This window comes from Megasphaera sp. SW808 (assembly GCF_012027795.1).
Classification (GTDB): Bacteria; Bacillota; Negativicutes; order Veillonellales; family Megasphaeraceae; genus Megasphaera; species Megasphaera stantonii.
In genome coordinates, this window is sequence record NZ_SJOT01000015.1 from 1 (window position 1) to 57,671 (window position 57,671).

Sequence of the window (57,671 nt, forward strand, 5' to 3'; positions counted from 1 at the left end):
CACGACCTCCCATCTACCCAGGGCAAGCCCTGGGATAAGCAGAGAGCCAGTTTTGAAGGAGCGGCAGCGACGCGCAAAACTGTGCGAATCGCTTATGTCGGACCGCTGACGTGAACGGGATATATGACAGCAACATATGCATGCGTGCCGGTCCGACTGATAGGTGAGACGACCGCCAGCAGGAGACGTATACAATGTGTATGCGTTCTTTTTTTATATGTGTGACTTCCTACCCTTTCAGGTTCCTGGGATAAGCATAAGCAGGGAACACCGTTTGAAGGAGCGGAGCGACGCGCAAACGGTAGTGAGCCGCGTACTTCGAATCGGGACACATGAGATAGAATGCTGATAGGTTTATGCCGCAAAGCCTGCCGATTCGAAGCCCTGATGGAGATACACTCGACAGATAGACAGCGACGCGCAAACGAGTGTGAGTCACTTATGTCGGACCGCTGACGTAAACGGGATATGTGACAGCAACATATGCATGCGTGCCGGTCCGACTGATAGGTAAGACGACCGTCAGCAGGAGACGTATATGGTATGAGTTTAAAGAAGAGGTAATGAAAAAATGCAGACCAATCCATTTAAAAGATTTTTTATTTTCACATACTGTCTGACGGCAATATTCTTTTCCGCAGGCACCGGTCATACTGCTGCAGAAACGACGGTGGAAATTAATTGGCAGGAGTATTTCAACGGCGTAAACGGCACGGCTATTTTCTATTATCCCGAGGCCGACGCCTATGCCGTATACCAAAAGGAGCTCAGCGAAAAACGCTCGTCGCCCTGTTCGACTTTTAAAATTTTTTCTACCTACGTCGGGGTAGATACGGGCGTAATCCAGATGAATGATTCCGTACGGAAATGGAATGGGACGGCGTACTGGTATGAGCCGTGGAATCGCGATATTGGATTGCCCGACGCCTTTCGGCAATCCTGCGTCTGGTATTACCGGCAGGTCATAGATGACATTGGGCAGCCTGTGATGCAGGCCTATATCGACGAGATGAACTATGGCAACAGGGATATTTCCGACTGGCAGGGCGATTTAAACGAGGGAGAGCCGTTAACTGGCTTAAAAGGCTTTTGGCTGGAGTCGTCCTTAAAGATCTCCCCGAAGGAACAAATTGAAGTGCTGCGGCGCATCATGGAAGATCCGGCGAAGGGCGAGATTGCCGATACGTTAAAACTGCTGATGCTGACGCGAGACGACGCGGCGACGAGTTTGAAGGTGTACGGCAAGACCGGTTTCGGACGAGTCGATGGAAAGAATGCGGACGCCTGGTTTGTCGGGCTATATGAAACGAATGGAAAGACGGTGTATTTTGCTGTTCGGTTAGATGATCTGGACAACCCGAAGGCTACGAGTGACAAGGCGAGGGAAATTGCCTTGTCAATTATTTCTGATAGGGGCTTTTACGACCTGGAAAAGAAGATGTAATCTATTTTTTTAGAAATTCATAATATTTATTTTTGTTTTATTTAAGAGCTGCCAATGTTTTATTTAATCCTCTTATCTATATCTATACTGGTGACATGGCCCGATAGATAGGAGGATTTTCTATGGATGCGGAATTTTATGTATTAGAGTGGATACAACGCTATGGACGGACGCCGTTTTTCGACAGTATTATGCCGTGGATTACGGCTTTAGGAAACGGCGGGGCCATATGGATTATTTGCGCTGGCGTTATGATAATCTTTCCAAAGACTCGCCGCGCCGGACTGGCTGTCGCATTGGCTTTGGTGTTGGAAGCGATATGCTGCAATTTGTTGCTAAAACCGATGGTTTCTCGCGTCCGTCCATGTGACGTCAATACGGCAGTGCAGCTCCTTATCGCGCGGCCTGTAGATTTTTCATTTCCATCCGGACATACAGGAGCATCCTTTGCGGCGACGGCAGCATTATTCTTTGCTCGTTCTCTATGGTGGCGTCCGGCCGTCGTAATAGCGTTTCTCATTGGATATTCAAGGTTGTATTTATACGTGCATTATCCTTCCGACGTCTTGGGCGGCCTGATACTCGGCATCGCGATAGGGTGGCTTGCAAGTTCAGCGTTGCAGCACTTTATGGAGAGGCGGAAGGAAAATTTGTTTTTATAAATGTTGATGAGCTGGCGATAGTCCGTATGGGGGTATCGTCAGCATTTTTTTGTATCAATAAGCTAAACTGAAAACTTGTCCATATGCCGAAAATGCGGAGAAGAAAATGCGGACTGCCAGATGGAAAAGTAAATTGACAGGTATGGTAAAACGTGACATAATTAATTAGATATGCCCATGCAGTATGGGGCTTATGCAGTTTATTTTTTTGCGCGGAGGGTTACGAATGGCAGATAATCGCATTATAACGGCTTTAGACGTACATTCTTTAGACGACATGAAGAAGCTTGTCGAATCGTTGGGTGACAGCGTTTCCTTCTATAAAGTCGGCATGGAATTATTTTACAGCGCCGGCCCGGACGCTGTTCGCTATTTAAAGGACCAGGGAAAGCACGTGTTCCTCGATTTGAAGGTGCACGACATTCCGAATACGGTTGGCCAGAGCATTCGTGCCTTGACCCGGCTGGGAGCTGATCTCATGACCCTTCACGGCACAGGCGGCAGGGCGATGATGGAAGCCGCTGCAGAAGCCGTCCGCAACGAAGCGGAAAAGCTGGGCATCGAACGGCCCCGCTTGCTGGCTGTCACGGTGCTGACCAGCATCGACGAAGCGTGCTGGGAAGAAATAGGCGGGAAATATGAGATTGCCGAAACGGTTCTCCGCCTGGCTAAGCTGGCGAAGGAAGCCGGCATCGATGGCACCGTTTCGTCGCCGTACGAAGCGAAGGCTATCCGTGAAATGAACGGTTCCGATTTCCTCATCGTTACGCCGGGTATTCGCCCGTCCTTTGCCGTCGCTAACGACCAGAAGCGGTTTACGATGCCGCGGCAGGCGCTGCAGGACGGCGCATCCCACTTAGTAATCGGACGGCCCATTACGAAGGCTGACGAACCGCGGGATGCCGTTCGCAAAATATTAGAAGAAATCCAGGGGGTATAGCATCATGATGACAGAAGCAGAAGTAAGACAGTTATTAGTAGACACGAAAGCCGTATTGGAAGGCCATTTCTTATTGACGTCGGGCCTTCACAGCCCGCTGTACGTTGAAAAATTCAACGTCCTCCAGCATCCGGAATATACGGAAAAGCTCTGCAAGGAATTGGCAGAACGGTTTAAGGACAAAAATGTCCAGACTGTCATGGGGCCGATGACCGGCGGTATCTTGCTGGCTCATGAAGTAGGCAAGGCCTTAGGCACGCGGGCCATCTTTACAGAACGGGAAAAAGGCGTCATGACGCTGCGCCGCGGCTTCCGCATCGAACCGGGCGAACGCGTCCTCATCGTAGAAGACATCGTCACGACGGGCGGCTCCGTACAGGAAGTCGTCAACGTCGTTAAAAAAGCCGGCGGCGTCATCGTCGGCGTCGGCCTCCTCGTAGACCGCAGCGGCGGCAAGGCCGAATTCGGCGTGCCGAAGGAAGACGTACAGGCCCTGCTTCATTTGACTGTTCCTACGTATCAGCCCGACGATTGCCCGTTGTGCAAGGAAGGCCTTCCCATGACGGAACGGGGCAGCCATCATTTGAAATAAGAAGCAGGAGATGTAAGAATGGATATCTTTTCAGTAATTCTACCGTTTTTGATGTACGGCTTGATGTCCGCCGTATTTGCCCGTTTTACAGGCATCAACATGAGCATGTACCTGCTCATGATCTTCCTGTACATGGGGGCGAAGCCCGGCGAGACCATCGTCGCCATGCTGTTGTTTAATACCTTTACCTACTTTACGGTGTATTCGCAGCAGCACGTCATGACGATGAAGACCTTCATCATCTTTCCGGGGGTCAAGTTTATTATCCCGCTGGTGATTACCCTGGGGTTGGCGCTGCTCAGCCCGTTTTTGGGCATCGTCTTCTTTGTCGTCGTCTTCCTGCTGGAAATCTTCGCTAAGATTTATACCAGCATGAATAAGAAGATTCGTCCGACGAAGCAGCAGCTCGTGCAGATGAGCGCTGTCGCCAGCGTATGCGTCCTTGTCGGCGTTTTCGTCATTCAGTTTATTCCCGAGCAGTACTACTACCTCGTCGCCGGCGTGGCGATTTTGCTGCTGACGGTATTGATGTGGATTGCCGGCGACCGCCGCAGGCTGGAATCGCAGTGGGACGGTATTTTGTACGCTTCGACCTTTATTACCGGCCTGGTCGGCATCGATGCGACGGACTGGCTCATGAGCATGCGCCGCGCCAACCAGTCGATGCTGGCGCGCTGCTATCCCATCGTCATCAACGCGGCGTCCATCGTCGGATTGATCCTGGCTTACGGCATGTATCGGTATTTCTCCGTAGGCGCGTTGTTCGCGACGATCGGTGCGTCCATCGGCATCCGCTTTTTCGGCGTGCCGGAATACAGCGAACGGGGCGTTTTCTCGCGCGTGACCATCGCCCTGGCTATCGTGGCGGCGCTGATCTTTTTGATTTCCCAGCCCCAGCCGACGGGTATCTTAGCCGTCCCCGTTTCGAACGAAAGCGGCGGGCTGCTTCATTTCTAATCACACACATGTGGATGAAACACAGCAATTTCTTCATGAAGTTGCTGTGTTTTCTTTTTGCGCCGACTGGCTAAGGCGCAGTCTCTGTGATACAATTACAGGCAAGAAGAAAGGAGCGGTACTATGGCTAAGCGCAGCATGATGCGCGGATATCTTTGTTCCGGTGGCGGAGCTATCATCTGGGGTATGTCGGGGACGGCCGGCCAGTATTTGCTGAGCCGTTACGGCGTCGATCCCTTTTGGCTGACCAGCATCCGCATGGTTTGCGCCGGACTGGTACTAACCCTGCTGGCCGGCAGGGAATACAAGACGATGCTGAATATCTTGAAGAATAAAAAGGACTGCATCTCGATGCTGGGATACAGTCTGATGGGGCTCCTGCTCAGTCAGGTGTCGTTTCTCAAGTGCATTCAATACTCGAATGCCGGCACAGCGGGGATCTTGCAGACTCTGAGCGTCGTCATGATGGCGGTCATCGTCTGCCTGCGGACGCGGCGTCTTCCCGACTTCCGCGAAGGCCTGTCCATCGTCCTGGCCCTCGTTGGCGTCGTTCTCATTGCGACGCACGGCGACTTATCCCGGATGGCCCTGTCGCCGGAGGGGCTGCAGTGGGGGCTGGCAGCAGCTGTGGCGACGGTATGCTATTCCTTTTTGGCGCAGAATCTGGTCTGGAAATGGGGCAGCGTGCCGGTCAACGCGCTGAGCCTTCTCGTCGGCGGAACGCTGTTTTCGCTGTTTATCCAGCCTTGGAATACGCCGTCCGTATTAGATACGGCCGGATATATCATCTTTGCCGCCGTCATTTTAATCGGCACGGACTTGACCTTTATCTTATTCCTGCGGGGCGTCGGGGATATCGGCCCGATTAAGGCTACGCTCATCGGTACGCTGGAGCCTGTTTCGGCGTCCGTCGTTTCCGCCCTGGTGCTGGGGACTGTATTTTATATTCCCGAATTAATCGGGTTCGTCTGCGTTCTCATGACGGTGTTCTTAGTCATGGCCCGGCAGCATGTCGGGGGATAGCAGGAAATCTCAAGGAGGGATATGCTATGAGACTACATTATATAGCTGGCTTGGCGTTCTGCCTGCTCTGCGCGGCCCCGGCCGGCGCGGCGGATACGGCGGCAGAATCGATGCAGCCAGCCCTTACGGTGCAAACGTCCGGCCAGATCTTGCCGGAGTATACGATTCTTATCGGCCGGAACAGCGCCCAGACGCCTCTTACGGCTCCGGTGTATGAGAAAAACGGCGTTCTCATGGTGCCCCTTCGTCCCGTAGCGGAGCAGCTGGGCTATACTGTTGCCTGGGATGAAGAAAAACAGTGCGCCTTTATCGAGGCGAATACGGTCTACATGCACCTCTATCCCGGCGTCGATATGTACGAGCGCATCGGCTCGCTGAAGACGGTGAACCTGAATCACATTTACCAATACGGTATCGGGCCGGAAAACGTCGAGGGCATGCTGTATGTGCCGGCCAAGCTGTTCGAAGCCTTTTTTAACGACGTGTTTATCGAGGAAGGCAGCCTGGTCATCGCGCCGCAGGAAGTATACCTGCACGGGGCGCCCTGAGGCGGGCCGGAAGAGGCCGACCCTAAATTGGCCTTATAGGTAGATAAAAAAATCTTGACTTTATAGGAATGGGTAGATACAATAATAAGAGAGAATAGACTGTCGGTCCAGAGAGGCCGGGTTATTCATCACCATATTTATGACTGTACCTTTAATATAGTCCAGAGAGGCTAAAAAGGGACATATGTTTGCCATGCATGCGATATGGATATGACCTTTGCCTTTCGGCAAAGGTCTTTTTTTATAAGGAGGATTCCAATGGCTAGTATCCAAGGAAAAAGCCTGTTAGGGCTGCAAGGAGTACCAAAAGAAGAAATTGAATTGATACTGCGAGTAGCAAAGAAGATGAAGGCCGTCGTCAACAGCGGCGATAAGAAGCTGTCGCTGCTCAAGGGCAAGTCTGTCGTCAATATGTTCTGGGAACCGAGCACGCGTACGCGCGGTTCTTTTGAAATGGCGGCAAAATACTTAGGCGCCGACGTCATCAACTTTACGCCCCGCGGCAGCTCTATTCAGAAGGGCGAAAGCTTCCGCGACACGCTGCTTACCGTTACGGCTATGGGCGTAGACGCCATCGTCATGCGGCAGAAGCAGGAAGGCTCTCCCTGGTTTGCCCGCCGATGCGTCGACCCGATCATCATCAACGCCGGCGACGGCGCGCACGAACACCCGACGCAGGGCCTTCTCGACTTGTTTACTATTCAGGAAGCGAAGGGCCGTATAGAAGGACTGAAAGTCGTCATCGTCGGCGATATTGACCACGGCCGCGTAGCCCGCTCCAATATTTACGGCTTGCAGACCATGGGCGCTGACGTGCACCTCGTCGGCCCCCGCACGCTGCTCCAGCCGGAGCTGGAATCCATGGGCGTCACCGTTCACTACAACCTGGAGGAAGCTATTCAGGATGCCGACGTCATCAATGTTCTCCGCATTCAGAAGGAACGGCAGGGCATCGGGTTCTTCCCCAGCGCCGGCGAATACAATTCCCTTTTCGGCATCAACCAGAAGCGACTGGCCCTGGCTAAGGACGACGTCCTTGTCATGCATCCCGGCCCGATGAACCGCGGCATAGAAATCGACACGGACACGTGCTACAGCGACCATTCGGCCATTCAGGAACAGGTTAAAAACGGCGTGTCCGTCCGGATGGCAGTTCTGTATTTGACAATCATAGGAGGCGATGACGTTGACATTACTCGTTAAAGGCGGCAGGGTAGTCAACCCGGCTGTACAGCAAGATGAAATATGCGATATCCTCATTGAAGACGGCAAAATCAAAGCCGTAGGAACGAATCTTCCGGCAGAAGGAGCCGAAGTATACGACGCGTCGGGCTTGGTCGTAGCGCCGGGCTTTATCGACATGCACGTCCATCTCCGCCAGCCCGGCCAGTCGGCGAAGGAAACCATCGCTACGGGCACGAGGGCCGCGGCGGCCGGCGGCATTACCCGTGTCGCTACGATGCCCAACACCAGCCCGGTCATCGACAAGGCCATTATCGTAGAAGGCCTGAAATATAAAGCGGAAAAAGAAGGCGTCGTCAAGGTCGAAGTCATCGGCGCGATTTCCAAGAACCTGGAAGGCCAGGAGCTGTCCGGCATGGGCGGCATGGTCAAGGCCGGCGTCGTTGCTTTCTCTGACGACGGCCGCTTCGTCGAAAACTCCGACTTCATGCGCAAGGCGATGGAATACGCCAGCATGTTCGATAAGGTAATCATCGACCACTGCGAAGAAACGGAACTCGTCGCCGGCGGCAATATGCACGAAGGCGTCGTGTCCAATCAGCTGGGCATTAAGGGCCGTCCGGCCGTCGCCGAAGACATCGCCGTAGCCCGCGACATCCTGTTGGCCGAAGCGACGGGCACGCCCGTTCACATCGCCCATATCAGCACGAAAAACGCCGTCGACATGGTACGGCAGGCCAAGAAAAAAGGCCTCCACGTCACGGCGGAAGCGACGCCTCAGCATATGATCCTGACGGACGAAGCGATTCGCTCCTTTGAAACACGCTTTAAGGTCAACCCGCCCCTGCGCTCGGACGACCACCGCGCTGCCGTCGTAGAAGGCTTGAAAGACGGCACTATCGACGCCATCGTCACGGACCACGCGCCTCACGAATGGGAAGAAAAGGATCAGGAATTCAACCTGGCTCCCAGCGGCTTTGTGGGCCTCGAAACGAGCGTCGGCGCCGTACTGACCTACTTGTATCATACGGGCGAAGTCGACCTCATGACGATCGTCAACGCCATGTCTACGGCTCAGGCCAAGATCCTGCGCCTCGACGCCGGCGTCATCGCTCCGGGTAAAGACGCGGACCTGACGATTCTCGACCTCGACAAAGAATGGACCGTAGACGCATCGGCATTCTACTCCAAAGGCAAAGCGTCGCCCTTTGATGAAATGATATTTAAAGGCAAGGCCGTAGCGACAGTCGTCGACGGCGCCTTTGTAATGAAAGATGGGGAGGTCTTACGATGAAAGGAATTCTCATATTAGAGAATGGACAGAAATTTTACGGCCAGATGCTGATGAGCGAACCGGCTGTCGGCGAAGTCGTATTTAATACGGGTATGACGGGCTATCAGGAAACCTTTACGGACCCGTCCTATGCCAGCCAGATCATTACGATGACCTACCCGCTGATCGGCAACTACGGCTTGTTCCACGAAATCGAACAGGCCGACCGCCCCTACGCAGCAGGCTTCGTCGTCGGCGAGCTCTGCGATGCGCCGAGTAACTGGCAGAACGAAGGCGAGCTGGCGACGTTCATCCGGACGCACCACATTCCCTGCCTGTACGGCGTCGACACCCGCGCCGTGACGCGGGCGATCCGCAGCCACGGCGTCATGAAGGGGGTCATCGTTCCCGAAACGATGAGCGAAAGCGCCGTCAAGGAACTGTTTGACACGCCCTTGGAAACGCAGCTCGTCCGCCGCGTCACGACGCGGGACATCAAGCACATGGGCAGCGGCAAATTCCACGTCGCCGTCATGGACTACGGCGCGAAGACCAACATCCTCCGCGATTTGGTCCGCAACGGCTGCCGCCTGACGATTTTCCCGGCGGAAACGAAGGCCGAAGACGTACTGGCCATCAATCCCGACGGCATTTTCCTCAGCAACGGCCCCGGCGACCCGAAGGATGTTCCTTACATCGTAGAAGAAGTCAAGAAATTAATCGGCAAGAAGCCTATCTTCGGCATTTGCCTCGGCCTGCAGATGCTGGGCCTGGCGCTGGGCGGCAAGAGCCGCAAGCTGACCTTCGGCCATCGCGGCGCCAACCATCCGGTCAAGGATATCCGCACGAACCGCGTATACATTACGTCGCAGAACCACGGCTACGTCATCGACGAAGCGTCCCTGCCGGACAACGTCGTCATTACGCACCGCAACCTGCACGACAATACGCTGGAAGGCTTCGAAGTGCCGGAACAACATATCATGTGCGTGCAGTACCATCCGGAAGCATCGCCGGGACCGACTGATAACTTGTATTTATTTGAACAATTTATCAAGATGATGGAGGAAAATTAACATGATAGAAGGATTGAAGAAAGTTCTCGTGATCGGATCCGGCCCTATCATTATCGGCCAGGCCGCAGAATTTGACTATGCCGGCACGCAGGCTTGCCGGGCTTTGAAGGAAGAAGGCCTGGAAGTCGTCCTCATCAACAGCAACCCGGCGACGATCATGACGGACGAAGATATTGCCGACCGCGTATATATCGAACCGATTTCCCTTGATTACGTGACGGAAGTCATTGAAAAAGAACGTCCCGACGGACTGTTGGCGACCCTGGGCGGCCAGGTCGGCCTGAACATGGCCGTCGAACTGGCGAACGCCGGCGTGCTGGAAAAATACAACGTAACATTGCTGGGCACCCACCTTTCGGCCATTAAGGAAGCGGAAGACCGCGAGCTCTTTAAGGAAGCCATGAAGGACATCAACCAGCCCGTGCCGGAAAGCGACATCTTTGAAGACGTCCAGTCGGCCATCGATTTCGCCGATAAAATCGGCTACCCGATCATCGTCCGTCCGGCCTTTACTCTCGGCGGCACGGGCGGCGGCATCGCCCATGACGAAGACGAGCTGTTCATGATCGCGACCCGCGGCATCAAGCTCAGCCCGATCAACCAGATCCTCGTCGAACGGTCCGTTGCCGGCTGGAAAGAAATCGAATACGAAGTCATGCGCGATAAAGCGGACAACTGCATCATCGTCTGCAACATGGAAAACATCGACCCCGTCGGCGTTCATACGGGCGACTCCATCGTCGTCGCGCCGAGCCAGACACTGAACGACTTGCAGTACCAGATGCTGCGCACGGCGTCTCTGGCCATCATCCGCCGCCTGAAAATCGAAGGGGGCTGCAACGTACAGTACGCCCTCGACCCGAACAGCAACCAGTACTACGTCATCGAAGTAAACCCCCGCGTCAGCCGTTCATCGGCCCTGGCCTCCAAGGCGACGGGCTATCCCATCGCCAAGGTTGCGGCGAAAGTCGCTACGGGCCTGACGCTGGATCAGATTACCAACGCCGTCACGGGCAAGACGACGGCCTGCTTCGAACCGACCCTCGACTACTGCGTCGTCAAGTTCCCCCGCTGGCCCTTCGAAAAATTTGCCTTGGCCGACAAGACCCTGGGAACGCAGATGAAGGCTACCGGCGAAGTCATGGCCTTAGACCGCTGCTTTGAAGGGGCTCTCCTCAAGGCTGTCCGTTCCCTGGAAATCGGCGTGAACTACCTGACGCTGAAAAAGCTGGAAAGCAAATCCCTCATCGAAATCGCCGAGCTCCTGCAGAAGCAGGACGACGAACGGCTCTTCGTCGTCACCCAGGCTCTGCGCCTCGGCCTCAGCGAAGAAAAGATTCACTATATTACGGGCTACGACATGTGGTTCCTCAGCAAGCTGAAGAACATCGTCGACCTGGAAGAAGCCTTGAAGAAACAGGGCCTTACGGAAGACAACGTCCGGCTGGCTAAACGGTACAGCATGCCCGATGCCGTCGTCGCCGGCTTTGCCGGCAAGGCGGAAGACGAAGTACGGGCCTTCCGTCAGGAAAAGGGCATTACGCCGACCTTCAAGATGGTAGACACCTGCGCCGCCGAATTTGAAGCGGCTACGCCGTACTACTATTCCTGCTATGCCGCCGAAGACGAAGTTAAGCCTCTGGGCGACAAGAGCGTCGTCGTTCTCGGCTCCGGCCCGATCCGCATCGGCCAGGGCATCGAATTCGACTATTGCTCCGTCCACTCTGCCTGGGCGCTGCGCAAGGCCGGCATGAACAGCATCATCGTCAACAACAACCCAGAAACGGTAAGTACGGACTTCGATACGTCCGACAGCCTGTACTTTGAACCGCTGACCGTAGAAGACGTCATGGCCGTCATCGACAAGGAAAAGCCCGTCGGCGTCATCTGCCAGTTCGGCGGCCAGACGGCTATCAACCTGGCGGCCCCTCTGGCAAAACGGGGCGTCAAGGTCCTCGGCACGTCCGTCGAAGGCATGGACCGGGCCGAAGACCGCGAACGGTTTGACGAAGTCTTGGCGAAGCTGAACATTCCCCGTCCTGACGGCCGCATCGCCACCAGCGACAGCGAAGCCATGAGGGTTTCGCAGGAATTGGAATTCCCCCTCATCGTCCGTCCGTCTTACGTTCTCGGCGGCCGGGCCATGGAAATCGTATATAATGAAAAAGAACTGGAACGGTACCTGCGCGAAGCCGTTATCGCCTCGCCGGACCATCCGATCCTTATCGACGAATACATGACGGGCCGCGAAGTCGAAGTCGACGCCGTTGCCGACGGCACGGACGTCTTCATCCCCGGCATTATGGAACAGGTCGAACGGGCCGGCGTCCATTCGGGCGACTCCATCGCCGTCTATCCGCCGCAGCACCTTGACCAGGAAATGATCGACCAGATCGTCGACTACACGACGCGCATCTCCCTGGAACTGCAGGTCAAAGGCGCCGTCAACATCCAGTTCGTCGTATCGAAGGGCAAGCTGTACATCATCGAAGTAAATCCCCGTTCGAGCCGTACGGTTCCCTTCCTGAGCAAGGTAACGCATTTCCCTATCGTCGAAGTCGCGACGCGCATCGCCTTGGGCGAAACGCTGAAAGACATGGGCTACGGCAGCGGCCTCCTGCCGGCTAAGGGCCACGTCGCCGCTAAAGCGCCTGTATTCTCCTTCAGCAAGATCGGCCTGGCGGAAATCGCCCTCGGGCCGGAAATGAAATCGACTGGCGAAGTCATGGGTATCGGCAAGACCTATTCCGAAGCCCTGTACAAAGCCGTCAACGGCGCGAAGATGCGCATCCCTGCCGGCGGTACGATTCTCGTCACCGTCGCCGACCGCGATAAGGAAGAAGCCCTGCAGCTGGCTCACGGCTTCAAGGAACTGGGCTATCACATCATCGCTACGGAAGGCACGGGCCAGTACTTCAACGACCACGGCATGCCCGTCGACGTCGTCCGCAAGATTCATGAAAGCGGGCAGAACATTGCGACGCTCATCCGCAACGGCAAGATCGACTTGGTCGTCAATACGCTGACCTTCGGCAAGCATCCCGAACGGGACGGCTTCAACCTGCGCCGCATGGCCGTTGAATTGGCCGTTCCCTGCCTGACGTCTCTCGACACGGCCCGCGAAGTACTGCGCGTTTTCGCCAATAAAGGCAAAAACGACGGCTATCATCACGTCGCCGCCTTGCAGGATTACGACATGGATCGTTAAAAAATATGCGTTAGGACGTACTACATATGCAGACTGCAGGAACTTGGAAACAGGTTCCTGCGGTCTTTTTTGTCTTTTTACAGAAATTATCGAAGAAATTCGAAAAAATATAACAAACAGCGTGTATTTCCTGTGAGAATAGAGGCAAAGGGGTTATTTTTATGTAAAAAATCCTGCATAAATCTTGACAAACTATTAAAATGCAATTATAATGAATAAAAATTCATCAAAACGCCGCCGCGGCAAGAAAAAGGTAAAGACGCGGGGCAATAAGGTATAGAGGTGCATGAAAGGTGAAGACAAAGGTATTTATACATGGTCATGAAGGTACGACGGGGCTTAGAATTCACGAACGGCTGAAGAGCCGCGAGGATATCGAGCTGGTTCCCATCGCCGACGAGCTGCGGAAGGAGCCCGAAGCGATTGCGGAATGCATGAAGAAGGCCGATTTGGCGTTCTTGTGCCTTCCCGACGGGGCGGCGAAAGAAGCCGTCGCTATCGCGGCCGACTGCCAGGTCCGCCTCATCGACACGTCGACGGCGCACCGTACGGCCGATGGCTGGACCTACGGCTTCCCTGAATTGTCACCGGCTCAGTATCAGGCCATCGCAGAAAGCGACCGCGTCGCCAACCCGGGCTGCCACGCCAGCGGCGTCATCGCCGTCGTCCAGCCGCTGGTACAGGCCGGCATCCTGCCGGAAGAGTATCCCATAAGCGCCGTGTCCCTGACGGGTTACAGCGGCGGCGGCAAGAAGATGATCGCCCAGTATGAGGGAGCGGATAAAGGCGAGGAGTTGTTCTCGCCCCGCCAATACGGCCTGACGCAGCAGCACAAGCACTTGAAGGAAATCGTCGCAGTCTGCGGCCTGGCTCAGGAGCCGATTTTCTCTCCCATCGTCGACGATTACTACAGCGGCATGGAAGTCATGGTTCCCTTGTTTACTCATTTGCTGAAGGGAACACCGTCGGCGCAGGACGTCTGGCAGGCCTTGGCGGCTCATTACGAAGGAAGCCCCATCGTCCGCGTCCTTCCCTTCGGCGAAGACAAGAGCGGCTTCGTCGCGGCCAACGCCATGAGCGGATACGATGATATGGAAATTCTCGTGACGGGCAATGACCAGCGCGTCGTCGTGACGGCCTTGTTCGATAACTTGGGAAAAGGCGCTTCCGGCGCGGCGATTCAGAATATGAACATCATGTTGGGCCTCGACCCGACGACAGGATTACAGATAACGAAGTAAAGACGCAGCCATAGAAAGGTGGAGTTAGTATGAAACAGGTATATGATGACAGCTGCTTACCGCAAGGATTCAGCGCGGCCGGTACGTACAGCGGCCTTTGCGACAGCCGCGTGCGATTGGATTTGGCTATGATCGTAAGCCGTACAAACTGCTCCATCGTCGTCTCCAGCGCTCAGGGCGTATGGCAGAGCGCGGGAAAGGCCCTGCTGCTGCACAACGGGGCGGCCCTTCCCGAAGGCCTGCGGGGACAGGAAATCCAGCAGGAAGTATGCAGCGCGGCGTCGCAGTACTTGGCGATAGGCGCCCAGGACGTGGCCTTCGTCGCCAGCGGCGTAAAAGGCCAGCATTTCCGCCCGTCCCGCCTCATCGACAGCCTGGAAACCTTAGGCGCGTCGCTTTCGCCGTCTCACGGCGCTCAGGTCGGCGCGGTCATCGACAACTTAGGCGATATGACGGACAGCGCCGTGTCGCTGGGAAGCGGCTCCGTTCATATGAACGGCATGGCCGCCGACGGCACCGAGGCGAAGCCGGGACTGTGCATCCTCACGACGGATGCCGCAGCGACGCCGCAGCAGCTGCGGGACGCCCTGGCAGCCTGTACGGGCGCGATCAATACGGAAGGGTATACGATTATTGCCCTGGCCAACGGCATGGCGTCCGAGCCGGTCGGAGGCGCGTCGCTGGCCCAGGCCATGAAGCGCACTATGCTGCAGCTGGGATTCCAGCCGGCCTTACAGGCCTGCAGCTGAGCAGCAGAATCTGAAAGGACTGCGTGGTACAATGAAATTGCGGGAACGCAGTTTCTTGTACCACGTTACATTTTTGTACTGGGGGAAAGGTAAATGACAGAGTATAAAGACATAGCAATGCACGATATCCAATCGGTAACGAACGCCCAGAAGGCGCAGATTTTGATGAACGCCCTGCCGTATATTAAAAAATACAGCGGCAAAATCGTCGTCGTCAAATACGGCGGCAACGCGATGGTCAACGAAAGCCTGAAACGGGCTGTAATGGGCGACATCGTCCTGCTCAACCTCATCGGCATCAAGGTCGTCCTGGTGCATGGCGGCGGCCCGCACATCAAGGAAGTATTGGACCGCGTCGGCATCGAATCGAAGTTCATCGACGGCCTGCGGGTTACCGACGCCGAAACGATGAAAATCGTCCAGATGGTACTGGCCGGCCAGGTCAATAAGGATTTAGTCAGCCTCATCGGCTCGATGGGCGGCAACGCCATCGGCCTGTGCGGCCTCGACGACCGGATGATCCGCGTCCGCAAGCAGAGCGACGACCTGGGCTTCGTCGGCAAGATTACGTCGCTGGACGTTGAAATCATTCAGGATAATCTGGATAAGGGCTACATTCCCGTCATCGCCACGATCGGTACGGATAAAAATGGGCAGGCCTACAACATCAACGCCGATACGGCGGCGGCTGAAATTGCCGGCGCCCTTAACGCCGAATGCATGGTGTCCATGACGAACATCGACGGCGTCCTGCGCGATAAGGACGACCCGTCGTCGCTGATTACGGACCTCACCCTGGCCCAGGCGGACCAGCTGAAAAAAGAAGGCGTCATCGCCGGCGGCATGATTCCCAAGGTGCAGTGCTGCATCGACGCCATTCAGGCCGGCGTCAAGAAGGTCTTTATCGTCAACGGCATGGTTCCCCACGCTATCCTGATCGAGCTGCTGACAGAAGAAGGCCTGGGCACGATGTTTGTCAACAAGTATTCCGAAGGCCGCTGAACGGCTATTGCATGAAAAAAAAGGAGATGTGCGAATTGGCTATGGATTTTAAAGCTGCAGATAAAGAATATATCGTAAACGTATACAACCGGATGGACGCCGTGCTGGATCACGGCAAGGGCTCCGTCCTGTACGACGTCAACGGCAAGGAGTATATCGACCTCAGCGCCGGCATCGCCGTCAACGTCTTCGGCGTCTGCGACGACGCCTGGAAAGACGCCGTGATGGCCCAGCTCAACAAGCTGAGCCATATTTCCAACGTATTTTACACGGAACCCCAGGTCATCCTGGCAAAAATGCTCTGCGAAAAGACGGGTATGAAAAAGGTCTTCTTTTCCAACTCCGGCGCAGAATCGAACGAATGCGCCATCAAGGCGGCCCGCAAATATTCTCACGACAAATACGGCGACGGACGCTATACGATCATCACGCTGAAAAACAGCTTCCACGGCCGGACGATGGCCACGCTGACGGCCTGCGGCCAAGATGAGCTCCATCAGGATTTCGGCCCCTTCCTGGACGGCTTCGTCTACGCCGAAGCGGATAACTTCGAATCGGTCAAGGCCCTGGCTGAAGAGAATAACGTCTGCGCTGTCATGATGGAACTGGTACAGGGTGAAGGCGGCGTCCATCCTCTCGACCCGGCCTTTGTCCGCGCCGTCGTCGACTATGCCCATGAAAAGGATATCCTGGTCATCATCGACGAAGTACAAACCGGCAACGGCCGTACAGGCGCGCTGTACGCCTACATGAATTACGGCATTCATCCCGATATCGTCACGACGGCCAAGGCTATCGGCGGCGGATTGCCCTTTGCGGCGACGATGTTCGCCGATTCCTGCCAATATACGCTGACGGATCATACCCACGGCTCGACCTTCGGCGGCAACCCGATCTGCGCCGCCGGGGCTATCTCCATCATCGAACGGCTGGACGACACATTGATGGCCGAAGTACGGGAAAAGGGCGCGTATATCAAGGCCGAGCTGGAAGGCTGCCAAAACGTCGAATTCGTGTCGGGCATGGGCCTGATGATCGGCGTGAAGCTCAAGAAGGACTTGGGAACCGTCGTAAAGGAATGCGTGGACAAGGGCGTCCTGGTCCTGACGGCCAACGGCCTGCTGCGCCTCCTGCCGCCCCTCAACATTCCCTGGGATGTCTTGAAAAAAGCCGTTGCCATCGTGAAAGACGTCATTGACGCAGAATAATACCTATGCTGAAAAAGGCGAGTCCTGCAGGGCTCGCTTTTTGTATTACCTGTAAGCGGTTAATTTTCCGGCAAGTCTTGTCAGGGACGGCCCTATTGTTTTAAAATGAAGTATGCCCCATAAAAACTATAAAAAGTAAAGGAAGAGGATAAGGAGACTAGATATGAAACATTTAAAGATAGCGTACAGCTTTGACGTACAATACTACTTCGTAGACAGCGACAGGGAAATCGTACCTGTCGAACAGACGGACTTTACCGACGTAGCCGTCGCCGTGTTGTCCGACCAGGACTTCGCCTACATCGACAAGATCGATGCGACGGGCTTCGGCATTCCCATCATGATTATCATGCCTGGCGGCGAACGGCTTCCGGAAAAATATATCGGCAAGGTCGACGCCGTCATTACGGAGGAAATGGTCAACAAGAGCCGCTGCATTTCTACGGCAGAGCGGCTGGCCAGCAACTACGAGCAGTTTGTCCTGCCGCCCTTTTTCGCCGACCTCGTAGAGTACGTGAGCGAAAAAAACAATCCTTTCGACTGCCCTGGCCATCAGGACGGCGAATTTTTCAAGAAGCATCCGGCAGGACGCTATCTCTATGATTTCTACGGTCCCCATATTTTCCAATCCGATATATGCAACGCCGACGTTACGCTGGGCGATTTGCTCATCCATGAAGGGCCGGCCCTGGAAGCCCAGGATTTTGCTGCCGAGGTGTTCCACGCCGATAAGACCTATTTCGTCCTCAACGGCTCGTCGTCGTCCAATAAGGTCGTGACGAACGCCTTGCTGACGCCGGGCGACCTGGTGCTGTACGACCGGAACAACCATAAATCCGTAGCCATCGGCGCCCTCATCCAGGCCGGGGCGACGCCGGTATATTTGGAAACGGCCCGCAATCCCTACGGCTTTATCGGCGGCATCGACGCCCATTGCTTCGACGAAGCCTACCTGCGCGAGCTGGCTGCTGAACGGGATCCGGAAAAGGCGAAGCAGCCCCGGCCTTTCCGCCTGGCCGTCATTCAGCTCGGCACTTACGACGGCACGCTGTACAACGCCCGCTACGTCGTCGACAAGATAGGCCATCTTTGCGATTATATCCTGTTCGACTCGGCCTGGGTCGGCTACGAGCAGTTTATCCCCATGCTGCGGGACAGCTCGCCCCTGCTGCTGGATCTGCACGGCGACGACCCGGGCATCATGGTGACCCAGTCGGTTCACAAGCAGCAGGCCGGCTTTTCCCAGGCCTCGCAGATTCATAAAAAGGACAATCACATCCACGACCAAAAGCGCTACTGCAACCATAAGACCTTTAACAACGCTTTCATGGCCAATGCCTCGACGAGCCCCTTTTATCCCATGTTCGCCACTATCGCCGTCAACGCCAAAATCCATTCGGGCGATGCTGGCCGGAAGATGTGGCGCGACTGCGTGAAGCTGGGCATTGACGCCCGCAAGAGCATCCTCCAGCGCTGCCACTATATCAAGCCGTTCATCGCGCCGACGGTGCACGGAAAGCCCTGGCAGGACGGCGACACGGAGCAGATGGCCGACGACATCGCTTACTTCACCTTTGAGCCGGGCGCGAAATGGCATGCCTTTGAAGGCTACGGCCCGGACCAGTACCGCGTCGACCCGTGCAAGCTCCTGCTCACGACGCCGGGCATCGACGCCGAGACGGGCGAGTATGAAGACTTCGGCATCCACGCTAATATCCTGGCGACGTACCTGCGGGGCAACGGCGTCATTCCGGAAAAGTGCGACCTGAATTCCATCCTGTTCCTGCTGACGCCGGCGGAAAACTGGAATAAGCTCCGCTTCCTGACGTCGCAGCTCGTCCGATTCGAACGGTTTGTCGACAACAACGTGCCCATGCAGGAAGTCCTCCTGGGCGTGTACAACTCCCATCCGGCACGCTACGCCGGCTACACGATCCAGCAGCTCTGCCAGGAAATGCACGATTTCTACAAGGCGAGAAATGTAAAGGATTTGCAGAAGAAGCTGTTCCGCCGCGACTATTTCCCCGAATACGTCATGACGCCGCAGGAAGCGCAGCACGCCTTTATTCGCGGACAAGGCGAGCTCGTGCCTCTCGACGAGCTGGAAGGCCGGATCGCCCTTGAAGGGGCCCTGCCCTATCCGCCGGGCGTCCTCTGCGTCGTGCCGGGCGAACGGTGGTCGCCGACGGCCGTCCAGTATTTCAAGGCCCTCGAAGAAGGGCTCAACGAGCTTCCCGGCTTTGCCTCGGAAATCCAGGGCGTGTACCTGGAACACGAAGACGACGGCCGCGTCCACGCCTACGGCTACGTGCTGAAAGAATAAAACGATATGGTAAACTAAAAGCCCTGTGCAGCGATGCTGTACAGGGCTTTTTTGGATTTCTTATAATAGATTTTTTACGGCTTCTGTAATCTTCTTGGCGATATAGGGGTTGTTCATCGTGTAGACGTGGATGCCGTCGACACCGTTAGCCAAAAGGTCGGCGATCTGGTCGATGGCGTAGGCGATGCCGATATCCCGCATGGCTTCGGCATTGTCGCCGTATTTGGCGATGGCCCGCTGGAACTTGACCGGCAAGGTCGCGCCGCACAGGGACACCATCCGTTCGATTTGCTTCTTATTGGTGACAGGCATGATGCCCGCTTCGATGGGGACGCTGATGCCGGCGATTTCGCACCGTTCGAGGAAGCGGTAGAAGGTGGCGTTGTCGAAGAAAAGCTGGGAAATGAGCTCGCTGGCGCCGGCGTCGACCTTCGTCTTTAAGTTGCGGATGTCGGCGGCCATGGTCTGGGCTTCCGTATGGCCTTCGGGATAGCAGGCGCCGATGACGTTGAATTCCGGGGCGTTCTGCTTGATGAAGGCTACGAGGTCGCTGGCATGTTCGAAGACATGGGCCCGTTCGCGGCCCGGTGTTTCGTCGCCCCGCAGGGCCAGGATATTTTCGATGCCCGCCTTTTTCAGCGCGTCCAGGGTACGCAGGGCGTCGTCTTCAGTCAGGTAAATGCAGGGCATATGAGCCGCCGTTTCACAGCCGTAGGTGTGCTTGATAGCCGAGGCCACTTCGACGGTGCGGTTGCCGCCGCTGCCGCTTCCGCTGGCGCCGCAGGTGACGCTGATGAAATCGGGATGAAGCTGGCTCAGCTCGTCTAAAGCGGCGTAAATCGTCTCGATGGGCGTATCCGGCTTGGGCGGGAAGACTTCAAAGGAAAAGACTGTTTTTTTTGCAAATAATTCATTTGTGCGCATATATATTGCTCCTTGCTGCATAGCTGACAGGGGATAAGCACGAGTACAGCCGCGTGTTTTTGTTTATATTATACCATGAAGTATGGCCGTATGTATAACAAAAGGGCCTGGAACGAGGCCCTTTTGCATGAATATATATGTGTGTTGTATTAGAAGCTGGGCAGAATAGCTCCCTGGTATTTGTCTTCGATGAATTTCTTCACTTCCGGAGACTGGAGGGCTTTGACGAGAGCCTGGATTTCCGGGCGGTTTTCGTCGCCTTCGTGGATGGCTAAGATGTTAGCGTACGGCGAGTCTTTATCTTCGAGGAAAATCGCGTCCTTCAGCGGATTGAGGCCGGCTTCCATGGCGAAGTTCGTGTTGATGACGGCGATGTCTACGTCGTCAATGGAGCGGGGAATCTGGGCGGCTTCCAATTCGACGAACTGGAGGTTTTTGTCGTTTTTCACGATGTCCTGCACCGTAGAGGTGATACTGCCGTTATCCTTCAGGGAAATCAGGCCGGCCTTCTGCAGGATGAGCAAGGCCCGGCCGCCGTTTGTCGGGTCGTTGGGGATGGCGACCTTCGCGCCGTTTGCCAATTCGTCCAGTTTGGCGACTTTATGGGAGTAAATGCCCATCGGTTCGATGTGGACCTTGCAGATGGCCTTGAGCTGCGTGCCGTGTTCTTTATTGAACGTTTCCATGTAGGGGCCGTGCTGGAAGAAGTTGGCGTCTAGCTCCTTGTCGTTCAGGGCCAGATTCGGCTTGACGTAATCTGTAAATTCGATGATCTTCAAATCGATGCCGTCCTTGGCTAAGAGGGGCTTGATTTCGTTTAAGATTTCCGCGTGGGGAACGGGCGTCGCGCCGACGGTCAGGACCTTATTCTGCGTCGACTCTTTGCCGCCTGCCGGGGCGTCGCTGCCGCAGCCGGCGGCCAATACGGCCAGCGCGCAGAGAGCCGCAGCGGCCAGGACGGTAAGTTTTTTGAAATGCTTCATAAATGATTCCTCCTAAATATAAAATGATATGGCGTAAGACCGTTTAGCCTTTTATCCCATGAAAAAAGCCCCTTTCCCAAGAGAAAGAGGTATCGTCGCAGGGTCTTTATCTCTCGGAAATCAATCCGCAGGAATTAGCACCGTCGTTATCGGTTGCCGGGCTTCATTGGGCCAGTCCCTCCGCCGCTCTGGATAAAAGGATGTAAAATTGTCTTGAACATAGTGTATCATGAATCTCAGATTTGTCAAATTGCTATATTTGCATAGTCTGCCGGCCTGATATGACGAGAACGAAAGTAAAGGGCAGAACGGCAAAAATGTGATATAATCAAAGGACGAGATATTGCATTAGGAGGTAATACGAAATGGAATCGATTCAAGACGTAGTAAAAAAATACCAGCAAGGCGGCAATAACTGTTCCGAAACGGTATTAAAGGCCTGCAATGAATATTACGGCCTCAACCTGTCGGACGACGTGTTCCGCATGGTATCGGTCATGGGCGGCGGTGTCGGCGGCTCGGGCTGTCTCTGCGGCGCCCTGAACGGCGCCTGCCATATCCTGGGCCTTCTCGTAGGCCGCAATACGCCGGAAGAAAAGACCAAGGCGGAAATCTACGCTCCCGTAAAGGAATTTTATCAGCTGTGGATGGGTAAGTTCCACGCGTCGTGCTGCCGCGTCCTCAAGAGCCCGGCCAACGGCGGCCCCGTATCCTGTCCGGAGCTCATGGTCGGTACGGCGGAGCTCCTGGCGGCCTTTATAGAAGAAAAGGGATTGCTTAAAAAATAAAGACATGGAAAAGACCTCGTACGGCGTCGTACGAGGTCTTTTTTTGCGGGTTTATTTATTCGGCAGGATGACGTCGCGGGCCCGGACGTCCTTGCTCAGGCTGTCGATGTGGTTGGCAAAAATCTTGGCCATGCGGATATTTATTTCATCTTTCATTGGCACTTGATAATGCGATGGCGTAAGGGTGTTCCAGGCTGAAGACGGATTGCCGTCAACGTGGATGACATCGTTTTCATCGGGTTCAATGAGAACGTATGTGGGAATTTGATGCATGTCGTTTTGCCAGATGCCTAGTTTTACGTCAGGGCTATCTTTCGTGTCATTCTGCCGGGCCATGATAAAGGTAAGGGGGTAATAGCTCTTTTTACCGTTCGAGAACTGGGTGTACTGTGTGCGGAAATGGATGAGCGACTGTTTGAATGGCACAACGGCAATGGAATCACTGGCTTTGTCGGCAATGACGAAACAAGGGCCGGCTGTCGTCTGGAACAATGCTAGGTAGCCGTCGTCATCTTCTTCGGAAACAGCCACGACTTCACCATGGAGAGTATGGTCTTTTGCCATTGCCTTGGCGGTGTCCAGGCTGTTGGGGGACGGAAGCGTTTGATAGGCTGAGCCTTCTGGCAACGCTTTGCTGATGATGCGGTCGCTGTCGGAGAAGGTGACCTGCGTTGCCGTAGCCGATTGGACGAGGCCGCCTAAGCCGACGAGGCAGACGATGGAGACGGCCAGGCCGATGAGATAGGGCTTGGATTGTCCCGTCGGCTGCTTGCGCTTGACGAGGACGGCGCAGACAATCGCCGCGATGACGAGGGCCGCGCAGACGACGCCTAGCAGGATGGCCGTCGTCTGATGGAAAATGCGGAACTGGGCCTGCATGTGAATATCCTGGCCTGCCGAGGCGCCCTGGGTGTTGATAAAGGCCGGCTTCAAATCCCAGACGAGGGTCTTGCCGTCGTCGAGGACCTGGTCGGCGTTTGTGGCGTCGACGGCCATGGGCAGGTGCATCGTAAAGTCGAGAGACGCCGAGTTGACGGCGGCGGCGACGGCCTGGTTATGGATTTCGTTGAGCTGGGCCGCTTCCCGTTCAGCCTGCTTGCGGTATTCCAAATAACTCCAGACGTCGACGCTGGATGGTACCTGGAAGAAATTGGGAATATTGTCTTCGTAATGGGCCTGTGGCAGGGCGGCGTTTTCCTGTCCCTTGATCCGCGTATGGATGGAATAATAGTCATACAAGAGGCCCTTGTGCAGCCGGATTTCACCGTATTCCGGGTCGGGCGTCCAGAATTCGCCGCCTGTATCGGCAATATCCTGTATGCCGGCGTAGGTTTTGCTGGACCGGTAGCCGTTTGCCGTATCTTCGACGGTGAAGCCGTTCTGCCGGTCTTCCTGCTTCCATTGATTCAGGGAAGCGGCCATGTCGGCCTGCATGGGAATCTGAAAGGATAAGTCCTTGCGCAGGACGATGGAGCCGTCGTCCTTAAAGGTCATGTCGGCGTGCAGGTCGGCGCAGCCGCTCAGAAACAGCCCGCTCACTACGAACAGGCAGGCCGCCGCAGCGCGGCGCATAACGTGTTTGTACATCATAATCTATCCCCCGCTTTCAAAAGGTGTCTTTGCCTTTACTGTAGCATATTCGCCGGGATATGACAACGGCCGGAAGCTGTCGCGGCGGCAGCAGATATGCTATAATGTATACTTAGCAAATTATATCATGATGCAGCATAGATGAGAGGATAACCATGGGAAGTATAAAAGTACAGAAATTATCGAAATCATTCGGCGTCCATACGGTGTTTCAGGACGTATCCTTTGAAATCCGCCGCGGCGAACGCATCGGCCTCATCGGAGCCAACGGCGCAGGCAAATCGACGCTCCTGAAATGCCTTATGGGTCAGGAAGAATATGACAGCGGCGTCTTCGTCGTGTCCGAAGGCGAATCGGTCGGCTACCTGCAGCAGGATATTGCCTTTGAAGACGACGTGACGCTGCGGCAGACCATCACCGAGGCCTGGCAGGACGTGCTGCGCCTGGAAGAACAGCTCAAGGATGCGGAGAAGGACATGCAGGCCCATCCCGACGATGAAAGCGTCATGAACAAATACGCCCGCCTGCAGGAACGGTTTGAATGGCTCGGCGGCTATGAATACGAATCCATGTCCCGGAAGATCGTCCACGGCCTGGGCTTCGGCGAAGCCGATTTGGACCGGCCGGTGCAGCAGTTTTCCGGCGGCCAGAAGACGCGCATCAACCTGGCCAAGGCCTTAGTACGCCGTCCCGATTACTTATTCCTCGACGAACCGACGAACCATCTGGACATGGACATGCTGGAATGGCTGGAAGGCTACTTGCTGTCCTATGGCGGCGGCATCCTCATCGTGTCCCACGACCGCTATTTCCTGGACAAGGTGGCGACGGGCATACTGGAGCTGGAACACGGCAAGGTGACCAAATACAAGGGCAATTATTCCCGGTACATCGTCCAGCGGACGGAGCAGCGCAAGGCTCTGGAAAGGGCCTACCAAAAACAGCAGGACCATATCCGCCAGACCGAAGAATATATCCGCAAGTATAAGGCCGGCATCAAGGCCAAGCAGGCCCGGGGCCGTCAGTCCCAGCTCAACCGGCTGGAGCGCATCGAACTGGCTCCTGAAGCGGAAACGCTGCATTTCCATTTTGCGCCGGCAGAAGAATGCGGCCAAAAGGTCCTCGTCCTCGACGATATCTGCGGCGGCTTCGGCGACCGGCAGTTATTTGACCACTTGTCCCTGCTGCTGCGCCGCGGCGAGTCGGCGTCCCTCATCGGGCCGAACGGCACGGGCAAGACGACGCTCCTGCGCATGATTATGGGCGAAATCGAAGCGGACAAGGGCCACATCACCCTGGGCAGCCGCGTGCATATCGGCTACTTCGCCCAGGAGCATACGGATTTGCACGGCGCCTGGACGGTGCTGGAAGAAATCATGAACGATTTCAGCTACGGCGAAGACGAAGCCCGTTCCGTGCTGGGCCGCTTCCTCTTTCAAGGCGACGACGTATTTAAGGTCGTCGACAGCCTGAGCGGCGGCGAACAGGCGCGGCTGGCCTTATTGAAGCTGTTTTTGCAGGGCGCCAACTTCCTCATCCTCGACGAACCGACGAACCATCTCGACATTCCGACGAGGGAAGTACTGGAACAGGCCCTGCAGGAATTCGGCGGCACGTACCTCGTCGTATCCCACGACCGCTATTTCCTAGACAAGATTACCCAGCGGACCCTCGTGCTGGAAGATAAGAAGATCAAGGAATTTTTAGGAAACTATACCTATTACCGGGAAAAGGTGCGGGAAGCGGAAGAACGGGCGGCTCAGGAATTGGCCGAACGGGAAGCGGAAACGGCTGCGGCAAAGCCTAAGCCGGCCGCTGCAGCGGCTAAGGCGGAACCGCCTGCCAAGAAAGGGCCTGCGCGCAAGGAACCGCCGTACGGAACGGCCTTGAAGCTGGAAAAAATAGAAATGAAAATCGCCGAATTGGAAGCGACGCTCAAGATGTACGAAGTGCAGATGAACCTGCCCGACGTGCAGACCGACGCCGACAAGATGATGGAGCTGACCCGCCTTTACGACGAAACGCAGGCACAGCTGGACGCCGCGTACGAGACGTGGGAGCGACTTTCTGAATAGCTATTCTAATCATGAATTGTATGACAAAATAATATATAACCAAATAGAATTAATTTTGGTAAAACGTAGAACCATAAGTAATTATCGGAAGAGAGCCTGTCTTTCTAACGACGTCTTGCCTTGTAAATGATAAATATATTGAAAATAGCAGCCTTTACAATATATTTTAACGTGCTATACTATCTTCAATCGCTTTTTAGCCGGTAGGATTTCCTACACTCGCGAGCGGCTCAAAGTGAGGGGTATGAGCTAAATTTTAGATACAGAAAGAAGCGATTGAATAATGGCAACGTTTAATCCGGTTACGCCGGAATTACTGGAAAAATTACGAAACGTCGTAGGGGATAAATTCGTCAAAACCGACGAAGACTATTTGACGGCCTATCAGACTGATGAAGAAGGAAATTCGATTTACTTCCGCAAGCCGGAAGTCGTCGTATTTCCCGGCAGTACGGAAGAAGTAGCGGCGATCGTCAAGCTGGCGAACGAGTATTTGGTTCCATTGACGCCCCGTTCGGCCGGCTCCGGCGTCGCCTGCGGCGCTATTCCCGTATACCATGGCATCGTCGTCGAATTGGAACGCATGAATAAAATTTTGAAATTTGACGCCGACAATATGTACGCCACTTGCCAGACCGGCGTATTGACTGGCGAGCTGCAGGCTGAAGCGCGCAAGCATAACCTGTTATACGCAGGCGATCCATCCAGTGCCGAAAGCTGCCAAATCGGCGGCAACGTCGCCAACAACGCCGGCGGCAATAAAGCCGTCAAATACGGCACGACGCGCCACCAGATTTACAGCCTGAAAGTCGTTACGCCGACAGGCGATATCGTCACGCTCGGCGCGCGTCTGCAAAAATGCTCTACCGGCTTATGCCTGGAACAGCTGCTGGCAGGCTCGGAAGGTATTTTAGGCATCATCACAGAGGTTACAGTTAAACTTCGTCCGTTACCGCCGTATAGCTTCAACATGGTCTGCGTGTTTAAATCCGATGAAGAAGCCTTCGCCCTGCCGAATAAGATTTTAAAGGCCGGCATCGACCCGACGAGCATCGAATTTATGGATAACGAAGCATTGCAGCTTACCTGCAAATTCCTGGACATGAAGATGCCCCACGTCGACGACGGCTGCGACTATGTCATCGTTACTGTCGAATCGTTTAACGAAGAAGATTCGGACCGCAAGATGGAACAGCTCTGCGACTTGGCGGAAGCCAACGGCTCTATCGACGAATTTGAAGCTGACGCCCGTATCTGGAAGCTGCGCAAGCAATTTGCCGAAGCGGCTCGCAGCGTCGACAAGATGTTCCAGACGGAAGATTTCGTCGTGCCGCTGGACAAAATTCCCGATATTACGAAACAGCTGCCGGAACTGCGCCGGAAATACGACTTGTACTGCGTCACCGTAGCTCATATCGGCGACGGCAACATTCACGTCTTGCCGCTGAACAATAATGGGTTGTCGCCGGAAGAATGGTTTAACAAAATCAAAGCCTTTCATCACGATTTGTTCCCTCGCGTATATGCTCTAGGCGGCAAAATGTCGGGAGAACACGGCATCGGCTTTAAGAAATTGGAAGAATTCGAAGCCTGTACGCCTGAAGGAGAATTGAAGATGATCCGGGCTATTAAAAAGGCTTTGGATCCAAATGATATTATGAATCCAGGCAAACTCGTCAACGTCGGTTAAGTGCAGCTTTATAGATCATGACAAAGATAACGGCAGGGTTTATACTTTTTAATATATTCCCTGTCGTTTTTTATTACCTTATAGAATTACATAATATGTAAAGAAAGAATGAACTTGTGCCATATTTTCGCGGAAAGATAGTCATAAAAATGTTGATATAACCATACAAATAGATTATAGTTATATAAGGTAGATAATGAAGTAAATGGGAATGCGGTGTTCCCCGTTGTTGCAGTGGAGCTAGGGTGGTACGATGAAATATTATAGCCGTTTGAAGCCTCTTCGCCTGGAAGCGAAAATGTCTCAGGCCGATGTGGCGAAAGTATTGAACTGTTCGCAAGTTGGATATGGAATGTATGAGCTGGGAAAACGAAAAATTTCCGTAGAAAAACTCATGGTACTGGCTAGGCTGTACCATGTGTCGCTGGACTATCTCGTCGGCTTTACGGATGAACGGGAAGGCCGCAAGTCCTGGCACGACGAAGACGAATATATGTAACCATGCGAAAAAGCGCTGCCCCTCAAAGGAAACAGCGCTTTTTTTGCGTTCATTACGAGTATAGACGATATTAGACGTTGAAACGGAAGTACGTGACGTCTCCGTCCTGCATGACGTATTCCTTGCCTTCCAGGCGGACGAGGCCCTTTTCCTTGGCGGCCTGTTCGCTGCCGCAGGCGATGAGGTCTTCATACGATACGATTTCGGCGCGGATGAAGCCCCGTTCGATATCCGTATGGATTTTGCCGGCCGCTTTCGGCGCTTTCGTGCCCTTGACGATGGTCCAGGCCCGCACTTCGTCGGCGCCGGCCGTGAAGAAGTTGATGAGGCCCAAAAGGGAGTAGCTGGCTTTGATGAGTTTGTCCAGGCCCGATTCGGGAAGGCCCAGCTCTTCTAAGAAGACGGCGGCTTCGTCGTCGGGAAGCTCGGCGATTTCCGATTCGATTTTAGCCGATACAGCGACGACCTGAGCGCCTTCCTGGGCGGCGTATTCTTCGACGCGCTTGACGTTCGGATTGGAGTCCGGATCGCCCGCTTCGTCTTCGCTGACGTTGGCGATGTAAATAATCGGCTTCAGCGTGAGGAGATTCAAATCCTTGACCTGAGGCAGCTCGTCTTCCGTCAGGCCGGCTTTACGGGCCGGTTCGCCTTCTTCCAGGGCCGCCAGGACTTTTTTCAGGACTTCGTATTCCGCTTTCGCCGCCTTGTCGCCGCACTGGGCTACCTTGGCGATGCGGTCGGCCCGCTTCTGCGTCGTTTCCAAGTCGGCCAGGCACAGCTCGGTGTTGATGATTTCGATGTCGCGGATCGGGTCAACGGAGCCGGCTACGTGGGTGATATTGGAATCTTCAAAGCAGCGGACGACTTCGGCGATGGCGTCCGTTTCGCGGATGTGGCTGAGGAATTTGTTGCCCAGCCCTTCGCCCTTGGACGCGCCGGCTACGAGGCCGGCAATATCGACAAAGCGCATGACGGCGGGAATCGTCTTTTTCGGATGATACATGTCCGTCAGGACCTGGATGCGGTTGTCCGGCACTTCGACGACGCCGACGTTTGGTTCAATCGTGCAGAAAGGATAGTTTGCCGCTTCTGCTCCGGCTTTGGTAATGGCATTGAACAGGGTGCTCTTGCCGACGTTCGGCAAGCCGACAATGCCGACTTCCAGATTGGTACTCAATGGTTAAACCACCTTTTTATTTGAATAATTTTAAATCAGCAATACGTTTGACTGCTTCGATGGTGTTTTCCTTCGTGCCGAAGGCCGTCAGGCGCAGATAGCCTTCGCCGTGAGGACCGAAGCCGGAGCCCGGCGTCGTGACGACGTGGGCCTTTTCCAGGAGCAGGTCGAAGAAATCCCAGCTCTTCATGCCGTTCGGCGTCTGTACCCAGGCATAGGGGGAGTTCGTCGCGCCGTATACCGTGAAGCCTGCTTCTACCAAACCGTCGCGGATAATATGGGCGTTTTCCATATAGTAGTTGACGTCGGCGAGGCACTGCTTCTGGCCTTCCGGGCTGTAGTACGCTTCGGCGGCGCGCTGGATGACGTAGGGCGTGCCGTTGAAGAAGGTGCACTGGCGGCGGTTCCACATGGGGTTCAGTTCGACAGCCGTGCCGTCGGCTTTATAGCCTACGCAGGCCTTCGGGACGACGACGTAGGAGCAGCGCGTGCCCGTAAAGCCGGCGCACTTGGAATACGAACGCAGTTCGATGGCGACTTCCTTAGCCCCTTCAATTTCAAAAATGCTGTGGGGAACGTCCGGTTCCGTAATATATGTTTCATAGGCCGAGTCGTAGATGATGATGAATTTCTTTTCTTTCGCTGTCTTGACCCAGTTTTCCAGTTCGGCCTTGGACATGGCCGTGCCCGTCGGGTTGCTGGGGTTGCACAGGTATACGATGTCTACGTCTTCCGTCGGCGGTTCGGCCTTGAAGCCATTTTCAGCTGTGCAGGGGAGATAGACGACGCCGTCGTAAATGCCCTTTTCGGCGTTCCAGTCGCCCGTGTGGCCGAGCATGACGTTGGAGTCGAGGTAGACCGGATATACCGGGTCGGCTACGGCAAATTTCAAATCGCTGCCGAAGATTTCCTGAATGCAGGCTACGTCAGTCTTAGCGCCGTCGCCGATGAAGACTTCGTCGATATCGAGATCGATGCCGCGCGTCTTGTAGTCGCCGTCGATGATGGCCTGACGGAGGAAATCATAGCCCTGTTCGGGGCCGTAGCCGCGGAACGTTTCGGCCTTGCCCATTTCGTCGACGGCCTTGTGCATCGCTTCGATGATGGCCGGAGCCAAGGGGCGCGTTACGTCGCCGATGCCGAGACGGATGATGTTTGCTTCGGGATGCGCTTTAGAAAAGGCTTCTACTTTTTTCGCAATCGTAGCGAATAAATAGTTGCCGGGGAGCTTTAAATAATTTTCATTTACATGAGCCATGGTGCGGAGCCCTCCTTATATAGCTTCTAATCTATAGTATGATTTGCATAATCTTTTACTATTGTACTACAATACGCAGTCCTTGCAAAGATTCGCCAAATAGGCTGTCTTATGATAAAATAAAATCATCATTATTCGATATATAGATGAAACTATAGGGATGAAACAGTTTTTGTGATGTATGAGGAGATGAAGCGATGAAGTTTGCGATTTTGATGGGAAGCCCGAGAAAACACGGCAACACAGCCCAGTGTTTAGAGCCCTTCTGCGATGAATTGAAACGAGGCGGTGCAGAATACACGCTGACCTGGCTGTACGACAAAAAGATAGAAGGCTGTCACGCCTGCCGCGGCTGCCAGAAGGACTGGTCTGATTTCAACTGCGTCATCGACGACGATATGACGGCCATTGCCGCCGACATAAAGGACAGCGACGTCATCGTCCTGGCGACGCCCATCTATTCCTGGTACTGCACGGCGCCGATGAAAGCCCTGCTGGACCGCTGCGTATACGGCTTCAACAAGTATTACGGCGACGAAGTGGGCCCGTCGCTGTGGGCCGGCAAGAAGGTCGCCGTCTTTACGACCTGCGGCTATAAGCCGGAGCACGGCGCAGACATCTTCGCCGAAGGCATACAGCGCTACTGCAGGCATTCCAAGCTCCGCTACGCCGGATTGTTTGCGGAACGGCATTTGGGATATAAGACCGTATTCATGGACGAAGGAAAAGCGGAGCGCGCCAGAGCCTTTGCCCGGCAGCTGCTGCAGGAATAAGCGGCATATCGGGCGGCGGAGCATTGACTTGCAGTGCGAGCCTTGTTATAATGCAATTAGGAAAGATGAATAGGTTCCAAGACACACGAAAACCCCCGAAAGTGGCTGCTTTGCGGGGGCTTTTTCGTGGGGCTAGTTGCTCCTAGAAATGCCTATCTAGCCACTGACAGAGGTAATGGGTTATTACGCCTGCTATGATAGACAATAGGAAAGATGTACCCAATTCCAAGACGTCACCTCCTCCCTGTTGCCGGGATGGAGAGAGCAACGTGTTTATTATATCACAACTTGCTACATAATACCTGGATGTGTTGTGCGTGCGTATTCAGATAAAGTATAAATACATCTATTGACATCAGATAGATTGATTGGTACATTATGCCTAGGCTAGGAGAATTGAACAAGTTAGACATCTGACCCCTCAAGGAGCGCCATCCAAGAGGGGTTCTGACTTCTGCGCCATGTCCAGATATTACGGGCTGCGGCTATTCGTGCACGGCATAACAAAATGATTCGTTGTGCCGATATTTTGTCTGTCTTCACGAGAGGCCGCTTTTGGCATATAATAATAGATGCCGCAGCAGGTAGCGGCTGCGGTGTATTTGGAGAGAAGGGATGCGAGAGCATGAAGTATAGGGAACAGAATTGTCTCATTGCGTATTTTTCTCACGCCGGTCAAAATTATGCCAGCGGAAAATTGGTCGATCTGACCGTCGGCAACACGGAGCGGGCAGCCCGCATGATACGGCAGTATACGGGCGGGTCGTTGTTCCATATACGGCGCGATATTCCCTATCCGTACGACTATAAAGAAACCGTAGCCGCCGCCAGACAGGAAAAGGCCGACGGGGCCCGCCCGGCTCTGGAACGGCAGCTGGACAGCGTCGCGCCGTACGACGTCGTGTTCTTAGGGTATCCGAACTGGTGCGGTACGATGCCCATGGCCGTGTGGACCTTCCTCGAATCTCATGATTTCGGCGGCAAGATCATCATGCCCTTCTGCACTCATGAAGGCAGCGGCTGGGGCACCAGCTTGCAGGATTTGCACGACCTGTGCCCGACGGCGACGATTGGGCAAGGGCTGACGCTGTTCGGCACGACGATTCTCGATGCCGAAGACGACGTGCGCCGCTGGCTTCAGCAGTAAACGGCCCGTATACATTTAAGAATAAGGCATAATAAAAGCGCAGCTTTGTGGAATAGCTCACAGGGCTGCGCTTTTTAACGTCAGATCGAGTCAGAATAGTATTTCTGATTTCGGCTTCTTGGCTTATCTGGCAGCGTCATTTTTAACAGGCCTGCATCTAATAGCGGAAGAATATATTTTGTCATAGCGTAAAATGTCGTTTTCAGGCCGAGAAATGCAGCAATCTCTGCTCGGGTACGCGGTATTTTGCAAAATTCTAACAACGGATTTTCGGCTTCAACTGCTGATGGAATATCTATTGGCTCGTTAGGTGTCTGCGGGGTATTGAAGAAGGTTACGACAAATTCATTGCGGCGATTTTCAAAAACAGGAGCAGGTAATCCCCAAGCCGCCATTTCCCGGCGCATTGTTGGAATGCCCGAGTATCTGTTTTCTGCTTTTGTTAACGATTCGGCCATAACGGCTAAGGCTGGATTTCTAAGATCTGGTTTTGAAATGCCGAGCTGTTCGACAGTCATTCGGCCATATAAGGTTCCGGGGCTGTGGACTTCGATTCGATTTGAAAATATATTAAGCTGAATTGGCGTGCCTTCCGTGTATATGCTGTAGTCTCTGTGGATTACTGCGTTTAAAATGGCTTCTCTAATGGCTTTGACGGGGTACTCTGTTTGGTCTGTTCGCTTTCCCGTTTTGGTATCAATGACAGTCTTCGTTTTCATATTTCGCTGGCAAAAGGCCAATCCTTCCGTGACCATAGAAGCTATGTTTCCTTCTATTCGTTTGTTGTCGAGAAAACGGGCGTCGTATCTATCTGTTTCGCCGATTTCGATTCCAGGGACGACAATTGCAGTTATGCCTAATTGCGGGAAATATCCTTGCGGATATATGCCGAAATTCATCAATGCGGCTAAGGTGGGCACACCATTCCGGAAGATATTTAACATTTCATATATCATGTCAGAAGAAAGCAAGGAAAATTGAGGACGATCTACTTTTCTTTCTAATACATATTTTTCTAACGACGCCGTATCCAATGCTGATGCGGTAGCTCGTTCTACGGGGCGCTCGTCGTCGTGCTGATGTTTGCGAAACGCTTCGAAGCTATATAATTCATAATCCGTCATGTGAAGATCGGCATCTCCAACGCGAATATAGGAACCTTTTACCCTGCCGATACCTTGATAATAGCATGGTCGTTCTGATAAATCTAAACCAGGGATTTCGGCAGAGCATATGTCATATCCGTTTATTTCTGCAAAGGTAAATGTTGCTCGCACCGGAGGTTCCATTTGCTTGCATTGTTCTGTTACTTTTTTTTGCAAATCTTGTAGATCATATACGCCGACAGGCTCAAAATTTTGTCGTTCGTCAAGGCCGAAGATCAGAATTCCGCCGCGGTCTTGATTAGAAAAACTGGATAATGTATCGTACAGCTTTTTGGGGCAGCCTTCATGAGCGCTTTTTACTTCTATATATTGCGATTCTGCTTTTTTTTGCATAATCGTGTTAGCTAATTCTACTAAATCTTCAGGTAACATTTAGCGTATCCTCCCTTCTATATGTTATATATTAGCAAATATAGTTAGATTCATCAAACAACTATTTTGATTATCGCTGCTTTTGTTTGCTTAATGCGGCGAAATTTAGATTAATTTTTTGATAAACAAAGGAATAAGCAAAGAAAAAACAAAATAAGCAAAAAAATAAGCTAACAATTTTGCTGAAATCATTTGCTGATTTAGTGTATTTGTTAGCTTATTTGAATTATTGTGAAAGAATTTGCAGCATGTCAGCCTGCCGGATGATTGGACATGTAGTGCGACAGGGCCGCGCGGTTGGTAATGCCCAGCTTTTTGTATATTTGGCTCAGCGTTTTCTTTACGGTTACTTCGGCGATGTTTAATTGACCGGCGATGGCCTTATTGGTCAGGCCGGTGGCGACCATGGCGGCGACTTCTTGTTCCCTCTTGGATAAGGGCAAGGACGGCTTGGCGAGAGCGGTACGCAATGTTGACAGCGGTTCGGCCAGAGAAAGGTCTTGCGCTTGTTCGATAAAGGGCGCCGCCGCGTCGGAGCCGAGCCGTTCCATCGTCTGCGGCAAGTATTCGGCGTGTTCGGCGAAGGGCATGATGAGATGGTCGGGCTGGGCCAGCGCGACGGCCTGCTTCAATGCCGTTGCCGCTCCGTCTATGTTGCCGGCGTGCTCGTAGACGCAGGCGAGAAGAATCGATTCGTAAATCGCCGGCAGTATGCACGACGAGTCCATCGCCGTTTTATAATGATCCGTCGCCTGCAGCAGGAGCTGTGGAAACTCCCCGCGGCTCAGCAGGACCTTATCCTGTATGACGGCGGCTATCGGCGCGATGGGATAATAACAGCCATTTACGTCTATCGGGGGGGGGGGTGAGGTGTATAAGGGCACAGAAGCCGACGAACTGTTCAGCATCGACTGGAGGAAGGCTTCGCACAGGTGCTTTACAGCCGTGCCGCATTGTGGGTAGACCTGGAGCTTCAGCGAGTGCAGGTGCTGTACTTCTTTCTGCAGCGCTGCGGCGTCGCCGCGGCAAAGGGCCAGGCGAGCCAAATAAAAATGAGCCGTTTGCAGATGGGAAATGCATTTCGGCACGATAGAATTGGCATGAACGTACTGAGTCAGCGTCTGTTCCGCCTCGTCGAGACGTCCTGTCAGGTATTCGTATTCGCCGCGGATAAAATCGGTCTGACACGGAAAGACGTCGGCGTGAATCAGCCGTATATAAGAAGCGGTAAATTGCCGCAGCCCTTCCGCCGTTTGTTCCAGTTGCCCCGGCAGGGAATGATAGAGGGACAATGGCGACGGCGAGCCGAAGGTCCATGGCAGGATGAGGTCGTGCGGCGACGGGAGAAGCTCCCGGGCGCGCTGGACGTGCTTCGTCATAGCGGAAAGATCCGGGTACGAGCAGAAACCTTTCATCACCTCGGCATAGGCCGCGTAGTACAGGCGCTGGGCGGCGTCGGCGAACTCCGTCTCGACGCAGTCCGCCAGAACGGAAAGATATTTGACAGCGAGGAGCCACTTGCCGCAGCGGAAGGCGTATAAGACGCAGTAAAAACATCCTTCCAAATGAGCGGCCCGTTCTGCGGCGGAAGCGTGCTGCAGCGTATCGGCTGCGACGTCATGGGCGAAGCCGTATAGGCTTTCCCGACCGCCTTGCTCAATTGCCGTCAGGACCGTATCGTAATTGCCGGCGCGGCGGGCCAGGACGATGGCCTGCTTATAGTCGCCTTCCTGCAGGTACCAGTGCGCCGCCCGGAGCTGCTGCGCCTGCTGCCAGCGGCGGCTTTTCCGTGAAAAGACATAGTGCAGATACGAGGCCAGCAGGGGATGGAAGGAATAGGTCCCGTCATGGTAATCGAAATATAAGAAGGGATTTCGTTCCACCTCGGCGTCGAGAAGATCCTTGGCGCGGGGCGAATCCATCACATAGGACGCCAGCTCTCCCGTAAAGGATGGAAAGAGGGACAGGGCCAGAAAGAGATTTTTTCCCGCTGCGTCGAGATTAGCAAAGGCATTTCGTTTTATGTAGCTGTACAGCTGGTACTTGTCCTGCGTCGTCAGGACGTTTTCTCCATCAGCTTCGGCGCGCTGCTGGAAGTTGTGCATACCGTACTCGGCGGCGAACAGCTCCTGGTCGTTCAGGCGGTTATAGGCGACGGAATTATTCAGGTAGATGATTTCCCAGCCGTCATCGCAACGCTGCGTTTTTTGAAAAATAAAGACGCAGCGCTGGTATTCGTGGATAAACATGTTGCAGGACGGGTCCGTCGTGATGTCGGAGCAAATCTGGCAGAGCCACGTCGTATCGCTCAGCGGGCGGACGGTGTACTCCTCGTTGCTGATGCGGCAGGGGACGCGCTGGCTGTGGCCGCGGCGGAGGGCCTCCGTGACGGCTTCATAGCCTGTCAGCTGCATATGTTTTCCCGCGCCGGCCCAGATGACGTCGTCCGATAAATGAGAAAAGAGCGGCGTCAAGTCCAGTTCTTCAAAATACGCCGTTATAATCCGTTTGCTTAGCTGCAATATAAGCGCTTCTTCCGTTAACATGAAAGCACCCCCTTTACAGGCAGATAGATAGACTCATGGAAACACCCCGAAACACATGGGAAAAACTGCAAGTAATTACATTATAATACGGAATAAGGTCCTGGAAAATATACTTTTCACAATTTTATAAATATTTAATGAGCTTTGTGCGAAAAGAGAGAAAGAAATTCGCCGGAGCTCGTTTTTTATTAAAGTATATACTTTTGTATAATATATTTACCTTAGTACCTTCCTTTATAATATAAGTTGAAAAAGTATATGACTGCACGAACTGCGGAGCAGTTGGCAAAAAGTTTTGTATGACGCATAAAAAGTTATTATAAAGAATAAAAATACGATAAAAAGACCATAGAAACAGGAGGGTTACATGACGATGAAAGTCTGGACTAAATATATATCAGTTATCATTGCCTCCAGCGTGCTCCTTGGGGGTCACGCATGGGCCGTCGAATTGCCGCCGGCGAGTGAGCTGACCGGGATGAACGATTCGGGCGTACAGCTGAGCCGCACGCGCCAATACCTGGAATGGCAGCGGACGATGCAGCGCATTTCCGAAGGCCGCGAAGCGAGCCAGGTAGAGGACCAACGGGAGACGACGCCGGAAGACACGTCGAAAGCCGTCCGCTTTCAGCTGAACGACATTATCGTCGACGAGTCGGACGTACTGAGCGGCGAGGAAATACAGGCCGTGACAGCGCCCTATATCGGCAAGGAAGTCTCCATACAGGACTTATATACTATCGTAGAACAGATCAATGAACTGTACAGCGAAAAAGGCTACATGACCTGCCGGGCTTACTTAGCGCCGCAGACCATTAAGGGCGGCGTCGTCCATATCAGCGTCGTCGAAGGCAAGACCGGCGCCGTAACGGTACAGGGAAACAACTCGACGAGGGAAGATTACATTCGCAACCGCGTCGCTATTGAAGAAGGAAAGATCACTAATATTTCCGACGTCAATAAGGATCTTCTGCGGTTCAACGCGACGAACGACGCCCAGCTGCGCATCGCCATGAAAGCCGGCGAGACCTACGGCACGACGGACTACGTCATTACGGCCTACGAGCCGCAGCAGCAGGTCTTCGGCCTCTTTTCCGACAACGCCGGCAGCGAGACGAGCGGCCTGTACCGCGGCGGCATGTTCTGGCAGGACCGGAGCTTGACGGGAGTCCGCGATTCCCTCATGATGACCTCGGTCTTTTCCGAAGGCACGAAATCCTTCGGCCTGTCCTACTCCCTTCCCATCAACCGCAATGGGACGAAGCTGGGCCTCAACTACAGCACCAACAGCGTCCACATTACGGACGGGCCTCTGGAAGATCTGGACGTCAAGGGCCATTCCTATGCCTACGGCATTTCCCTGACCCAGCCCATTATGACGACGGAAACGGTGAAATCCGAAATGGGCCTGGAATACGGCTACCAAAACTCGAAAACCGACTTCATGGGCATGCACTGGATCGACGACACCGTCAAGGGCTGGTCCCTGTTCTTCGACCAGATCGACTACGGCCGGACGACGATTTTCTATCAGAAGCACGCCTACCGCGTCGGCGATTACGACGACATCGCCGGCAATACGAAGCATTTCGGCAAGTACTACTTCAATACCTTATACCAAAAGGCCTTTCCGTCGGGACAAATGATTACGGCCCGCCTGGACGGACAGCTCAGCAGCACCCAATACCTGCCGTCGGCTGAACAATTCTACATCGGCGGCATGTACAGCGTCCGCGGCTATACGGAAAGCCTGCTCGGCGGCGACAGCGGCGTCATGGGAAGCGTGGAATACACCGTTCCCCTCACGTCGTCCAAGAAGACCAACGCCTACATCTTCCTCGACGGAGGCCGCGTCTGGGGCGAAAGCGCCTACGACGACACGCTCCTCGTCGGCACGGGCTTCGGAATCAAGACGGCTATCGGCGACCACATGTCGGTCAACGTCGGCATGGGCTTCCCCCTCATCCGCACGATCAATGACGAGGAACAAAGCCGGGCCCGCGTCCACTTTTCCTTCAACAGTCAATTCTAATGCATTCATATGAGGAGGCATTGCGATGAGATACATACGACAATTTACGCGCAAGCAAGAGCGTAACCAGACGAAAACAATAGAACAGCAAAAACACGACCTCGATTTGGCAAGAAAAGTCCTGACGGCCGTCACGGCCTTCAGCTTTATCGGCAATCCCTTTGCGGCCATGGCGTCGACTTTTGATCGGGCAGATAATGGTAAAATTGAAACCAATGGCAATGTACACAATATCTATGCTGGCCAAACAGTAGGTAATACGGCTGTTAATCGCTTTAATAAATTTGATGTAACGGCTAATGATATCGCTAATATGTATTTCCAGGAAAAAGACGGAGCTTGGAAAGATAACTTAGTCAACTTCGTTAACGACCGCATTAACGTAGCCGGTACGGTCAACGCTATCAAAGACAGCAAAATCGGCGGCAACCTGTTCTTCCTGAGTAAAGATGGCATGGCCGTAACAGGCAGTGGCGTCATCAATGCAGGCTCTTTGTATGTCATGACGCCGACGGAAAGCTATATGAAAGGCATTCTTGGTGATGATCTGAAAGGATTTGACGCAGAAGCCTTTGACGCCCAGTGGAAGAATATTTCTACGATGCAGATTCCCGTTAATGCGAGCGGCACCATCACCGTTGAAGGGAAGATCCATACGACGAACGGCATCGGGATGAAAGCGGCGCATATCCGCGTCGGCAAAGAAGGGGCAGTGCCGGATACGGAAGCCGTACTGAAGACCGGCATGTTAGATTTTAGTGATGTTGTCAATTTGAATGCCGAGCAGCTGGAAGTAGCCGACATTGAAAGCCTGAAACTGGAGAAGATGGAGGGCAGCGGCGACATCGTGCTAGCGGCAGTAGCGACGGAACGCAATGAGAAAGATACGGATTTTGATAACTCTACAACGGATAACAATCTCGTTCATGCGTCCATAACAATGAACGGTACCATCGACGCAGCAGGCGACGCGGACATCACCGCTACGGCGTCGAGCGGTGAAGCCTATGAAAAATATTTTAGTGATGAAAGCGGCGAGACCGCCGACGAACTGGACGTATGGGGTCAGATCGTCAAGACGAAGGCCGATATCGCCATCAACGGCAGCGTGACTGCTCAGCATGTGAACGTCGCGGCGGAGAGTCGGAATAGCTTCATCACTGGCGGACCCATTGACGCACCGTTGGGTAATATCAATGCGGCCGCTGGCGCGTTTACGCTCAACATGGATGCAGCCTATGCCGTACTCGGCGGCGAAGCTTCCGTGGACATCGGGGAAGATGCTGTCCTTACGGCGAAGGCTTCGGAAATCGCGGCGACGGAAGATACGCCGGAGAAGAAATCTATCAATATCACTGCGGACAGCCGGGTGAAAGCCGCGGCAGGTTCGTCTACAACTGCTATTAAAGTGATGAATTTCAAGCACAGCGGCAATATCCCCTCTGTGGCAGCGGCTTACGCCAATACGGAAAATAAAGCGAACGTCCGCATTGCCGGTACGATTAAGGCCGCCGGAGATACGAATATTTCCGCCAATGCGGATACTCACCTTGAAGCAGTTTCTACGGATAATACGACCTATCTCGGCGGCAATGTAAACGATAACACTCGGGTCAATTCGGCGATTACCATCGCCAATGGGAAAAATACGAGCACTGTAGAGATTGCCGATACGGCGAAAATGACGGAAATCAGCGGAGATCTGGCTATTTCCGCTGTTGGCACGAACAGCATCGACACGGAAGCGCTTGTTAAGGGGAAAGAAGCGGCAGCTGCGGCGACAGCGGTCAACGTGACGAATTACGAGAGCAGCGCTGATGTAAAAGTGAATGCGTCTCTTAAAGCGGACAGTGTGTCTGTAACGGCGGGCAACCTTGTCACGAATAATACGGTGACCGCGGATAATTCGATCGGCACAGGCATGTTGATGACCGGAGCGACCGATACCGTTCTTGGTTCTCAGACCATGGGGACCATTAAAGGCGCAGTGCAGAAGATTAAGGAGAAGTTTTATAACCCCGAAGATACTGTGGGGACTTTCGTGGATAAGCTTGGCGATATGTTCTCCGTAGGCGCCAGCGTTGCTGTGGTGGACGAATCGAACGCCGCTCATGTGTCCATCGGCAAAGACGTGCAGATCACCGCGCAGGATGCGGAAGGAAAAAAAGGCGATATTACTGTGCGCGCCAATAATATTGTCGAAGACACGCAGATGAAGGCGTTGGGCACAACGAACAATCATACAGACGAAAATAATCCGAATTTGCTTGTCAGCGCGGCGGTGCTCGACGCGAGCATCAGTAACGAAGCGGGCGTGACTATCGAAGGGGGAGAAGCGGCGGACGGAAAACACGCTATCCTTTCGGGTGCCAATGTGACGGTGGAAGCTAACAGTGAATTCCGCTACGGTCGGATTGACAGAATGATTGGCGATTTGCTTCTCATGTGCGAGAAGCTGAAAGGGGCATATGCCTCCAATGCAGAATATACGGCCAAAATAGAGGAATTGGCGAAGAAAGCGCAGACATATAAAGATAATGTGGCGAAAGATCCCAACTGGGCAGACAGCCAGGAAGGGAATGATGCCATGCTCGCGCTGGCTGCGGCGGCACAGAACGTTTCCGACGATTCGGTGACGGCTCAGATTAAAGACATCTTTGTTGGTCCACTGACGGTGGCTGGCGCGGCGGCGGCGTTTGCGAATCCTGCGAACTATGCCAATTTCCAGGCGTCGAGCAACAACTCTGGCAAAGGGGACGCATCCTTGGGTTTGGCCGGCTCTGTCAATATCAACAGACTCGAAAATAATGCCTCTGTGCGGATTGGCCGCGAAGCGGAAATCAACGCGTCCGGGAAAGCCGATGTAAACGCGGTCGTTGCGCAGAAGGACGTAGCCATAAGCGGCAAAATCGGGCTGAATGGCGGCGCGGAAACGGCGGTTGGCGGCACGGCAGGCATCCATTTTGGACAGACGAACAGTCTGGTCACCGTAGCGGAAGGCGCGGAGATTACCGGCGCGGCTGTGAATGTAAAAGCGGATAACGACGTCATGCATACGGGCATCGCCATCGGAGCAGGAAAGGGCGGCTCGAATGGGCTCTCCGGCATGGCCAACTACATGGAAGGGGAGAGCACGAGCATCGTCTCCATCGATGACGAAGCCGTGCTCACGGCCAATGGCACAGGCAAGTCCGAAGGCACAGATGACGGCGGCGTCCGTATTGACGCGGGCAATACGACGGTCATTACGAATATCGCCGGCGGCGGGGCTCTCGGCCAGACCTCCGGCATCGGTGCGTCCATTGCGATCACGGATTACACGGTAGATAACATTGCTGCTGTCGCAGATAATGACGCCGATGCCTCCGCCGGAACCGATGAGACGAAAAAACGCCTTCTTGAGCTGGCCCGGAGAGGGCTCACGACGGAAGAGGCCGCCGCGCTCTTCGGCAGTGCGGATAATACAGTGAAAGGCGGGATCAATGCCCGTCTGCTGGACGTGTCCTCGCTGAATGACAGCGTCATCAATACGGTCACTATTGCCGGTGCGGCAGTGACTGGGGATGACAGCGACGAGCCGGGGATTGCTGATAAGATCGGCACCTTTTTTAACAATAAAGCCAATACAGTCGTTAACAAATTTAATCAGCTGGATACGGCAATCAATAATAAACTGACCGGTGCGTTGAATAATTCTGAGATGCTGCCGACAGATATGCAGCCTACTAATGGGAAGATGGGGGCGAAGCTGCCGTCCCTTTCAATTGCCGGCGCAGGCAGCGCTTCCGTGAATCTGGTAGATGGGAAAACAGCGTCTCTCGTGGACGGTGCGCAGGTAAATCTATCTGGCGACAGCACAGCGCTCCAGGTGGGCGCGGAAGACGACAGCTTTATCGGCGCGTGGGGCGGCGCTGCGGCGATTACTTGGAAGCAGTCTGTTACCGACCAGAACTGGAATAATAAAAACGTAGGCCTTGCCGGCGCGGTGGCTGTGAATTTGACCGACACGACAGCCATTTCCCGCATCAGCGGCACGACGATTGAAGGGGCGGACGCCATCGTCAATACGGCGAAGAAAGGCGGAGCCCTTGTCGCGGCCGGTCTCGGTCTCTCTGCTGCGAAAGCGGGACAGGGCGGCGGTCAGAGCTATAATGGAGCGGCGTCTGTCTCCGTGAACGACAGCAAGAATACCATAGAAGCTGTCATGGAAAACAATACGGTTAATCAGGAAAACGGCAGCTCCGTGAAGACCGAGCTCACGAACAGCGCCTATGACAACGACACCCAGGTAACGGGCGGGATCAATGCCAGCCTTGTCGTCGGCGGAGACAAAGGCGTGGCTATCGGCGGCACTGTCGGTTACAGTAGCCTGACGAATACGGTAACCTCTGCCATCCGCGGTGGCACGTATAATGACATGGGCACTGTAGACGTATCCGCGTTGACCGATATCACCCAGGTGGGCGTTGCGGCGGGTGTCTCCGCAACTACGACCAGCGGAGGCCAGAGCATTGGCTTTAATGGTGTAGCGGCATACAACAGCCTCACTAACACAGTGACTGCCGGGATTGAAGATGCGGACGTCATGGCGGAAACCGTGGGCGTACGTGCGCAGGACATGGATCTGGGCGAGAAAAAGTACGACACGTATATTTCCGACCGCGGACTTGACGCTACCGGCCAGAGCTATATCAACAACGTGAAGGATACGGCGGATGATCTGGAGGACCCGGGCAAGACGGGCAATACGATCGTTACTGGCGCCCTCGGCATCAGCGCGGCAACGGACAGCAAAGGCGGCGCGGGGGCAGCGGCGATTTCTATCAGTGATATCAATAACGACTTCGACGCCCATATTACAGGTGGAAAAGTGACTGCCTCCGGCACGGAAAGCGGTGCGGACGTTGCTGATGTAGACGTCTATGCGAAAAGCGATACTCTCCTCGTGGGCGTAGCAGCCGGCGGTGCCGGGACGAATGGAAACATTACTGGCGTAGGTTCCCTTACCTGGCAGACCATTGATAATGACACGACTGCGTCCATCGAAAAAGCGAATATCTATGCGGATACGACGAGCGTTCAGGCGCTCACTGGTTCGCTTGGCGTCAATGTAGCCGGACAGATCAGCGCTGGCAAGAATGCCGTCGGTCTGGCGCTGGCCTACAACAATATTGAAAATACGACCGGTGCGTACGTCAAAGGCGGCTCCATTGATCGTTACGAAAATGAAGACGGAACGGCCGAAGGCAGCGCATCTGTTACGGTCGAAGGGAAAAACAACAGCAAACTGTACGCCGTCGGTGCTGGTGTCGGCGTTTCTACGGATAAATTGGCGGCTAACGGCACGATCGCCATCAATATCGGGCGGAACAATACGGAAGCTGTTATTGATGCGGCATCGGACGGCACGCGGGCAAAGCTCGATCATATTTCTTTCCTGTCTGTAACGACGGACGATCAGAGCAGCGAACTTGCTGTAGCCGGCGGTGTAGGCGTCAGCAAAACTGTTGCCGTTGGCGGCGCAGTCGCCTATAACGAGATCGGCAATATCAGCGGTAAAGGCGATGAGAAAAAACAGCAGAATACGGCACAGGTGAATCACGCGGATATCACCACGGAAGACGGCGCGGCGATCGAAGTCGGGGCAAAGGACAATTCTTCCCTGACGACGGCTGCAGTCGGCGTGGGTATCACCGTCGGCGGCCTTGCGGCCGTGCAGGGATCGGCGGCGACGGCGCTTATCAATAAAAATACGGAAGCGTCTATGGATGGGACCGTGATTTCAAGCGCCTCCAAAGCAGAAACCGGTGAGGCGGCATCTGCAGCGGATGCCGGCGCAGACGTGGACGTAAACGCAGAGAGCCATAATTCCATCCTGACTACGGCGGATGTACTCGCCGCCAATGCGGGCGGTACGGGCGCGGCAGTCGGCGCAGGGGTCGCTGTGAACCGAAGCGAAGCTGATGTGAAAGCGGCTGTTACCGGCGGGACGATGCATGTGAAAGATCTGCGCGTAGACGCACTGAATCAGGCGAACATCGAGACCATCGGCGTCGGCGGCAGCGTGCAGGCAGGCACTGGTGCGGGCGTTACGGGAAGCGTCGCAGTCAATCAGATAGGCAATACGACGACAGCCGTAATTGCCGGCGGCGCGGATATTGCAGCGTCGAACAATGTCATCGTCGCGGCTTCCAGCGACGAGAGCATCGCCAACTACGCGGGCAGTATTTCTGTAGCCGTACAGGGCGCGGCAGTCGGCCTCTCTGTCTCCGTCAATGAGATCACGAGCGGGACGCATGCGTCCGTCGAAGGAGACGATACGAAAGTCAGCGCTGAGGGAAAAGGCGATAAGGAGAAAGTCAAAGACAGCGTAGGCGATGATAAGATTCTCGACGGGTTCGTTGATAAAGATGCGTTTGACGGTACGGCCTCTTTGGCAGACGAGCGCAAAGACAGCGAATACAGCGGCGTTGCCGTGTCGGCTTCGTCTACTCATACTATCAAATCCTTCCTGGTCAACGGCGGTGCGGCCGGAGAGGGCGCGGCCGTGAACGGAACAGTCAATGTAAATATGATCGGCGGCAGCACGTCCGCCGCGATCCGCGGCGCGGATATCAACACAAATGCTGCGTCTGCCGGTGACGTTCACGTGACGGCCCATGACTATGCGAACAGCGCGGGCATCGTCGGCACGGTAAACGGAACCGGGATAGGTGCGGCCGTCGGCCTCGGCAGTGATACGAATACGGTTTCCCGCGAAGTGTCGGCGGAGATCCTCGGCAAGGGCGCCGCGGACGACAACGGCCGCTATGCGTCCAAAAATACGGTAAATGCAGATACACTTTCCGTAGACGCGGAAGCGAAGCAGGGCATCTCTTCGCTCACCACCGGCATCAGCGTAGGCGGTATCGGCGCAGGCGTGTCCAATGCGACCAGCGTGGCTCTTCTCGAAGGCAAGACTGCCGCCCGGATCAACGGCACGGCAGTCTCCGCCGCATCTCTTGACGTGACGGCCGATCACGCGGCGAAGATGAATACGCTCGGTGTGGCCGTCGGCGCAGGCGGCGCGGGAGCAGGCGTGGGCATCGGCGTGAGCGTGCTCAATGAAAACAGCGAGACCTCGGCGGAAGCTACCGATGCGGAAATCGCCATGACCGGAGCGGACGGTGAGGTCACGATCAAGGCAAACAATCATACGAAGGTAAATTATCAGCTTTACAACGGCGGTGGCGCGGTGGTCGGTGCGGCCGGCTCCATCGGCGTGTCCAACGTAAACAGCAAAGTGAATACGATCGTCGAAGATACTTCCATCGGAAAGAAAGTTACCTATACCGAAGAAGTACAGGGCGACGACGGGAAAACGACCTCTGTAGAGAAAGAAAAGATCGAAGGCGCGGCGAAGAATATTACCATCGGCGCGAAGAATGAGATCGATTTCACTAATAAATCCGGAACAGCCGGAGTCGGTGCGGCAGGCGTGGGCGTAGGCGTCGCGGTGAATACGATCGATAGCCAGGTGCAGACCCATGTGGAAAATGCGAAACTCTATGCTTCCGGCGATATCGGTATATCTGCAAATGAGACGCGCACTGTAAATCAACTTGCCGTCAATGCGCAGGCCGGTGGCGCTGCGGGCGGTGCAAACGTCATGGTTACCAATGTGGGCAAAGCCGTGGACAGCGTTTACGGTTCCAATCTCCAGACGGATGATGACGGAAACGCCAAAGAAGACGGCGTCGATATGGACAGCATTTATGCCCAAGCCAATGATGCGATCAACGGAAACCGGCTTCAGTCGTCCTATACGCTGGGCGCTGTGAGCGAAGAAGATCCGGCATCCACAACCTACGTCACGGCAGGAAAAGGCGGCGAGCAGGAATCGATGGTCAAGGTAACAGTGGACGGCTCGACGCTGGATGCAGGCGGCAGAGCTGACCTTGACGCGATAGAAACGACGAATGTAAAAATGGACGGCATCCAGGCAACGGCTAGTATGACCGGCAGCGTGAGCGGCACCGTGGGCATCCTCGGCGTGCACCGCAACAGCGGCGTAGAAGTCACATCTTCGGCGATTCGTGCGGCGGAATTTGACGTGCAGGCGACAGTGAACGGGAAAGCCGATCTGAATATCTATCAGGGCACTCTGGGCGGTGCTGCGTCTATCGGCGCGGCGTACGGCAGTATCTCCACGGACGGCAAGTCCGGAGTGGGCATCGGAAACAGTTCCATCGAGACGACGGGCGGCGTTACTGTGTCGGCAGAAGATACGAGCCAGGCAGATGTAGAAGCAATCGGCGTAGCTCTGGCCGGCGGCGGAGCGGCCAGCGTCATCGTGGCGGAAGGAACAAATAGCGGCGAGACGACAGTTACTGTTAATCATACTGATATTACAGCAGGTAACACTATCTCTGTAAATGCAAAACGCGAAGCAGAGGGAGATAGTCTTCATGTCAGAGCCATTGCTGGAAGCGGCGGACTTATATTCGCAGGGGCTGGCGTATCAGCCATTGCCAATGAAATGGGAACTGTGGGTACAGAAGTAATCGGCGGCAGCCATTTCACTGCAGGTGACACGATCGGTCTGTATGCGAAAAATGCGCCGTCCGTTACGGCGGAAACGGGCGCAGTCAGCGGCAGTATGTTTGCATCGGCGGCTATCACCGTGGCGGAAGCGAACGTAGGCGGATCTGATGAGGAAGATCATCTGAAGACCATCGTCAATGTAGACGATTCCAATACCTTTACTGCAGATGCGGTGACCGCGAAAGCAGAAGCAGACATCAAACAGACCGTCGATATGAACGGACTGAGCATCAGCGCTTCGCCGTTCTCCGGGATAACGGGCGCGGCGCAGGTCAATACCGGCGGCGCAGAAGTTTACAGCGATGTGGATGTCCATATCGGAGCAAGCGTTTTCCAGGGCCGTGACTCCGGCGCTGCGGATCTGAACGTGAGCGGTCTCAATACGGTCACGCAGATAGCGGCGGCCAAAGGCATCAGCGCATCGACCGGCATCGCGACCGGCACGAATCTGGCGAGTACAGCGGCGCATCTTTCCACGCAGGTCACTGCGAAAGGCAATGAACAGAGCCGGTTGGGGAATGTCGATATTAAAGGCAGCAGCTATGCTAAGATTGATAACGACGCAAACGGTTATGGCGGCGCGCTCATCGACATTAGCCCCTATGCCGCTAAAGTGGAAAACAACTACACGGCGGATACAGATGTGACGCTCAGCGGCACGTGGAATACGACGGGCAGCTTTACGGCTCAGGCCTTGAACGGTATGGACGTCGATCTCAAATCCGATGCTGTCCGTGCGGCAATTGTCGGCGGCAGTGGCACGTGGCTGAATAATATTATCAATAATTCGGCCAACGTGACTCTCGACAACGCGACCATCACGACAGACGGCGCGCAGAGCTATGTTGCGCAGAACCAGGTCGATTACGTCGGTGAGATTGACGGCTCCGGCTACGGCGGCATCAACGTCAACGCCACCGATTATAAGGACGACCTCGACTTTACGGCTGGCGTAGATATGAAGAACAGCACGCTTACCGGCGCAGGCGACGAAGGCAGCATTACGGCCTTTGCCTCGACGACGGGAGACATTCACGCCAATAATAACTTGAAATCGGCCGGCGTCATTCCCGTCGCCCTTGCTTTCAGCGACCATGCTATTAATTACAACAATAGCGTTAATGTAACGAATTCCAATTTACTCACTCAAAAGAAAGACCAAAATATTACGTTAGCAGCAACAGACGATACCATTGTCTTTTTAGATACTATGGCAGATACGCAGGGCGGCGCAGTAGGAGCGGCTTCGGCTGAAAATACAAGCGAATTTAATCGCGCTAATTCCGTTGCAGTAAACGGCGGATATATGCAAAGTGCAAATGATGTCAATCTGTATGCCGGAGCAAACCTCGATGGAATCTCTTCGTCCCTGAATTACAATATTACTGCTGATGCGTATAATAAGACGATGCTTCCAATCTGCACGGTTCCTACAGTGCATAATAACATGACGCAAAACAATCAGGTGACCGTTGCCGGTACAGTGGAAAGCGTACGCCATGCTAATCTGAAAGCAGGCAAAGGGCTGACGACAATTACAGAATCGGCTCGTGAATATAATATTTACACCGGCGAGAGTGGGTCTGGCTCGATTACGTCTACCGCTATAGGCGATATGAGTGAAAGGCCGGAAACAACGAATAACTTTGTCAACATTACGGATCAAGGCGCCGTGCGTTCTGGTATTCATAACAGTCTTGATTTAACCATTACGGGTAATTTTAAAGTTGATGAAGACAAAAAAGATGAATCGGCCTTGATTTACGATGAGATAAAGATTACCAGACCAGAAGATCAGGATTGGTTTGACACGAGTGATGTTACAGTCGGCGCAGTAGAAATCAAAAATGGTTTGCAAAGCCGGTATGATGAACTGAATACGTTATTAGGGCAGTATGATGCGCAGTCGCCGGAGTACAAGTTATTGGCAAGTGAAAAAGAACGGCTGTTCAACGAAATGAAAGATGCCGGCTTTGTCGTTACCGGGTATGATGACAAGGGAAATAAGGTAGAATCTATCGTAGAGTCCATATCTCTTCCGGCTATATCCCTTCCGGATATCGTAGTTTCTGGCGGCAATATCAACATTGACGCTGATACCGTAACTGGAACGGGAAAACTGTCTGCACAAGGCGCGAACAATTTGACCATCACGAGTGACAGCAATATGTATCTGATGGTCAATGACTTGGTGATTAAGGATAAAGGCGGCAGCATCAACGTAAACAACGTGTCCGTCACAGAAAATAAAATTGACGGGTTTGGCGGAAGCGTAAGCAGCAGTACTGCGAATGCGGAAGTACCGACGATTACTGTCCAAAGTAAAGGAACTACTACGAATAATATCACGGCTCCGCACATTGGCGTTTTTGGAACGGTACAGAATTCGACTGGGGATATCCATATAGAAAATGCTAATGGAAATATCATCGTAGATAAACAAGCGCAAATCAGTGCGAGGAACATTACTTTAAAAGCAATAAGAGGAGCAGTTTCACAAAACAGCGATGGCTTACTTCTGGTGGGACAAGACCCGGTAACAAAATATCAGTTTAGCGAGTCCATTGCCAACAAAATTCAGCGGTATTTATCTGATAAAGCTATTGCAGAAGAAAACGTATCGTGGCTTGCTTCTATAAAGAACTATCAAGACTATAAGAATGAGTTATTAGCTCATGCAGATGAATTAGGTTTTACAGAAAGTGAAATCAATGATATTAAAAATTATACTGTTGACGAATCCAGTGGGATTTTAGGCGGAGAAAACGTCTACATTAGCGGCTTGAATGTCAATATTGATGGACTAGTACAAAGCGGGTATCAGCAATATAAAGTTAAACTAGATGATAAGTCCTTAGAACGAGTACAAGAACTGGATTTGCAGTATGCTCAACATAAGGATGCGCAGGGGATCTTGTCTAATGAAGATGTCTTAGGAAATGACAATTACTGCATCAATATAGTCAACGAAAATAAGGATAACCTAGGCGCTACTTATAATGAAGAAACGGGCGTATGGGATTACACCGTAAAAATTTACTACAACCCGGCGACCAAGGAATTGCTGAGTGAAAGTATCGAACCTGGCGGTGGAAAAATCTATATCAACGGCATTGTGACTAGTACTGGCGATGGCCGCGTCGTAGCGATGGACGGAACTCCGGATATTACGATCAATACAAGTGCCGTTGACCGGGATTTGCGGGTTAATGCGATTACCAACAACGACATTGAAGGCCTTATCAGCATTAACGATCCGCAAAAAGGCTTGTTGACAGAATATCGGGTTAACGGCGGCAGCATTAGCGTTACGGAAACTCCCTTAACAACGGAACAGGGACAAACCACTAGTAAAAGCACTGTTTCGGGAAATCAAACGCAATATAAGCCTGCTGACGACTTATCCATTCAGTGGACAGGAGGGACGAGTGGAGATAAAGATGTCAAATTCTATGAATATACTAAAGACTTCGCTTTATGGGGTCTTATCAAATTCGCTACTTCTGATGATGTATTAAATAATCAAGAGATTCAAAGTGGTAAAACCGAAACGTCGTCCTCGTCGATTTCCGGTAATACGCCGTTAAATACGGGCGTTGTCATCGGCGTTAGCAAAGGCGATTCGGAATATTCCGTCACGACAGATCACTACCTTGACACGGGAGATGTGACTGTCAGCGATATGGATATCGATAAAGACTGGGGCGGCGATGACATGCCTGAATGGCTGGGAGCAATTTTAGGCTATGGTGTTGCCCACTATACTTGGTCTGAGACGACGGGCGCATCGACCAGCAGCACCTATACTATCAAGGCCGATAAGCCGGTTGACATCATGTTTATGAATGGCAGCAATGGCGATATCAATATTACAAGTAATCAAGACATGCTGCTTAACGGCAATATTAGCTCTGCGAGCGATTCAAAGCACAATGGTATAGGTTCTGTTACGTTGACGAGCCAGCGTGGTAAAGTTTCTGCTGTCGGTGATGCCGTCATCAATGCAGATGATCTTAGGATCCATGCCCAGACTGGAGTGAATGTAAACCATGCGGCTATTGGCGATAGCGCAAATGTTGCCGTAGCGACCAACAGCGGAGATATTTCGTTCATTTCATCTCATGGCGATTTGAATATCCAACAGATGATTACTGGTGGCGATGATGACATGAGTGCCGCAACTGGCAATGTCTACCTTGAAGCGGCAGGCAGTATCCTCGACGCTCATACGGGCGACTACGCTGTAAAAGGCCAGCGCATCGACCTCATCAGTAAGATGGGATCTATCGGTACGAAGAACAATGCTCTTACAATCCTTGGCGGCAGCGAACTTTACAGCTCCGACACGATGGCTTCCAGTGTGAACGCGTCTGCCGCAGGCGACATCGTGCTCACTCAGACAGACGGTAATATGCGCCTTGGTACCATCGAGAGCACGAACGGCGACGCCGTGCTTACGGTAACAAACGGCAGCTTCGTCGACGCTCATCCGTCGGAAAACAGCTCGTCCAGCAGTGCGCAGGATAAGATTGACCGCTGGTTAGAAAGCGGCCTCATTGATGCGGAGGACAAGGCAAACGAGAGCACAAATGCTGCTGATAAAGCTAAGGCTGAACGCGTAGAAGCTCTGACGAATCGGGCTAACTCGCTTGCAGGCGGCGATAAAGAAAAAGTCGAACGCTACTGGGCCGCGGCAGATGCCTTCTATAAAGACGAAGGCATACAGCAGGCAAAAGAGACCTATCTCAATGCGGTTGCAGAAGCAGACGGAAACAAAGAGAAGATTAATGCCGCGTATGAGCAGTATCAGAATGCCAAGACGAAGTACTTCGAAAATAAAGGGTTCAGTGACGGAGAGCAGGATCTCATTACGAGTTATGCGGAAGTCTCGAAGAGCGATAACTACGGATGGAGCAAAAACCAGCTCCTCTACGCGATTCAGGAAAGCGTTCTTAATCCAGAGAAAGGAGATGTACAGGTAGTCGATATTCCCAACGTAACGGCGAACAATATTACATTAGAGGCTTCAAAGGGTATCGGTATTGATGCTGAAGCGGAATACATTGAATTTGACGAATTAAACGATCCTGAAAAACTTCAAATTTTAGCAGGAGCAGAAGCCGGAGATATAACGTGGGGAGAAGATAAAATTACAGTTAGTCAACAGCAAGCTATTACCGTTAAAGTACAAGAAAACGACGGCATAGTAAATGTGACTGGCAAAGATAATGTATATGTAGCTGGCGTGCAAGGCACGAAGCTGAATGTTACAGATGTCAAGACAGATGGAAATATTCGTTTGCAAGGCGATGCTGGCGTTAATGTAAAGGGTACGCTTACGGGCAAGGATTTAACTATTGCCGGCGGCACTGGCGACATTGGCAGTACGACGGATACCTACGTGGATACAGCTATTACAGGCGTTTTATCTGCGAATGCAGCAGGTTCTGTATCTATTCGTCAGCAAGGCGATTTAAACATCCGGTACGTAGTAGCGGGCAAAGATGCAAACCTTATAGCTAGGGATAGTATTTTGATGTATACCACAGAAGGAACAACCGTTCAAAGTCGCATTAACGTAGGAAATATCCTTAAGATGACAGCGGAAACTGGAAGTATCGGCTCTAACGAAACGGCTATCCGCATTTTAGATAACGGCGTTGTAGTCAATGCTGATGCGGTTGGCGGAATCTGGCTTTCTGGCGAAAACAGCACTGGTGCTATAGACGGTAGTCTTGTCATCGCCAATATCAAAGGAGGCAGCTTCGACCTGACCAGCGTCAGCGATGTCAGTCTTGGTCGTGAAAGTACGGAAGAAGACGAAAGGCTTACGGGCAGCATCACGACGACAAACGGCGGCGCTTCTATTTCAGCCGTCAACGTCGATTTGGCTGACGGCAGCATCACGACGACAAAAGGCAAAGCCTCTATCAACGTCACAGCCAATGGCGGCAACATCACCCAGTCGGCAGCTTCGAAAGGCGGCCTTACGGCTAATCACGTCAACCTGTCCAGCACGGGCAGCCAGCTCCTGCGGAGTGAAAACAATCAGATCAAGTCCGTTACGGTCAAAGGCTTGACCAATGACAGCCTGACAGGCAATGTGGAAATCCACAGCGCCGCCGACAGCTTCGCTGTGCAGTTCGGCGATACGGATGGTGATACCGCTGCCGGTATTACTGTCAACGACGGCAGCATCTATATCCATCATGACGGCAGTGCCAACGGCGCGCTTGACGTGACCGGCTCGGCGACGACGCAGAAGTCCGAAGGCAGCGAAGAAACCGCCGACATCAGCTTCCGCAGCGAACAAAGCGCTATCCACATCGACGGCGCGATGACGGCGGGAGATAACTTCTACGCTTCGACAGACAGCGGCGCCATCGACATTACCGGTAAGGTAACAGCTAACAACGGTAAAGTCGAAGCGACGACGAACAGCGGCGCGATTTCCTTTGACGGCGACGTCACGGCCATACGCGGCGACGTCACAGCTGCGACCGGCAGCGGTGATGTGACCTTCGACGGCAGCGTGTCGGCAGAAGAAGGCAATATCAACGCAGAGACAGATAAGGGCGCTATTCTTGTAGACGGCAGCGCTGTTGCTAAGACCGACATCCTACTGGAAAGCGGCAGCGGCGCCATTACGGTGAACGGCATCGCAACAGCTGGCAATCAATTCAAGGCGGATACGGTAGACGGCAAGATTACTCTTGGCGGCGACGTTACCGCAACGGCGGGATCTGTGAACGCCCATACTACTGCCGGCGACATTGAAGTCAAGGGCGACGTAGCTGCGGGAACGGACATTGATTTGGGAAGCGGCAGCGGCGCGATTACCGTAACCGGCAGCGCGACGGCTGGCAATAATTTCTCAGCAAAGACAGGCAGTGGCAGCATTACTCTGGGAGACACCTTGGAAAGCAAGGTAACGGCTGAAACTGGCAAGGTCTTGGCCCAGACGCAAAGCGGCACGGTGCTCGTCAACGGCAGTATTCAGTCGGCTCTCAATACGGAGCTGCAGGCTGGGATTACGGTTGATGACACAGGCAACATTACTGTCAACGGCAACATCGCTTCGGGAAAAGAAGTCGTAGCGACGGCTGCGAACGGCGATATTGTCTTTGAAGGAACGACGACGGCTAGTGACGGCGACGTGAAAGCAGAAGTTACCGGCGACGGCTCCATTACCTTCAACGGCGCGGTCACGGCTAATTCGAATGGCGAAGGCGGCGGCAACATCGTGGCGAACGTTTCCGGTACGGGTAACATCACGACGGAAAGCGAGGCTGTATTTAATGCCGATAAGGACGTGCTGTTCACGACGAACGTCGGAAATATCACGGCCAACAGCGCAGTAACTGCCGGCGAGGACATCATTTTTAAGGTACTGACTGAAGGCAATATGACGCTTCGCGATGACCTGAAGTCTGAGCAAAACATTGATTTGAATGTAAATTCCGGCAATATCCTCTTTGAAGGTACGCAGGACGGCGTCCATGAAGTCATTGATGTAACGTCGAATCACGGCGACGTGACCGTTTCTATCAACGAAGGCGGCAAAGGCGATATTAAAGAAACGAATGGCAAAGGTGCTGATGGAGACTGGGCGAATATTCGTGCCGAGGAAGGCAATGTGACGGTTAAACACGACGGCGTCGGCGACGTCGACTTGTACGAGCTGTATGCGAAGCAGGACGCCGGCGTTTCCGTAGCCGACGGCAATCTCCATCTCGTCAATGTCAGCGGCAACCTCGTAGCTGTTTTCGTGAAGTCCGAAGGCAAGGACATGAATGTGGAAAACATCGAAGCGGCCCAGCAGATTGCGATTTCCGGCTCCAACATGGATCTGGACAGCATCAAGCAGCGTGAAGACGGCGACGGCTTCCTGGTCATTACGCCGGAAGGCACGGCGGACGACCAGCCGATTGACAACCTCGTGATCGGCGACATCCTGACCAACGGCGGCGTGCGTTTCGACCATCTGTGGCTGAATACCGGCAATATCCACGTCAGTGAGGGAGCGCTGCATCTGGACAAGGTTTACGTACAGGATAAGGCCACCTTCAGCACCGACGACATGACGACGAACGTCTTCGGCTCGGCTCCGGTCTACGATGACAGCGTATCGAGCTCGTACTGGGTCAACACGAGCATCAACAGCCCGAAGGACGACCTCGCGGCGTGGAACAGCGACGAGCTGAACGACAAGTGGATGCATATCTTCTTCTCGCCGGAAGGAACCGTCCAGATCAGCAACGGCAACCTGCTCCATCTGGCTGACCACAATTACGCATACAATCAGCGGTACAGCCAGGTCGATTGGATGAACCTGTTTACTGACAAAGATTTTTATAACTTCTACGACCGGTACTATGCGCCTGAATTGTCGTACCACGAACGGTACGGCCTGACGAGCGGCAGCGGTCACAGCGTAGAAAACGCTGAAGAAGACGAGGTCATCGTCGAATAAGGAAAGGCAGTTTGTATGAACTACATGGCAGCAGGGGCCCTGCATGATAGGGCTCCCAGCTGCTGTAAGAGAAAGGATGGGATTCCCATGAACAAAAAAGCAGAATTATTTCAAGACTATTTGAAAGAAAAACAGATTACGGCCTTTACGGTCGACGAAATCAAGGATGACGCCCTGAACACCGTCGTCTTCCGCTCCCATATCGACGTCGGCGGCAACCAGCTCCCGACGCTGGTTATCCTGGACAGCAGCATTTACTGCATGATCCGCCTTCTCGTCGCGCCGAAAGCCCTGCGCGATGACAACAAGGAAGCCGTGCTGGAGCTCATGAACGGCTACAACAAGAAGTACAAATCCTTTAAATACTACGCCGACGACGAAGGCAACCTCGTCATGGATACGTGCGTATTGTTCAAGGACGGGGAAGCCGACGGCGACATGATTTACACCATGTTCAACGTCATCATCAACCACCTGAACGAATCGTACAAGGACACGATGAAGGCTATTTGGCAGTAAAAAAGAATAGTGCAGTGCATAAAAAACGGGCCTGTCTCGCGCAATCGCGCGGGCAAGCCCGTTTTGCGTATATGTTACCGTTTTGAAGAAATGCGCAGAGCCCTGCAAGGTTGTTTGGAACTTGCGGGGCTCGTTGTGTTTTGAACCGATAGTCAGTTTATGTAATGGGTATCGTAGGCATATCAAGTTTTGAGCAATTGTTAAATAGCGTGTAATTAAGGCACGTCAAGCTGTTGTCTATCTAACTGAATATTGGAGCAGCGATTGTGTGAGGCCGTTGCAATTATAGCAACGTTTTGTACTGTATTCTGAATAGGTACATGTGATATAATAAGCCCGTTGCTTACTTCCAACCTGGCAGCAGGAAGGAGGTGTTGTTTTTGCGCAAACTTCAATTCGTAAAAGCCGTCATGGCCAGCGTAGTTGCATACTACCTGTGCAAAGGGCTAGACGAGCTGTTTCGAATATTAAGCAACTAGCCTCGGCGTGGCGTTGGCCGTAAACAACGCAAGAGCCCCTTCAAGACGGCACTCTTGAAGGGGCTCGCTGTGTTGTTTTGCACAAACTTCAATTCACAGGCTAAGTATACCAAGTTCTCGGCAGATAGTCAATGCTGAAATTTCTCCTTATTATGCTATGTGTGTAATCGATTTTTTTAGTTTTTGTAATACCTTTGGGCTGTTACATGATCACTTACATAATATTTCTCTATCGGGATTTACTCCCAGAGGATTTTATTCTCACTTAGACAGAGGATTTGCATGAGAGAGGCTATGTTTTCGATGCAATAAGTGAAATATAGCCAGATTCAATTTGCATAAGATGAACGTTTTACTTGAATCTATCTTGCGAAAGTCTTCGATTTAAGGTATAATATAAATACCAAATGGTCATTATACAATGTACACTTAAAGCAAATGTACAACAATATTTAAGAATGAGAAAACCAATTCTTTTAACATGACAGAATAAGGGAACGGATTCAAGGATTTTTATGGATTCCCCAATAAATGAGGAGTTTGCACCATGGATAATTGGATAGATGCCGCTCGGCTTACGGTTATCGTAGGGCACTTTGGCAGCGGCAAAACGGAATTTGCCGTAAATATGGCAATGGCCTTGGCTGATAAGGGGCATCCCTTTGCCTTGGCTGATTTAGATGTCGTAGACCCGTATTTTCGCTCGCGCGAATGCCGGGATATGATAGAAGAACGAGGCGGCCGGCTGATTGCCAGCTCGCAGATGCATGTAGATGCTGACTTGCCGTCTATGCCGCCCGATGTATTTGCCTTGTTTGATAATCCTGAGTTATATGGGATTTTAGATATTGGCGGCGACCCGTCGGGAGCCAGAGTGCTGGCCCGCTATCGTCATGATCTTCAGCGATGCGGAGCCCGCGTGCTGTGCGTCGTCAATGCCAATCGGCCCTTATCGGATACGGCAGAAAAAGCCGAACGATATGTACGGGCGATTGAACAGTCGTCAGGAATGAAAATCGATGGCTTGGTCAATAATACGCACTGCTGCCAGCTGACCGACGTTGAAGACGTCGTTGCCGGCGCGAAGATGGCCCAGGAAGTATCGGTATTAACCGGAATCCCCGTAGTCTGCCATGCTGTCCCCCTGCATTTGGCAGATCGGGTTTCGG

General features: G+C 53.4%; 33 protein-coding genes and 1 riboswitch (1 of these 34 running past the window's edge). Of the genes, 26 read left to right on the forward strand and 7 right to left on the reverse strand.

The genetic code is table 11. From position 1 onward, the window contains the following. Window positions 1–670 precede the first annotated feature (670 nt). The 16 genes from E0L13_RS06895 (at window position 671) to speC (ending at window position 19,428) form a co-directional block, all read left to right on the forward strand. Window positions 671–1,444: a class D beta-lactamase gene (locus E0L13_RS06895; protein WP_168061276.1), complete on the forward strand. Its 774-nt coding sequence runs from the start codon at window positions 671–673 to the stop codon at window positions 1,442–1,444. Window positions 1,445–1,566: 122 nt separating this feature from the next. Next, window positions 1,567–2,106, forward strand: a complete 540-nt coding sequence (locus E0L13_RS06900; RefSeq protein ID WP_168061278.1) for a phosphatase PAP2 family protein — start codon at window positions 1,567–1,569, stop codon at window positions 2,104–2,106. Between the two features lie 226 nt (window positions 2,107–2,332). Beyond that, window positions 2,333–3,046: an orotidine-5'-phosphate decarboxylase gene (pyrF, locus tag E0L13_RS06905; protein WP_168061280.1), complete on the forward strand. Its 714-nt coding sequence runs from the start codon at window positions 2,333–2,335 to the stop codon at window positions 3,044–3,046. Window positions 3,047–3,050: 4 nt separating this feature from the next. Beyond that, window positions 3,051–3,638, forward strand: coding sequence for an orotate phosphoribosyltransferase (gene pyrE, locus E0L13_RS06910; protein WP_168061282.1), 588 nt, complete (start codon window positions 3,051–3,053; stop codon window positions 3,636–3,638). 18 nt (window positions 3,639–3,656) lie between these two features. Beyond that, window positions 3,657–4,595 (forward strand): hypothetical protein, encoded by a 939-nt coding sequence (locus E0L13_RS06915; RefSeq protein WP_087477641.1) that lies wholly within the window; start codon window positions 3,657–3,659, stop codon window positions 4,593–4,595. Window positions 4,596–4,718: 123 nt separating this feature from the next. After that, complete coding sequence (locus tag E0L13_RS06920; RefSeq protein ID WP_168061284.1) at window positions 4,719–5,618, forward strand: EamA family transporter; 900 nt, start codon at window positions 4,719–4,721, stop codon at window positions 5,616–5,618. A gap of 26 nt (window positions 5,619–5,644) precedes the next feature. Beyond that, window positions 5,645–6,166 carry a copper amine oxidase N-terminal domain-containing protein gene (locus E0L13_RS06925; RefSeq protein ID WP_168061286.1) on the forward strand — a complete coding sequence of 174 codons (522 nt, stop codon included), beginning with the start codon at window positions 5,645–5,647 and terminating at the stop codon, window positions 6,164–6,166. 258 nt (window positions 6,167–6,424) lie between these two features. Then, a complete protein-coding gene (locus E0L13_RS06930; RefSeq protein WP_107196198.1) occupies window positions 6,425–7,369 on the forward strand; it encodes an aspartate carbamoyltransferase catalytic subunit in 945 nt (314 codons plus the stop codon). Continuing rightward, window positions 7,353–8,642: a dihydroorotase gene (locus tag E0L13_RS06935; RefSeq protein WP_095629736.1), complete on the forward strand. Its 1,290-nt coding sequence runs from the start codon at window positions 7,353–7,355 to the stop codon at window positions 8,640–8,642. Before E0L13_RS06930 ends, E0L13_RS06935 begins: the two co-directional genes overlap by 17 nt. Then, entirely contained in the window at window positions 8,639–9,697 is a 1,059-nt protein-coding gene (gene carA, locus E0L13_RS06940; protein ID WP_168061288.1) for a glutamine-hydrolyzing carbamoyl-phosphate synthase small subunit, read from the forward strand. The genes E0L13_RS06935 and carA overlap by 4 nt, the downstream gene beginning before the upstream one ends. A gap of 1 nt (window position 9,698) precedes the next feature. Beyond that, entirely contained in the window at window positions 9,699–12,905 is a 3,207-nt protein-coding gene (gene carB, locus E0L13_RS06945; RefSeq protein ID WP_168061291.1) for a carbamoyl-phosphate synthase large subunit, read from the forward strand. Between the two features lie 293 nt (window positions 12,906–13,198). Next, window positions 13,199–14,146 (forward strand): N-acetyl-gamma-glutamyl-phosphate reductase, encoded by a 948-nt coding sequence (gene argC, locus E0L13_RS06950; protein ID WP_168061293.1) that lies wholly within the window; start codon window positions 13,199–13,201, stop codon window positions 14,144–14,146. A 29-nt stretch (window positions 14,147–14,175) separates the two neighbouring features. Then, window positions 14,176–14,895 carry an arginine biosynthesis protein ArgJ gene (locus E0L13_RS06955; RefSeq protein ID WP_107196203.1) on the forward strand — a complete coding sequence of 240 codons (720 nt, stop codon included), beginning with the start codon at window positions 14,176–14,178 and terminating at the stop codon, window positions 14,893–14,895. Window positions 14,896–15,021: 126 nt separating this feature from the next. Next, window positions 15,022–15,897 carry an acetylglutamate kinase gene (gene argB / locus E0L13_RS06960; RefSeq protein WP_087477652.1) on the forward strand — a complete coding sequence of 292 codons (876 nt, stop codon included), beginning with the start codon at window positions 15,022–15,024 and terminating at the stop codon, window positions 15,895–15,897. Window positions 15,898–15,938: 41 nt separating this feature from the next. Continuing rightward, a complete protein-coding gene (locus tag E0L13_RS06965; protein ID WP_206081567.1) occupies window positions 15,939–17,105 on the forward strand; it encodes an acetylornithine/succinylornithine family transaminase in 1,167 nt (388 codons plus the stop codon). 163 nt (window positions 17,106–17,268) lie between these two features. After that, on the forward strand, window positions 17,269–19,428 hold the full coding sequence (speC, locus tag E0L13_RS06970; protein WP_095629742.1) for an ornithine decarboxylase: 2,160 nt from the start codon (window positions 17,269–17,271) through the stop codon (window positions 19,426–19,428). A 60-nt stretch (window positions 19,429–19,488) separates the two neighbouring features. Here speC and metF read toward each other — a convergent pair whose 3' ends face one another. After that, window positions 19,489–20,352 carry a methylenetetrahydrofolate reductase [NAD(P)H] gene (metF, locus tag E0L13_RS06975; RefSeq protein ID WP_168061297.1) on the reverse strand — a complete coding sequence of 288 codons (864 nt, stop codon included), beginning with the start codon at window positions 20,350–20,352 and terminating at the stop codon, window positions 19,489–19,491. A 149-nt stretch (window positions 20,353–20,501) separates the two neighbouring features. Then, a complete protein-coding gene (locus E0L13_RS06980) occupies window positions 20,502–21,335 on the reverse strand; it encodes a MetQ/NlpA family ABC transporter substrate-binding protein (protein WP_087477629.1) in 834 nt (277 codons plus the stop codon). Between the two features lie 103 nt (window positions 21,336–21,438). After that, window positions 21,439–21,534, reverse strand: a riboswitch (SAM riboswitch). Between the two features lie 166 nt (window positions 21,535–21,700). Between E0L13_RS06980 and E0L13_RS06985 the strand changes: the two genes are divergently transcribed. After that, the gene (locus E0L13_RS06985) at window positions 21,701–22,123 is read left to right on the forward strand and encodes a C-GCAxxG-C-C family protein (protein WP_087477628.1); all 423 of its coding nucleotides are present in this window, start codon (window positions 21,701–21,703) and stop codon (window positions 22,121–22,123) included. A gap of 51 nt (window positions 22,124–22,174) precedes the next feature. On the opposite strand, the gene E0L13_RS06990 is transcribed toward E0L13_RS06985, so the two are convergent. Beyond that, complete coding sequence (locus E0L13_RS06990; RefSeq protein WP_087477627.1) at window positions 22,175–23,713, reverse strand: hypothetical protein; 1,539 nt, start codon at window positions 23,711–23,713, stop codon at window positions 22,175–22,177. Between the two features lie 155 nt (window positions 23,714–23,868). Between E0L13_RS06990 and E0L13_RS06995 the strand changes: the two genes are divergently transcribed. The 3 genes from E0L13_RS06995 to E0L13_RS07005 all read left to right on the forward strand — a co-directional run bounded on the left by E0L13_RS06995 (window position 23,869) and on the right by E0L13_RS07005 (window position 27,977). Then, window positions 23,869–25,788, forward strand: a complete 1,920-nt coding sequence (locus E0L13_RS06995; protein ID WP_168061299.1) for an ABC-F family ATP-binding cassette domain-containing protein — start codon at window positions 23,869–23,871, stop codon at window positions 25,786–25,788. A gap of 283 nt (window positions 25,789–26,071) precedes the next feature. Next, window positions 26,072–27,478, forward strand: a complete 1,407-nt coding sequence (locus tag E0L13_RS07000) for an FAD-binding oxidoreductase (protein WP_168061301.1) — start codon at window positions 26,072–26,074, stop codon at window positions 27,476–27,478. Between the two features lie 253 nt (window positions 27,479–27,731). Further along, a complete protein-coding gene (locus E0L13_RS07005) occupies window positions 27,732–27,977 on the forward strand; it encodes a helix-turn-helix transcriptional regulator (protein WP_168061303.1) in 246 nt (81 codons plus the stop codon). Window positions 27,978–28,047: 70 nt separating this feature from the next. Here the strand turns inward: E0L13_RS07005 and ychF are convergent, their stop codons facing one another. Continuing rightward, window positions 28,048–29,154 carry a redox-regulated ATPase YchF gene (gene ychF, locus E0L13_RS07010; protein ID WP_168061305.1) on the reverse strand — a complete coding sequence of 369 codons (1,107 nt, stop codon included), beginning with the start codon at window positions 29,152–29,154 and terminating at the stop codon, window positions 28,048–28,050. 16 nt (window positions 29,155–29,170) lie between these two features. Further along, a complete protein-coding gene (locus E0L13_RS07015) occupies window positions 29,171–30,412 on the reverse strand; it encodes an LL-diaminopimelate aminotransferase (RefSeq protein WP_168061307.1) in 1,242 nt (413 codons plus the stop codon). A 197-nt stretch (window positions 30,413–30,609) separates the two neighbouring features. Here E0L13_RS07015 and E0L13_RS07020 point away from each other — a divergent pair, with 197 nt between their 5' ends. Further along, window positions 30,610–31,185 carry a flavodoxin family protein gene (locus E0L13_RS07020; RefSeq protein ID WP_168061309.1) on the forward strand — a complete coding sequence of 192 codons (576 nt, stop codon included), beginning with the start codon at window positions 30,610–30,612 and terminating at the stop codon, window positions 31,183–31,185. A gap of 625 nt (window positions 31,186–31,810) precedes the next feature. Beyond that, window positions 31,811–32,332, forward strand: a complete 522-nt coding sequence (locus E0L13_RS07025) for a flavodoxin (protein ID WP_168061311.1) — start codon at window positions 31,811–31,813, stop codon at window positions 32,330–32,332. Between the two features lie 80 nt (window positions 32,333–32,412). On the opposite strand, the gene E0L13_RS07030 is transcribed toward E0L13_RS07025, so the two are convergent. Continuing rightward, the gene (locus tag E0L13_RS07030) at window positions 32,413–33,870 is read right to left on the reverse strand and encodes an ATP-binding protein (RefSeq protein ID WP_168061314.1); all 1,458 of its coding nucleotides are present in this window, start codon (window positions 33,868–33,870) and stop codon (window positions 32,413–32,415) included. 251 nt (window positions 33,871–34,121) lie between these two features. After that, window positions 34,122–36,416, reverse strand: a complete 2,295-nt coding sequence (locus E0L13_RS07035) for a LuxR C-terminal-related transcriptional regulator (RefSeq protein WP_168061316.1) — start codon at window positions 36,414–36,416, stop codon at window positions 34,122–34,124. A 367-nt stretch (window positions 36,417–36,783) separates the two neighbouring features. Between E0L13_RS07035 and E0L13_RS07040 the strand changes: the two genes are divergently transcribed. From E0L13_RS07040 to E0L13_RS07055, 4 genes are all read left to right on the forward strand, one after another. Continuing rightward, complete coding sequence (locus E0L13_RS07040; RefSeq protein ID WP_168061318.1) at window positions 36,784–38,448, forward strand: ShlB/FhaC/HecB family hemolysin secretion/activation protein; 1,665 nt, start codon at window positions 36,784–36,786, stop codon at window positions 38,446–38,448. 25 nt (window positions 38,449–38,473) lie between these two features. Further along, window positions 38,474–55,504, forward strand: coding sequence for a leukotoxin LktA family filamentous adhesin (locus E0L13_RS07045; protein ID WP_168061320.1), 17,031 nt, complete (start codon window positions 38,474–38,476; stop codon window positions 55,502–55,504). A gap of 87 nt (window positions 55,505–55,591) precedes the next feature. Further along, complete coding sequence (locus tag E0L13_RS07050; protein WP_168061322.1) at window positions 55,592–56,023, forward strand: YbjN domain-containing protein; 432 nt, start codon at window positions 55,592–55,594, stop codon at window positions 56,021–56,023. Between the two features lie 1,026 nt (window positions 56,024–57,049). Next, a protein-coding gene (locus tag E0L13_RS07055) for a hypothetical protein (RefSeq protein WP_168061325.1) crosses the window boundary here: on the forward strand, window positions 57,050–57,671 show its 5' portion. It continues 56 nt past the right edge of the window; the window shows 622 of its 678 coding nt (coding positions 1–622); the start codon lies at window positions 57,050–57,052; its stop codon lies off the right edge, out of view.

Excerpts from the sequence above, each read along its gene's own strand:
- metF (WP_168061297.1), bottom strand. The coding sequence starts at position 20,352 with ATGCGCACAAATGAATTATTTGCAAAAAAAACAGTCTTTTCCTTTGAA.
- E0L13_RS07020 (WP_168061309.1), top strand. The coding sequence starts at position 30,610 with ATGAAGTTTGCGATTTTGATGGGAAGCCCGAGAAAACACGGCAACACA.
- E0L13_RS06965 (WP_206081567.1), top strand. The coding sequence starts at position 15,939 with ATGGATTTTAAAGCTGCAGATAAAGAATATATCGTAAACGTATACAAC.
- E0L13_RS07040 (WP_168061318.1), top strand. The coding sequence starts at position 36,784 with ATGACGATGAAAGTCTGGACTAAATATATATCAGTTATCATTGCCTCC.
- E0L13_RS07035 (WP_168061316.1), bottom strand. The coding sequence starts at position 36,416 with ATGTTAACGGAAGAAGCGCTTATATTGCAGCTAAGCAAACGGATTATA.
- E0L13_RS07045 (WP_168061320.1), top strand. The coding sequence starts at position 38,474 with ATGAGATACATACGACAATTTACGCGCAAGCAAGAGCGTAACCAGACG.
- carB (WP_168061291.1), top strand. The coding sequence starts at position 9,699 with ATGATAGAAGGATTGAAGAAAGTTCTCGTGATCGGATCCGGCCCTATC.
- speC (WP_095629742.1), top strand. The coding sequence starts at position 17,269 with ATGAAACATTTAAAGATAGCGTACAGCTTTGACGTACAATACTACTTC.
- pyrF (WP_168061280.1), top strand. The coding sequence starts at position 2,333 with ATGGCAGATAATCGCATTATAACGGCTTTAGACGTACATTCTTTAGAC.
- E0L13_RS06915 (WP_087477641.1), top strand. The coding sequence starts at position 3,657 with ATGGATATCTTTTCAGTAATTCTACCGTTTTTGATGTACGGCTTGATG.
- E0L13_RS06990 (WP_087477627.1), bottom strand. The coding sequence starts at position 23,713 with ATGATGTACAAACACGTTATGCGCCGCGCTGCGGCGGCCTGCCTGTTC.
- E0L13_RS06930 (WP_107196198.1), top strand. The coding sequence starts at position 6,425 with ATGGCTAGTATCCAAGGAAAAAGCCTGTTAGGGCTGCAAGGAGTACCA.
- E0L13_RS07015 (WP_168061307.1), bottom strand. The coding sequence starts at position 30,412 with ATGGCTCATGTAAATGAAAATTATTTAAAGCTCCCCGGCAACTATTTA.
- E0L13_RS07025 (WP_168061311.1), top strand. The coding sequence starts at position 31,811 with ATGAAGTATAGGGAACAGAATTGTCTCATTGCGTATTTTTCTCACGCC.
- E0L13_RS06980 (WP_087477629.1), bottom strand. The coding sequence starts at position 21,335 with ATGAAGCATTTCAAAAAACTTACCGTCCTGGCCGCTGCGGCTCTCTGC.
- E0L13_RS06985 (WP_087477628.1), top strand. The coding sequence starts at position 21,701 with ATGGAATCGATTCAAGACGTAGTAAAAAAATACCAGCAAGGCGGCAAT.
- E0L13_RS06925 (WP_168061286.1), top strand. The coding sequence starts at position 5,645 with ATGAGACTACATTATATAGCTGGCTTGGCGTTCTGCCTGCTCTGCGCG.
- E0L13_RS06955 (WP_107196203.1), top strand. The coding sequence starts at position 14,176 with ATGAAACAGGTATATGATGACAGCTGCTTACCGCAAGGATTCAGCGCG.
- E0L13_RS06920 (WP_168061284.1), top strand. The coding sequence starts at position 4,719 with ATGGCTAAGCGCAGCATGATGCGCGGATATCTTTGTTCCGGTGGCGGA.
- E0L13_RS06995 (WP_168061299.1), top strand. The coding sequence starts at position 23,869 with ATGGGAAGTATAAAAGTACAGAAATTATCGAAATCATTCGGCGTCCAT.
- E0L13_RS07005 (WP_168061303.1), top strand. The coding sequence starts at position 27,732 with ATGAAATATTATAGCCGTTTGAAGCCTCTTCGCCTGGAAGCGAAAATG.
- carA (WP_168061288.1), top strand. The coding sequence starts at position 8,639 with ATGAAAGGAATTCTCATATTAGAGAATGGACAGAAATTTTACGGCCAG.
- E0L13_RS07030 (WP_168061314.1), bottom strand. The coding sequence starts at position 33,870 with ATGTTACCTGAAGATTTAGTAGAATTAGCTAACACGATTATGCAAAAA.
- E0L13_RS07050 (WP_168061322.1), top strand. The coding sequence starts at position 55,592 with ATGAACAAAAAAGCAGAATTATTTCAAGACTATTTGAAAGAAAAACAG.
- E0L13_RS07000 (WP_168061301.1), top strand. The coding sequence starts at position 26,072 with ATGGCAACGTTTAATCCGGTTACGCCGGAATTACTGGAAAAATTACGA.
- pyrE (WP_168061282.1), top strand. The coding sequence starts at position 3,051 with ATGATGACAGAAGCAGAAGTAAGACAGTTATTAGTAGACACGAAAGCC.
- E0L13_RS06900 (WP_168061278.1), top strand. The coding sequence starts at position 1,567 with ATGGATGCGGAATTTTATGTATTAGAGTGGATACAACGCTATGGACGG.